The 51,960-nt window shown below is 41.6% G+C and carries 48 protein-coding genes, 9 tRNA genes, 1 rRNA gene and 1 other annotated feature; of the genes, 43 read left to right on the forward strand and 15 right to left on the reverse strand.

The genetic code is table 11. The features are described 5' to 3' along the window. Positions 1-141: 141 nt before the first annotated feature. The 11 genes from rrf to rocF all read left to right on the forward strand — a co-directional run bounded on the left by rrf (position 142) and on the right by rocF (position 2,730). Positions 142-258 (forward strand): 5S ribosomal RNA (rrf, locus tag CUU66_RS16665). Between the two features lie 36 nt (positions 259-294). Then, positions 295-369 (forward strand) — tRNA-Asn (locus CUU66_RS16670). Between the two features lies 1 nt (position 370). Continuing rightward, a tRNA-Thr gene (locus CUU66_RS16675) sits at positions 371-443 on the forward strand. Positions 444-464: 21 nt separating this feature from the next. Next, positions 465-539, forward strand: a tRNA-Glu gene (locus CUU66_RS16680). A 10-nt stretch (positions 540-549) separates the two neighbouring features. After that, positions 550-625, forward strand: a tRNA-Val gene (locus CUU66_RS16685). A 14-nt stretch (positions 626-639) separates the two neighbouring features. After that, positions 640-724, forward strand: a tRNA-Tyr gene (locus CUU66_RS16690). A 119-nt stretch (positions 725-843) separates the two neighbouring features. Next, a tRNA-Gln gene (locus CUU66_RS16695) sits at positions 844-918 on the forward strand. A gap of 3 nt (positions 919-921) precedes the next feature. After that, positions 922-994 (forward strand) — tRNA-Lys (locus CUU66_RS16700). A 13-nt stretch (positions 995-1,007) separates the two neighbouring features. Continuing rightward, a tRNA-Gly gene (locus CUU66_RS16705) sits at positions 1,008-1,082 on the forward strand. A gap of 18 nt (positions 1,083-1,100) precedes the next feature. Further along, positions 1,101-1,176 (forward strand) — tRNA-Ala (locus CUU66_RS16710). A 657-nt stretch (positions 1,177-1,833) separates the two neighbouring features. After that, the gene (gene rocF, locus CUU66_RS16715) at positions 1,834-2,730 is read left to right on the forward strand and encodes an arginase (protein WP_101644214.1); all 897 of its coding nucleotides are present in this window, start codon (positions 1,834-1,836) and stop codon (positions 2,728-2,730) included. 344 nt (positions 2,731-3,074) lie between these two features. Here rocF and CUU66_RS16720 read toward each other — a convergent pair whose 3' ends face one another. Continuing rightward, on the reverse strand, positions 3,075-3,239 hold the full coding sequence (locus CUU66_RS16720; RefSeq protein WP_257968035.1) for an aspartyl-phosphate phosphatase Spo0E family protein: 165 nt from the start codon (positions 3,237-3,239) through the stop codon (positions 3,075-3,077). Positions 3,240-3,407: 168 nt separating this feature from the next. Here CUU66_RS16720 and sigW point away from each other — a divergent pair, with 168 nt between their 5' ends. The 7 genes from sigW (at position 3,408) to CUU66_RS16760 (ending at position 11,184) form a co-directional block, all read left to right on the forward strand. Continuing rightward, entirely contained in the window at positions 3,408-3,971 is a 564-nt protein-coding gene (gene sigW, locus CUU66_RS16725) for an RNA polymerase sigma factor SigW (RefSeq protein WP_101644216.1), read from the forward strand. Positions 3,972-3,986: 15 nt separating this feature from the next. Beyond that, a complete protein-coding gene (locus CUU66_RS16730; protein ID WP_101644218.1) occupies positions 3,987-4,616 on the forward strand; it encodes an anti-sigma factor family protein in 630 nt (209 codons plus the stop codon). 227 nt (positions 4,617-4,843) lie between these two features. Continuing rightward, positions 4,844-5,668, forward strand: a complete 825-nt coding sequence (gene cdaA, locus CUU66_RS16735) for a diadenylate cyclase CdaA (RefSeq protein ID WP_101644220.1) — start codon at positions 4,844-4,846, stop codon at positions 5,666-5,668. After that, positions 5,661-6,953 carry a CdaR family protein gene (locus CUU66_RS16740; protein ID WP_101644222.1) on the forward strand — a complete coding sequence of 431 codons (1,293 nt, stop codon included), beginning with the start codon at positions 5,661-5,663 and terminating at the stop codon, positions 6,951-6,953. Before cdaA ends, CUU66_RS16740 begins: the two co-directional genes overlap by 8 nt. Before the next feature lie 42 nt (positions 6,954-6,995). Then, positions 6,996-8,339, forward strand: a complete 1,344-nt coding sequence (gene glmM, locus CUU66_RS16745; RefSeq protein WP_101644225.1) for a phosphoglucosamine mutase — start codon at positions 6,996-6,998, stop codon at positions 8,337-8,339. A 471-nt stretch (positions 8,340-8,810) separates the two neighbouring features. Continuing rightward, complete coding sequence (gene glmS / locus CUU66_RS16755; protein ID WP_101644229.1) at positions 8,811-10,613, forward strand: glutamine--fructose-6-phosphate transaminase (isomerizing); 1,803 nt, start codon at positions 8,811-8,813, stop codon at positions 10,611-10,613. Between the two features lie 235 nt (positions 10,614-10,848). Next, complete coding sequence (locus CUU66_RS16760) at positions 10,849-11,184, forward strand: N-6 DNA methylase (protein WP_219622798.1); 336 nt, start codon at positions 10,849-10,851, stop codon at positions 11,182-11,184. Between the two features lie 286 nt (positions 11,185-11,470). Here CUU66_RS16760 and CUU66_RS16765 read toward each other — a convergent pair whose 3' ends face one another. Beyond that, on the reverse strand, positions 11,471-14,194 hold the full coding sequence (locus tag CUU66_RS16765) for a M14 family metallopeptidase (protein WP_101644231.1): 2,724 nt from the start codon (positions 14,192-14,194) through the stop codon (positions 11,471-11,473). Positions 14,195-14,427: 233 nt separating this feature from the next. Continuing rightward, complete coding sequence (locus CUU66_RS24970; protein ID WP_257968036.1) at positions 14,428-14,661, reverse strand: hypothetical protein; 234 nt, start codon at positions 14,659-14,661, stop codon at positions 14,428-14,430. A 51-nt stretch (positions 14,662-14,712) separates the two neighbouring features. Here CUU66_RS24970 and CUU66_RS24975 point away from each other — a divergent pair, with 51 nt between their 5' ends. Next, positions 14,713-14,889, forward strand: coding sequence for a hypothetical protein (locus tag CUU66_RS24975; protein ID WP_257968037.1), 177 nt, complete (start codon positions 14,713-14,715; stop codon positions 14,887-14,889). Positions 14,890-15,149: 260 nt separating this feature from the next. Next, a complete protein-coding gene (locus tag CUU66_RS16775) occupies positions 15,150-15,809 on the forward strand; it encodes an HAD family hydrolase (RefSeq protein WP_101644233.1) in 660 nt (219 codons plus the stop codon). A 58-nt stretch (positions 15,810-15,867) separates the two neighbouring features. On the opposite strand, the gene CUU66_RS16780 is transcribed toward CUU66_RS16775, so the two are convergent. From CUU66_RS16780 to CUU66_RS16790, 3 genes are all read right to left on the reverse strand, one after another. Beyond that, positions 15,868-16,089 carry an alpha/beta-type small acid-soluble spore protein gene (locus CUU66_RS16780; protein WP_101644235.1) on the reverse strand — a complete coding sequence of 74 codons (222 nt, stop codon included), beginning with the start codon at positions 16,087-16,089 and terminating at the stop codon, positions 15,868-15,870. Positions 16,090-16,516: 427 nt separating this feature from the next. Continuing rightward, positions 16,517-17,359, reverse strand: coding sequence for a DUF1028 domain-containing protein (locus CUU66_RS16785; protein ID WP_101644237.1), 843 nt, complete (start codon positions 17,357-17,359; stop codon positions 16,517-16,519). 136 nt (positions 17,360-17,495) lie between these two features. Then, the gene (locus tag CUU66_RS16790; RefSeq protein ID WP_101644305.1) at positions 17,496-18,773 is read right to left on the reverse strand and encodes a dicarboxylate/amino acid:cation symporter; all 1,278 of its coding nucleotides are present in this window, start codon (positions 18,771-18,773) and stop codon (positions 17,496-17,498) included. A 198-nt stretch (positions 18,774-18,971) separates the two neighbouring features. Between CUU66_RS16790 and CUU66_RS16795 the strand changes: the two genes are divergently transcribed. The 11 genes from CUU66_RS16795 (at position 18,972) to pstA (ending at position 30,825) form a co-directional block, all read left to right on the forward strand. Further along, positions 18,972-19,637 carry a response regulator gene (locus CUU66_RS16795; RefSeq protein WP_101644307.1) on the forward strand — a complete coding sequence of 222 codons (666 nt, stop codon included), beginning with the start codon at positions 18,972-18,974 and terminating at the stop codon, positions 19,635-19,637. A 13-nt stretch (positions 19,638-19,650) separates the two neighbouring features. Further along, positions 19,651-21,264 (forward strand): DcuS/MalK family sensor histidine kinase, encoded by a 1,614-nt coding sequence (gene dcuS, locus CUU66_RS16800; RefSeq protein ID WP_101644238.1) that lies wholly within the window; start codon positions 19,651-19,653, stop codon positions 21,262-21,264. 275 nt (positions 21,265-21,539) lie between these two features. Then, complete coding sequence (locus CUU66_RS16805; protein ID WP_101644241.1) at positions 21,540-22,490, forward strand: ABC transporter permease; 951 nt, start codon at positions 21,540-21,542, stop codon at positions 22,488-22,490. Next, complete coding sequence (locus CUU66_RS16810; RefSeq protein ID WP_101644244.1) at positions 22,483-23,427, forward strand: iron chelate uptake ABC transporter family permease subunit; 945 nt, start codon at positions 22,483-22,485, stop codon at positions 23,425-23,427. The genes CUU66_RS16805 and CUU66_RS16810 overlap by 8 nt, the downstream gene beginning before the upstream one ends. Further along, entirely contained in the window at positions 23,424-24,182 is a 759-nt protein-coding gene (locus CUU66_RS16815; RefSeq protein ID WP_101644245.1) for an iron ABC transporter ATP-binding protein, read from the forward strand. The genes CUU66_RS16810 and CUU66_RS16815 overlap by 4 nt, the downstream gene beginning before the upstream one ends. 30 nt (positions 24,183-24,212) lie before the next feature. Continuing rightward, positions 24,213-25,166: a siderophore ABC transporter substrate-binding protein gene (locus tag CUU66_RS16820; protein ID WP_101644247.1), complete on the forward strand. Its 954-nt coding sequence runs from the start codon at positions 24,213-24,215 to the stop codon at positions 25,164-25,166. A gap of 128 nt (positions 25,167-25,294) precedes the next feature. Then, positions 25,295-26,341, forward strand: a complete 1,047-nt coding sequence (locus CUU66_RS16825) for an ATP synthase beta subunit C-terminal domain-containing protein (protein WP_101644249.1) — start codon at positions 25,295-25,297, stop codon at positions 26,339-26,341. Positions 26,342-26,578: 237 nt separating this feature from the next. Continuing rightward, entirely contained in the window at positions 26,579-27,616 is a 1,038-nt protein-coding gene (gene fni, locus CUU66_RS16830) for a type 2 isopentenyl-diphosphate Delta-isomerase (RefSeq protein WP_101644251.1), read from the forward strand. A gap of 414 nt (positions 27,617-28,030) precedes the next feature. After that, complete coding sequence (locus CUU66_RS16835; RefSeq protein ID WP_101644253.1) at positions 28,031-28,918, forward strand: phosphate ABC transporter substrate-binding protein PstS family protein; 888 nt, start codon at positions 28,031-28,033, stop codon at positions 28,916-28,918. A gap of 84 nt (positions 28,919-29,002) precedes the next feature. Further along, entirely contained in the window at positions 29,003-29,890 is an 888-nt protein-coding gene (pstC, locus tag CUU66_RS16840) for a phosphate ABC transporter permease subunit PstC (RefSeq protein ID WP_101644255.1), read from the forward strand. Then, positions 29,887-30,825, forward strand: a complete 939-nt coding sequence (gene pstA, locus CUU66_RS16845; RefSeq protein ID WP_101644257.1) for a phosphate ABC transporter permease PstA — start codon at positions 29,887-29,889, stop codon at positions 30,823-30,825. The genes pstC and pstA overlap by 4 nt, the downstream gene beginning before the upstream one ends. 38 nt (positions 30,826-30,863) lie before the next feature. Here pstA and CUU66_RS16850 read toward each other — a convergent pair whose 3' ends face one another. Both CUU66_RS16850 and CUU66_RS16855 read right to left on the reverse strand, forming a co-directional pair. Next, positions 30,864-31,883, reverse strand: a complete 1,020-nt coding sequence (locus tag CUU66_RS16850; protein WP_101644260.1) for a YsnF/AvaK domain-containing protein — start codon at positions 31,881-31,883, stop codon at positions 30,864-30,866. Positions 31,884-31,991: 108 nt separating this feature from the next. Next, complete coding sequence (locus CUU66_RS16855) at positions 31,992-33,956, reverse strand: nucleotide pyrophosphatase/phosphodiesterase family protein (RefSeq protein WP_101644263.1); 1,965 nt, start codon at positions 33,954-33,956, stop codon at positions 31,992-31,994. Positions 33,957-34,110: 154 nt separating this feature from the next. Next, positions 34,111-34,318, forward strand: a binding site (T-box leader). 204 nt (positions 34,319-34,522) lie between these two features. Here CUU66_RS16855 and proS point away from each other — a divergent pair. After that, positions 34,523-35,953, forward strand: a complete 1,431-nt coding sequence (gene proS, locus CUU66_RS16865) for a proline--tRNA ligase (protein WP_101644268.1) — start codon at positions 34,523-34,525, stop codon at positions 35,951-35,953. Positions 35,954-35,999: 46 nt separating this feature from the next. Here the strand turns inward: proS and CUU66_RS16870 are convergent, their stop codons facing one another. From CUU66_RS16870 to CUU66_RS16885, 4 genes are all read right to left on the reverse strand, one after another. Beyond that, positions 36,000-36,368, reverse strand: coding sequence for a VOC family protein (locus tag CUU66_RS16870; protein ID WP_101644270.1), 369 nt, complete (start codon positions 36,366-36,368; stop codon positions 36,000-36,002). A gap of 60 nt (positions 36,369-36,428) precedes the next feature. After that, entirely contained in the window at positions 36,429-36,977 is a 549-nt protein-coding gene (locus CUU66_RS16875; RefSeq protein WP_101644273.1) for a cupin domain-containing protein, read from the reverse strand. Positions 36,978-37,134: 157 nt separating this feature from the next. Then, the gene (locus CUU66_RS16880; RefSeq protein ID WP_374703009.1) at positions 37,135-37,818 is read right to left on the reverse strand and encodes an amino acid ABC transporter permease; all 684 of its coding nucleotides are present in this window, start codon (positions 37,816-37,818) and stop codon (positions 37,135-37,137) included. 21 nt (positions 37,819-37,839) lie between these two features. Beyond that, positions 37,840-38,679 (reverse strand): transporter substrate-binding domain-containing protein, encoded by an 840-nt coding sequence (locus CUU66_RS16885; protein ID WP_101644278.1) that lies wholly within the window; start codon positions 38,677-38,679, stop codon positions 37,840-37,842. 146 nt (positions 38,680-38,825) lie between these two features. Here CUU66_RS16885 and CUU66_RS16890 point away from each other — a divergent pair, with 146 nt between their 5' ends. Next, positions 38,826-39,788 (forward strand): aldo/keto reductase family protein, encoded by a 963-nt coding sequence (locus CUU66_RS16890; RefSeq protein ID WP_101644280.1) that lies wholly within the window; start codon positions 38,826-38,828, stop codon positions 39,786-39,788. Between the two features lie 20 nt (positions 39,789-39,808). On the opposite strand, the gene CUU66_RS16895 is transcribed toward CUU66_RS16890, so the two are convergent. The 3 genes from CUU66_RS16895 to pdxS all read right to left on the reverse strand — a co-directional run bounded on the left by CUU66_RS16895 (position 39,809) and on the right by pdxS (position 42,390). Beyond that, positions 39,809-40,267, reverse strand: coding sequence for a GNAT family N-acetyltransferase (locus tag CUU66_RS16895; protein ID WP_101644282.1), 459 nt, complete (start codon positions 40,265-40,267; stop codon positions 39,809-39,811). Positions 40,268-40,381: 114 nt separating this feature from the next. Continuing rightward, a complete protein-coding gene (gene pdxT / locus CUU66_RS16900; protein ID WP_101644284.1) occupies positions 40,382-40,969 on the reverse strand; it encodes a pyridoxal 5'-phosphate synthase glutaminase subunit PdxT in 588 nt (195 codons plus the stop codon). A 530-nt stretch (positions 40,970-41,499) separates the two neighbouring features. Further along, positions 41,500-42,390 (reverse strand): pyridoxal 5'-phosphate synthase lyase subunit PdxS, encoded by an 891-nt coding sequence (pdxS, locus tag CUU66_RS16905; protein WP_101644286.1) that lies wholly within the window; start codon positions 42,388-42,390, stop codon positions 41,500-41,502. 117 nt (positions 42,391-42,507) lie between these two features. Here pdxS and pdxR point away from each other — a divergent pair, with 117 nt between their 5' ends. The 10 genes from pdxR (at position 42,508) to CUU66_RS16950 (ending at position 51,863) form a co-directional block, all read left to right on the forward strand. Then, positions 42,508-43,908, forward strand: coding sequence for a MocR-like pyridoxine biosynthesis transcription factor PdxR (gene pdxR, locus CUU66_RS16910; RefSeq protein ID WP_101644288.1), 1,401 nt, complete (start codon positions 42,508-42,510; stop codon positions 43,906-43,908). A 440-nt stretch (positions 43,909-44,348) separates the two neighbouring features. Further along, on the forward strand, positions 44,349-44,588 hold the full coding sequence (locus CUU66_RS24980) for a sigma factor (RefSeq protein WP_257968038.1): 240 nt from the start codon (positions 44,349-44,351) through the stop codon (positions 44,586-44,588). Next, positions 44,567-44,836 (forward strand): RNA polymerase sigma factor, encoded by a 270-nt coding sequence (locus CUU66_RS24985; RefSeq protein ID WP_257968039.1) that lies wholly within the window; start codon positions 44,567-44,569, stop codon positions 44,834-44,836. Before CUU66_RS24980 ends, CUU66_RS24985 begins: the two co-directional genes overlap by 22 nt. 1 nt (position 44,837) lies before the next feature. Further along, positions 44,838-45,875 carry an anti-sigma factor gene (locus tag CUU66_RS16920; protein WP_101644290.1) on the forward strand — a complete coding sequence of 346 codons (1,038 nt, stop codon included), beginning with the start codon at positions 44,838-44,840 and terminating at the stop codon, positions 45,873-45,875. Next, positions 45,860-46,168: a hypothetical protein gene (locus tag CUU66_RS16925; protein ID WP_101644292.1), complete on the forward strand. Its 309-nt coding sequence runs from the start codon at positions 45,860-45,862 to the stop codon at positions 46,166-46,168. Before CUU66_RS16920 ends, CUU66_RS16925 begins: the two co-directional genes overlap by 16 nt. Positions 46,169-46,400: 232 nt before the next feature. After that, a complete protein-coding gene (locus CUU66_RS16930) occupies positions 46,401-48,527 on the forward strand; it encodes a peptidoglycan D,D-transpeptidase FtsI family protein (protein WP_101644309.1) in 2,127 nt (708 codons plus the stop codon). A 223-nt stretch (positions 48,528-48,750) separates the two neighbouring features. Continuing rightward, the gene (locus tag CUU66_RS16935; RefSeq protein WP_257968040.1) at positions 48,751-49,389 is read left to right on the forward strand and encodes a phosphatase PAP2 family protein; all 639 of its coding nucleotides are present in this window, start codon (positions 48,751-48,753) and stop codon (positions 49,387-49,389) included. A 357-nt stretch (positions 49,390-49,746) separates the two neighbouring features. Further along, positions 49,747-50,181, forward strand: a complete 435-nt coding sequence (locus tag CUU66_RS16940) for a DUF2243 domain-containing protein (protein WP_101644297.1) — start codon at positions 49,747-49,749, stop codon at positions 50,179-50,181. Positions 50,182-50,272: 91 nt separating this feature from the next. Next, positions 50,273-50,449, forward strand: coding sequence for an H-type small acid-soluble spore protein (locus CUU66_RS16945; RefSeq protein ID WP_101644299.1), 177 nt, complete (start codon positions 50,273-50,275; stop codon positions 50,447-50,449). A gap of 133 nt (positions 50,450-50,582) precedes the next feature. Continuing rightward, positions 50,583-51,863: an ArsB/NhaD family transporter gene (locus CUU66_RS16950; RefSeq protein WP_101644301.1), complete on the forward strand. Its 1,281-nt coding sequence runs from the start codon at positions 50,583-50,585 to the stop codon at positions 51,861-51,863. The last annotated feature ends 97 nt before the right edge of the window (positions 51,864-51,960 follow it).

Consider the following 51,960-nt stretch of genomic DNA (forward strand, 5'->3'; position numbering starts at 1 on the left):
TGATTTATACTCGAGACACAAATCAGCCTTCTGTTATCTAGTTTTGAAAGAACGATGTTCTTTTAAAAAAGATGAAAAAACTCTTGAAAAAATATATCAAATGATGTTATAATAGTTAATGTCGATTGATGAAAAAACTTGTCTGGTAGTTATGGCGAAGAGGCCACACCCGTTCCCATCCCGAACACGGAAGTTAAGCTCTTCAGCGCCGATGGTAGTTGGGGGCTCTCCCCCTGTGAGAGTAGGACGCTGCCAGGCTGGCTTTTTAATAAGTTAGGAAGTTTACCATATTATTCCGCAGTAGCTCAGTGGTAGAGCATTCGGCTGTTAACCGAACGGTCGTAGGTTCGAGTCCTACCTGCGGAGCCATGCTTCCATAGCTCAGCAGGTAGAGCACTTCCATGGTAAGGAAGAGGTCACCGGTTCGAGTCCGGTTGGGAGCTTTTTATTTTGTACAAGTTATCGGCCCCTTGGTCAAGCGGTTAAGACACCGCCCTTTCACGGCGGTAACACGGGTTCGAATCCCGTAGGGGTCACCATATATAAATTGGAGGATTAGCTCAGCTGGGAGAGCATCTGCCTTACAAGCAGAGGGTCGGCGGTTCGATCCCGTCATCCTCCACCATAATTACTTCTTTCGGAGGGGTAGCGAAGTGGCTAAACGCGGCGGACTGTAAATCCGCTCCCTCAGGGTTCGGCGGTTCGAATCCGTCCCCCTCCACCATTTTTTTAATAAAGACTTGTTATATAATCCTGAAATATAGGGGAATATAATAATGTCAAGATGCAGTTAACTATTTCATTAGCGCAGGCTAATTGAGGAAGTTAACCCTTATTATTTAATGGGCTATAGCCAAGCGGTAAGGCAACGGACTTTGACTCCGTCATGCGTTGGTTCGAATCCAGCTAGCCCAGCCATATGAGCCATTAGCTCAGCCGGTAGAGCATCTGACTTTTAATCAGAGGGTCGAAGGTTCGAATCCTTCATGGCTCATCATATATATTTGGCGGAAGTAGTTCAGTGGTAGAATACAACCTTGCCAAGGTTGGGGTCGCGGGTTCGAATCCCGTCTTCCGCTCCACTCTAATTTCGTTATTAAGGGGCCTTAGCTCAGCTGGGAGAGCGCCTGCCTTGCACGCAGGAGGTCAGCGGTTCGATCCCGCTAGGCTCCACCATCTAACTTTTTACTACATACACCATTTATCCTTAAATCTATTAAGATTTAAGGTTTTTTTTGTTGAGAAGACTTTTTGGTACAAGTACCGTAGGGAGAATGAACTAATTAATTTGAGGCTGTGATTTCTTTATTTTAAAGGATTACGTTATTTTATTGAAATGTTATCATCGGTTATGCTTAAAACTTAACATTTTTAGCTTCAAAATCAGCTTTTGACATTTTTTGATTTCATCCAGGAAGTTTATGCTTGGGTTTAAGGAATATATGCTTATGTTTCGAAGTATTATGCTTAAGTTGGGCTACTTTATGCTTAAGTTGTAGAAGATTATGCTTATCTTTGTCACTGCTACGCTGATCATTAAGCTCTTATGCTTATCATTTTGTGAATATGCTTAGGTAATGGAACTTATGCTGATCGGGTGCACTTGACCAGGCCCTTAAAAAAATCTATAAACAAATAGCTTGAACTACAATCTAATCTAATATGACGTCCCCGTTAACATTACTATTTCCCGTGAATTTTATTTATAACAGCTAAATGATACTGCTATATGAAAACGCATACTTATACATTTTTTTGTCGAGTTGAGTCATTCCTTTTTTACTTATAAAATAAATAGAGAATAGAGATTAGAGGGGTAGAGGAGGAAACTATATGAAAAAGATATCATTGGTTGGGGTGCCGATGGACCTTGGGCAGACTCGCCGCGGGGTTGACATGGGGCCGAGCGCCATACGCTATGCGGGTGTAATCGAACGTTTAGAGCATTTGAAATATGATGTGGAAGATAATGGGGACATTATAATTGGGCGGGCAGAACGTCTGCATAATCCCAATGAGAGACTAAAGAACCTGAAGCTTGTAGCAGAAGGTAATGAAAAGCTGGCTGAAAAGGTCGATAATATCTTGGAAAATGGGGATTTTCCTTTAGTGCTTGGCGGAGACCACAGTATCGCTATCGGTACGCTCGCCGGCGTAGCCAAGCATTATAAAAACTTAGGGGTTATTTGGTATGATGCCCATGGAGATTTAAATACAGAAGAAACGTCTCCTTCGGGTAATATTCATGGTACGCCACTTGCAGCCAGTCTGGGTTTTGGAAACCCGGTCCTCACTAATCTGCATGGTTATAGCCCTAAGATTAAGCCAGAGAATGTAGTGGTAATCGGAGCAAGAGCCTTAGATGATGGTGAAAAGGAATTAATTAAAGAGCAGGGCATTAAAGTATATACCATGCATGAAATTGATCGACTAGGAATGGCCAGGGTCATGGAAGAAGCAATAGACTATTTAAAAGAAAAAACAGATGGTGTGCACTTATCACTAGATCTGGACGGACTGGATCCGATAGATGCACCAGGCGTCGGTACACCAGTCATGGGTGGAATTTCTTACAGGGAAAGCCATCTTGCCATGGAAATGCTTGCTGAATCTGAGCTTATCACTTCAGCTGAATTCGTAGAAGTAAATCCAATCTTAGATGAACGCAATAGAACGGCAAAAGTAGCAGTTGCATTAATGGGATCATTATTTGGTGAAAAATTAGCATAGTGAAAAGAGGAAAGCGGTGCCCCTTCAAGCTGATTCAGAACCCTATGATTTTTCGATAGGATTATGAATAGATATTTTATAGGAGGCAGAGATCCGATAAAGAAGACTTGCTGATTGGCGAGCGCTAGCGAAGACAGAAGCTTAGTCGCACTTATGCGTCAGACAAGCATAAGACGAGAAGGAAACGGGAAGCGATTTTCTTTCCATAGAAGGTTGGCTTATGACTCGAGGATCTAAAGACTTGCAGCTGGATATAGGTAAAGCTCACCATTTTACTGTGATTTCCTCCACAAATAAAAGACACATCTTTGATATAATAAAAAAAGAACAGTAACCCAAATGGGTTACTGTTTTCTTGTCATCAATATATATTTATGTATGAGAGTATCTAATTGTGTACTTGCTTCAACTACGTTATGATCTATCATAGAGGCGCGGGAAGCTAAATTCACCATTCTCGCACGGCATTTTTCAATATCATTTAACAGCTCTTTCATTTCGATCGTCATCGTAATAACCAACCTTCCCCTTTAGCATCTTCTAATTTGTTCCCGGTTTTTAGATATAATAAACCATATATTGTAAATCTTTGTTAAAATAAACATATAAATTTTTGAAACCTTTCAGCTTGCGATTCGTAGAAATCGTATAGCCGCATAGCGGGGGTAATATAAACAATGGAAGTGCTCATTAAAGAGAAAATTAAGCAGGTATTAAAGGGCAATCAAAATGCTTACAGCTATATTGTAGAGGAGTATAAGGAAAAAGTCTTTTATTTATGCTACCGAATGATTGGGAATAGGCATGAAGCGGAGGATTTAGCCCAAGAGGCTTTTGTAAAGGCCTATGTTAATATTAAAAGCTTCAACTTAAATATGAAATTCTCTACTTGGATTTACAGAATTGCCACGAACTTATGCATAGATAGAATGAGAAAAAAGAAGCCTGATTATTATCTGGATGCTGAAATCGCTGGAACGGATGGGTTAGACATGTATTCCCAAATTGCTTCAGATACAGAAAGCCCGGAAGATGAAGTGGAAAGTATGGAGATGCAGGACACCATTCAGAACGAAATATCGAAGCTTCCAGAAAAGTACCGCTCCGTCATCATTTTGAAGTATATTGAGGATCTATCGCTCAAGGAAATCAGCGATACACTGGATCTTCCAGTAAATACAGTAAAAACTAGAATTCATAGGGGACGAGAAGCTTTAAGGCTTCAGCTTCGTCATTTATAAGGGAAGGTGAATTCCATGGCATGCCCGGAAGAAATAATTGACTATATGCATGATTACCTGGATGAAGAGATCAGCTCCGAGAAGGAACGGTTATTAAAGGAGCATCTTGCATCATGTGAGGATTGCCGTAATTACTTATATGAGCTAAAGAAGGCTGTTTCATTTGTAAAAGTACCGCTGGATCTAAAGGTGTCTTCTGACTTTACCCATAGGGTCATGGCAAGCCTCCCTCAGGAAGACAAGAAGAAAAAAAGGATTAAGGGATGGATGATGGGGCATCCCGTTTTATCAGCTGCAGCCCTTTTCATTGTTTTGATCTCGGGGGCTATATTAACTTCCTGGAATCAGGGAAACGATTTTTCAGTTAACCGACAGTCGAATCTGGTCGTGCAAAATCATACAGTGATCGTGCCTGAGGGCAAAACGGTAAAGGGTGATATACTGGTTAGAAATGGAGACATCAAGATTGAGGGGAAAGTGCAGGGGGATGTCACGGTGATTAATGGAAACCGGTACCTGGCATCAGCTGGAAGTGTAACGGGTGAAATCAAAGAAATTGATCAGGCTTTTGAGTGGTTATGGTACAAAATTAAAACAGGTGTACAGGGTGTTTCTAATTTTTTGACTACTAATAACGGAAAATAAGGGCCATCCTATACGGGATGGCCTTTCATACATAATTTTCTAGTAACACGCAGGATTATCAAGGGGTTATTTAGAGAAAAACATTTGTTTTCATGGTATAATTTCAAGTATTGTGTTAAATCTCAGGTTGCCATACTTAGTGCAGGCTTTTGATGACATACAGTTAGATATATGTTCGATAAGTGAAAGGGAGTCCTTGTCGGATTAAATGACTGGAGGAAAGTAACATGTCTTTATCCCACTTTACCTTCTATGATTATTTTATAAATTTCATTGATATTTTGCTTGTGTGGTTTGTTATTTACAAACTTCTCATGGTGATTAGAGGTACTAAAGCTGTACAGCTTCTTAAAGGGATCTTTGTTATAGTGATTGTTCAGAGCTTAAGTAATTTCCTTGGCCTGAATACACTCGGCTGGTTAATGGAACAAGCTATGACCTGGGGTTTCCTGGCGATCATCATTATTTTTCAGCCTGAACTCAGAAGGGCGCTTGAACAGCTGGGGAGGGGAAAGATCTTTTCCAGGGCCAGCGGGCAGATAGAAGAAGAAGGCCAGGAGCGCCTTGTCGAATCTATTATCAAGGCCACAAATTACATGGCAAAGAGGCGTATTGGTGCTTTAATCTCAGTAGAGAGAGAAACAGGCATGAGTGACTATATTGAAACGGGTATTCCTTTGCACTCCGCCATATCGTCTGAGCTTTTGATTAATATCTTTATTCCTAATACTCCTCTTCATGATGGAGCAGTCATAATCCAGGGCAGCCAGGTTGCAGCGGCTGCATGCTATCTTCCTCTTTCCGAGAGCCCTTTTATATCAAAGGAGCTTGGGACAAGACATAGGGCTGCATTGGGAGTTTCAGAAGTGACAGACAGTATCACAATCATCGTGTCTGAGGAGACAGGCAGTATTTCTTTAACTAAAAATGGAGAGCTTTACCGAAACCTAAATCAAGATGCACTTAAGGATATGTTAAATGTAGAATTAATTGATAAAAATAGGGCTGTATCTCCAACCCTTTGGAATTGGAGGGTGAAGAAAAATGGATAGGTTAATGAAAACACCATGGTTCATAAAAATTATTGCTTTTTCATTGGCCGCTCTTCTGTTTGTATCCATTAATTTTCAACCTGATGCAAAGAAAGGATCCTCGGGTTTTTCTACTACTTCTAAAACTTCAACAGAGACGGTAGAAGGTGTTGAGGTGGATGTATATTACGACAGTGAAAATTTAGTAGTAAAAGGTGTGCCTGAAAAAGTAGATGTAACCTTGAAAGGTCCCAAGAGCATCGTTCTGTCGGCAAAGAATCAAAGAGACTTTAAAGTCAGTGTCGATCTTGCGGATGCTGTGATCGGCGAGCAAAAGGTCCCGATCCAGGTTGAGAATCTTTCGGATAAGCTTACTGCAGTCGTAAAGCCTAATCAGGCAACTGTGACAGTTCAGGAAAAAATCACAAAGGAATATTCCGTTCTTCCGCAATATAACGAAAATCTTTTGGAGGATGGATATACTGCAGGTGTCCCGACTGCTGATCCCGAACGAGTCAGGATCACTGGAGCGAAGGATATCATGGAGCAAATTTCGATTGTGAGGGCTTCAATTGAACTGGAACAAGGCGTAAACGAAACCGTGGAAAGAAGAGCTAAAGTAAGGGCGTTAGATAAAAACCTTAATAATCTAGATGTATCGATCGAACCTTCGTCGGTTGATGTAAGGATCCCGATCCAGCTTCCTTCTAAGAAGGTTTCCGTAATTCCTTATCAGACAGGAAAACTACAGGATGGGGTTGACATACAGTCGATTAACATTAATCCGCGGGAAATCATTCTTTATGGTAAGGAGTCTGAATTAAATAAAATACAAAATATCAGGGTGCCCGTCAATGTAAACAATATTGACAGCTCCACCAATTTTGAGCATAATATCCAGCTGCCGGAGGGTATATACAGGGCTTCCGACGAAAAAGTGAGTGTCTCGGTAAAAGCCGGGAAACAAAAAGAAGAACTCAAAGACGAAAAGGAAGAGCAAGAAGCAGCGGCGGAACAAATTTCAAAAACGTTCAGCAATATTGAAATTATTCCTGCAGGCCTGCCAGAAGACTACGACTTAACGTTTGTTACTCCTTCTAACGGGTCTCTGAATATTACTGTAACCGGTCCGCCTGAAAAAATTAAGGCATTAACGGAGTCGGATATCCAGCTTTCCATAGATGCAAGCAAGCTTCCAGAGGGACGCAGCGAAACGGCAGTACTTACAAATCTGCCTGATGATCTTTCATGGAAAACTCCATACGAAAAAGCGGCAGTTGATCTGGTTAAGAAGGAAGCAGAATGAGAAATGAATCGTTTGAAACATATAAAAAGGGAGCGATATGCAATGGGTAAATATTTTGGCACAGACGGAGTCCGCGGGGTAGCAAATACAGAATTAACTCCGGAGCTTGCGTTTAAGCTTGGCCGATTCGGCGGGTATGTTCTAACAAAGGACACTAGCCGTCCAAAGGTTTTAATCGGCCGGGATACTCGTATTTCTGGTGAAATGCTTGAAAGTGCTCTGATAGCTGGTTTGCTGTCAATAGGTGCAGAGGTAATGAGATTAGGAGTTATTTCTACTCCGGGAGTATCTTACCTGACAAAAGCACAGGGTGCACAGGCGGGAGTCATGATTTCAGCTTCACATAACCCTGTAGCGGATAACGGCATTAAGTTTTTCGGACCAGATGGTTTTAAGCTTTCCGATGAGCAGGAAAATGAAATTGAAAGTCTGATGGATATGGATACTGACCATCTGCCCCGCCCGGTTGGAGCAGATCTTGGTACCGTTAATGATTACTTTGAAGGCTGCCAAAAATATATTCAATACTTAAAGCAGACAGTTGACGAGGACTTCTCAAACATTCATGTGGCTCTGGACTGTGCTCACGGCGCGACATCTTCGCTTGCTGCGCATTTATTTGCTGATCTGGAAGCTGACATATCGACTATGGGAGCTTCTCCTGACGGATTGAATATTAATGAGGGTGTCGGTTCTACACATCCTGAGGCATTGTCTGCATTCCTAAAAGAAAAAGGAGCAGATGTGGGGCTTGCCTTTGATGGAGATGGAGACCGATTAATAGCTATCGATGAAAATGGAAACATCGTTGATGGCGACCAGATCATGTATATCTGTGCGAAATACCTGAATGAGCAGGGGCGGCTTAAGCACTCAACTGTCGTTTCTACGGTTATGAGCAACCTTGGTTTTTACAAAGGTCTTCAGGAAAATGGCATTCAAAGTGCACAAACCGCAGTAGGTGACCGTTATGTTGTTGAAGAAATGAAAAGGGGCGGCTATAATCTTGGCGGCGAACAGTCCGGCCACATTATATTTCTTGACTTCAATGCCACTGGGGATGGGCTTCTTTCAGGGGTACAGCTTGTCAATATCATGAAAGCTACAAAGAAATCACTTTCAGAGTTAGCTGGTGAAATGGTGAAGTTTCCACAAAAGCTGGTTAATATAAAAGTGACAGATAAACATGGAGTTACAGCTAATCCAAAGGTTCAAGAAATCATTCAGCAGGTTGAACGAGAAATGAACGGCGATGGACGTATCCTCGTACGCCCTTCAGGTACAGAGCCATTAGTCCGTGTTATGGCAGAAGCTCCTACAGAAGAGCAGTGCAATGATTATGTTCAAAGAATTGCAGAAGTAGTCCAAGCGGAAATGGGTCTGTAAAATAAGGTGTTTAATATATGCATAAGAGGAACGCTCTCTTCCTCTTATGCATATTTTTATAGAGTGAGCCAGGTTTTTAAGCTGTTTTATAAGGGTAAAGACCATGAGTGTTATCAAGTGAGTACGAAAAATGATTGACGAGAGTTCAATATTAGGATATGATTATCATGTTTTTCGCTTAAAGCGTAAAATCAGAAAAGACTAGAAAGGTGGATCGTGAAGAGCATCAACCAAAAGCGCCAGGACTAAGCGGGACGACAAGGCTTAGTTGACGAGGTGGAGGATTATCGATTTTTCGGCGGGTACCTCCCGGTTGCCTGTACACAACCGCAATTTTTCTCTTAAAACAAAGGGGTAACTCTTTGAACAAAGGGGGAAGAGCTGTACAGCTAAAAATATAAGATTCAGAGATAAGGGGGCAAGACAGGCCCCCGGTCATCTTGCCTCCTTACTCTAAGGAGGAAATTTATAATGTGCGGAATTGTTGGATATATTGGAAATCAGGATTCAAAAGAAATCCTTTTAAAAGGATTAGAAAAGCTTGAATATAGAGGCTATGACTCTGCGGGTATTGCTGTTAGAGGAAATGAACAAATTCACGTGTTTAAAGAAAAAGGCCGCATTGCCGACCTGCGTGCAATTGTTGATGAATCAGTTTCAGCTCATACAGGCATAGGCCATACTAGATGGGCAACCCACGGCGTTCCAAGCCAGGTGAATGCGCACCCGCATCAGAGTACTTCTGGCCGTTTTACATTGGTTCATAACGGTGTAATTGAGAACTATTCCATTCTAAAACGTGAATATCTAGAAGGCACAGAGTTCATCAGTGAAACGGACACAGAAGTAATCGTTCAGCTAATTGAGAAATTTGCCAATGAGGGAATGGAGACGGAAGAGGCATTCCGCCAGACTCTTACTTTATTAAAAGGTTCTTACGCTCTTGCGCTTTTAGATGAAAAGGTTTCTGACACGATTTTTGTTGCGAAAAACAAAAGTCCGCTGTTAGTAGGTGTAGGAACAGACTTTAATGTCGTGGCTAGTGATGCAATGGCGATGCTGCAAGTGACCGATCAATATGTTGAGCTTATGGATAAGGAAATGGTTATTGTTACGAAAGAGCAGGTAACGATTAAAACTCTTGAGGGAACAGTAGTGGAACGCAAGCCTTACACAGCCGAGCTTGATGCGAGCGATATTGAAAAAGGAACATATCCGCACTACATGCTGAAAGAGACAGATGAACAGCCTTTAGTCATCAGAAAAATTATTCAGAAGTATCAAGATGAAGAAGGAAATCTGACCATCGATCAAGAAATCGTTGATGCTGTTAAATCTTCAGACCGTATTTACATTGTTGCCTGCGGTACCAGCTACCATGCAGGACTTGTCGGCAAGCAGCTGATCGAAAGAATGGCAGGGATTCCTGTAGAGGTTCATGTAGCTTCTGAATTTGGCTATAACATGCCGCTTCTTCCTGAAAAACCGTTGTTCATCTTTATCTCTCAAAGCGGAGAAACGGCAGACAGCCGTGCTGTTCTTGTAGCAGTTAAAGAGCTTGGCCATAAGGCGCTGACAATCACGAATGTTCCTGGTTCTACATTATCCCGTGAGGCGGACTACACTCTTCTGCTTCATGCAGGGCCGGAAATTGCGGTAGCTTCCACCAAAGCATATACAGCACAGATTGCAGTATTATCAATCTTAGCGGACGTTGTTGCAAAGACACGCGGCAGAGCAGATAACCTCAATCTTGTGAAGGAGCTTGGTATTGTAGCGAATGCGATGGAAGTCCTTTGTGATTCTAAGGAAGAATTTGATTTCATAGCCCGCGAGTATCTTTCATTCACACGCAACTGCTTCTTTATCGGCCGCGGCTTGGATTACTATGTAGGACTTGAAGGAGCTCTTAAGCTAAAAGAGATCTCCTATATCCAGGCTGAAGGATTTGCCGGCGGTGAATTGAAGCACGGAACGATCGCCCTGATTGAAGAGGGCACTCCTGTAATAGCACTTGCTACACAGGAAAATGTAAACTTGAGCATCCGCGGCAACGTAAAAGAAGTATCAGCACGCGGGGCGAATCCATGCATTATTTCCATGAAAGGACTGGATATGGAAGAAGACCGCTTCGTCATTCCAGCTGTTCATGAATTATTAACTCCTCTTGTCTCTGTAGTGCCAATGCAGCTTATTGCTTATTATGCAGCCCTTCATCGTGACTGTGATGTAGATAAGCCAAGAAATCTCGCTAAATCGGTTACTGTGGAATAAGAGAACTCATTAAAAATTTATATTAATGTCACCCCCAGGGAAATCCCTGGGGGATTTTTTTTCTTTGTAGGATTAATTAATATAGTTCGAACAGTGAAGCCTGCCTCAAAATTTAACTAAACGAACTTTAGAGTTATTTGAAAATGGAAGGAGGTTCTTTCTGGAAGAGGGAATTGATTGGGGAATTGTAACGCAATGAGGAATGCCAGATATATGTATATCAAATATAGAGTAGATGTATGAAGCAAGGTACTTAGATACTAGGCCTAATGTAGATGAAGAGTTTGTTTCACTCATTAAGGAGGACCTTTTTAAAAACGCCTGTGGTACAGGGGGCTTTTTAACATCTACTTTAAATGCACTGAATAAACAAGTTGGTAACTCTCTTAAAAATAGAGGAATCTATAGCAAGTCTGTGTATGGTATTGAAAAGAAATCCTTGCCGCATATGCTGTGTGTGACCGATATGCTAATTCATGATATTGATAATCCTAATATCCTTCACGGGAATGCATTAGAAAGTGATTATAAAGAGCTTCGTAAAATGGAGCCTTTTGATGTGATTTATTGATTTAGAAGTACTTCGCAAAGCCCGGGACCCACTTGCGATATTAAATTGTGGAAACCATGAGGCGGATTGAGATTGTTCGTATAGGTTGGCTAATTACTGGTTCTGTTATCACATAATTGAGGATGAAATCAATCATCGCGACTCTTAAAGAAACGGATAAAACAGAGATAATAGGAATGAAGAAAACGATCTGTGTGCCTCTGTGCATACAATGATAAAAGGCAGCATAATTGCTGCCTTTTTCGAATCGTAATGCTTCCCTTGGAACTCCCGGATTCTAGCAATCTTATTTACTTGCAAAAATACTATTGGATAGGAAACGGAAGCTGTAGCTTGGATGTGCTTTGTTTGTTAGGTCGTTTGCAAATAACGTGATATTGCCTTTTGTAATGGCAATGGTCTGGCCCTTCAGTGCTTCGTGTTTTGGCCACCAGCCGGAGACGAAGTACCCTGGGTATGTGCTCACTTTGGCAAGAACCGTAGCACCCGCAGGAACTGAACTGATATAGGAACCTGTTGCAATATAAAGTTTCTCTTGTTTGCTGTAGCCGGAGGTGAGCAGAGTGTTTGCTGCCACATCTGACCAGAGCAAGCCTTCATGGGAAGCACGGGAGCCTGTAGTTGTTGCAAAATTAAAGCCAGGCAGCAATTCGGATTTTTTCACAAAGTTCAATGCCGAGTAGCCAATGCCGATATAGTCTTTCCCTTTGGCGATTACTGCTTTATCGGCAGTTCCTGCATCATCGACAATAACATCTGCGCTTTCTGCATCATTCACCAGGGTAAAGCCAAGAGAATTCAAGACAAACTTTGTCTGGCCGCTTCCTGTGTTAAAGACTTTTGTTTTCACCAGTTTTTTTGTTTTTCCCTTAAGGTCATAGCCGGTAACATCGAGGTAGTATTTATTTTGTACGAGCGCGAGAACGTTCTTTTTCACAATGAAATCCCCGACGCTGTACCCTTTTCCGCTGGTAGTTGCTTGTTCAACAACTGCGTTGCGGTTTAGGAGGTTATTCACTGCTTTAACTGCTTCGTTGCTGCTGTTTTTAATGACATAGTATTCTGATTTGCCAGCCACAACGGTTTTTGGCACAGTTATTTTATTCACTGGCGTTGTTTTTCCGGCAAAAGCATTCGCCACACGGATTTCTGAGGAAGTGAATCCGCGCAGGTCAGGGAAGTTATTGACAGTTTCCGAGTACATCTCTTCCCATGCTGAAAGGTCCTCCCCTTTAAATAGAAGGGCGTTTGCAAAGCCGCGGTAGCCCTGATGCATATTGACGACATAGGTGCCAGCTGGATAGGTCACTTTACCAACCTTTGCTGCTGTTTTCAATTGTTCTACTTTAATGCCATTGCGAAGCATGTATTCTACCATTTTGTGGGCTTCGTAAACGTTTTTCTGTAAGTCTTTTATTGCAGGGATGACATAGTATTCAGGGAAAAAGTTCGCGTTGTTCCCGCGCGGACGGCCTATACTTTCCCCCGATGGATTTACCATCCACTCATCAACTGCCCGGTCATCTTCATTGAGCACTCCGCGTGCATAGACTTCCAGCTGGTTGCGGAAAAGCGTCACTTTGTTGTCTGAGGCATACTTTACGGCAGCCAACCCAGTATGAATCAATGCTTTGTATGACTCAGCATTCAAATCTGGAATTTCTACCGTATGGCCCATCGTCCCATGGAACATCGCAAACGTAGATGTATAGGAAGGTGTAGCGTCATCAAATTTGTTTGGCCAATCCTGCAGCGGAATCAGATAGCTGTCATACTTTGTGTTGGCTATTCCGGCTTTTCCCATTTCGTTTGCATTGGCAATCATTCCATCCATTAACAAATCATACTCATAGTTTGGATTGTGTGGTGGTGTACAAGGTTCAATCACGAATTCCTTATAAAACCCGTGGAAATCAATTAACGAGATTGGATTCCACTTTGCGAGGCCTTTTGCCAGGGTTTGAGTTTCTATCTGAGTCTGGTATGTATTGTCCCGGTTCAGGTCGAAATCATTGGCGTTCCGGCGTGTATTGTAAAAACGTCCATCCGGATTTTGTGTAAAATTAAAAAGCAGGATGACATTATCAAGCGCTTTATCCACATTCAAGGTAACCGTCTTTTCGCGGCCTTGTTCGTCTGTTGTTTTATAGGTAGCGGAATCTTTTGTTGCAATGGTGCGGTATAGATCAACAATCGCATCGACACCCGGTGATTCATCGGGATGGATGTTATTGATCCAAACAGGAACCTTGAAATCTTTTAGTTTGCCGCTTGCCAGCTTTTTCTTCATTTCAAGCGGGTTGCTGACTTTTTGCTGAGCCTGTTCCTTTAAGTAAGTGTCCACGGCAGCTTTATTTTTGGCAACAACCACAAAATGCATCGGACGGCCTTCTACAGAAGCCCCGAGCGGTTCGTATGATACATATCGCCCTTTTTTCGCATCTTTATGGATTTGGTTAAGTGCCGGTTTGATTTCATCCCAGCGCAAGTATTCATCGTAAACGTTTAGTTTTAATGCAGTCTTGGCCTCTTTATTTGTATCTGCAGCTTTTACTGCAAGGTCATAATTTCCTATCAATGCCGGATACAGAACGCGCAGGTTGCGGGGTGAAACATCGTTCGTACCATAAAGCAAATCAAAATGAAGGGTTGCTTTGATTTGGGTCGTATTGTTTACAAATGCAGGAGTTTCTTTAAAGGTTATGTATGATTCTCCTGTATAGGCTTTTGCATCCGCATTCCATTTCTTCCACTCGCCGAGCGGCTTGTTCCCGAATGTCCATTGCAGCTTACTCAAATCGGGAGCATACCCAAGATCAAAGGTCACCTCGATATCACGGGCCTCTGTCATAGAGATTTTGCTGTTGCTGACATTTAAAACGCCTGTTTCCGACACCTTCACAGGTGCTTTTGTTACCGCGGCTGCAGCCGCCTCAAGCGGCACTACCGGCAGAAGCAAAGAAAAGCTCAGTAAAAAGGTAAGAAAAACCGAAAGACCCTTCTTGTTCATTTACCATTCCTCCTAATTTATCTAAATTTTCTGAATACGAAACATATTTTAGCATATTGCTAGTCTGTTAGAAAGCATTAAGATACATATTTATGTATAAATATTTCGTAAGTAATAGAGGGTTGAAAATAAGGTAAGAGATTAAAAGTTATGAATGAAGAATAAATAAATCTAAGAAAAAAAGACCAGGATGGAGCAAACAGAAATTTGTTATCCTGGTCTTTTTTCAGCTATTAGAGCACGTTTTGCAAAACAATATTGCTGATAAACAACAGGGCAACCACATAAAGAGCCGGATGGATTTCTTTGCCTTTGCCCATCAGGAGTTTTAACAGCGGGTATAAGATAAATCCGACGGCCATTCCGTCCGCAATGCTGTAGGTTAACGGAATGAGGACAATGATCAGAAGTGCTGGAAAGCTTTCTGATAAATCATCCTTTGAAAGATGGGCGATGTTTTGCAGCATCAGCACTCCGATTAAAATCAAAATAGGGGAACCGCGCTGGGCGGAACCACTTTGATGACTGGGATAAATAAGAATGACGCAAGCAGCATCACGCCTGTAACGATGCTGGTTAATCCAGTACGGCCACCAGCAGTAATGCCTGCTTCCATCGGAATCCCCGCGATGGTCAGGATTGTGGCATTCACTTTACACAGACAATCCACTGAAGAATTACTAAGGGATTGGTAGCGACGAATTACGGTATTCAGAAGACAGCAGTTTAACGACAAAATTAGTTATCCTGAAAACGGAATGTGATAGCTGTAGTTATACAATTTGACAATTATTAATTATAAAAAGGATGGAATTAATACTCTTTTTACGACAGGATTAAGTACTCCTCACAAATAGTAGACAAAGGGAATCAATTAACAGATGATAGAGGGGCGACAAATAGAGAAGCAACGATGAGGATAAAAGGATATTTATAAGATCAATGGAGGAACAAAATGATAAAAGCGGTTGTTTTCGACTTTGACGGTTTAATTATTGATACCGAATCCGTATGGTTTGAGGTGATGGCAGAGCTTTTCAAGGAGCATGGCCATGAACTTCCATTGGAGGTGTGGGAACGATGTGTGGGGACAGGTGATGATGAGCTGTATGATTATTTAGAGACATCTGTGAACAGACCTATTGATCGTGCCGCACTGCACCAGTGGGGCAAGAATAAGCATGAAGTGCTTATGGAAGGCAGAACCATCCGGCCAGGAGTAGCGGCTTACCTGGAGGCTGCAAGAAACCAGGGCCTCAAGATTGGTCTTGCTTCCAGTTCAACACGAAAATGGGTGAATGGTTTCCTGAAGAAGTTTGACTTATATCCATTTTTTGATTGTATACGGACGGCAGATGACGTGAAAAATGTGAAACCGGATCCTGAACTTTATCTTGAAGCCTGTAAATGCCTTGGAGTTGCACCGCAGGAAGCCATTGCATTTGAGGATTCCCCAAATGGCACCAGAGCTGCAAAAGCTGCAGGTCTTTTGTGTGTGATTGTCCCCAATGACATAACGAAGAGGATGGCCTTCCATGCGTTTGATTTGCGGTTAGAGTCAATGGCTGAGAGAGAATTTCTTGATTTGCTTGATGAATGTAGAGTATTGAAATAGGATACACTAAGAAGGCTGCCTGGGGAAACAGGCAGCCTTCATCCATTTTATTTAATTATTAAGCTAAAGTGTTTCCGCCGAATTGACCTACTAATTGAGATTGTGCTGTAGCAACTAGACGTTTTGTAATTTCTCCACCAACAGATCCGTTTGCACGAGATACTGTTTCTGCTCCAAGCTGTACGCCAAATTCTTGAGCGATTTCATACTTCATTTGGTCGATTGCTTGTTGAGCACCTGGAACTAACTTTTGACGGTTTGAACCACTGCGATTTGCCATGTGTTTTCACCTCCTTAATAGATAATCTGCCTCTATTTCGGAAGAACATGCATTTCATTTTTCAGGAACTTTTTGTCATTTTGAAATATTGATGTTTTTCTAAGGATAGACCCATGGATGTTAGGCATTCATCGGGCAGACTTGGAGGGTAAATAAGATGGTTAATGTGTCTAAACGCAATTTTATGTGTCTAGAAGTTTGAAGTATCATCATTATGCATAGTCTGAGGATACTGCTCAGTCCAGTCCATAAAACAGTCTATCTTAAGATCGGGAAATACGATTTTAATGAAGCCGATTCTTCGCCTGTATTTTTTATCCCAATCTTCCTTAAACTATTTTATAACTGAAATGAACAATGTCCACGAAAAAAAACCAAGAAGGCGATCTCCTTGGGAAATAATTTGGGAAATGGGGGACAGTCCCCATCAGCTCTTTCTCATAAAAGCTAAGACTTCCATGTCAAGCTTGCCTTCCGGCTGTTCACGGCCTTCGAAGTTTTCGGTATGCAGGTAGGCAGTGAAAGCTTTTTGTAGTTGTTCGTCATTTACCGCGTCTTCTTTTATGTAGTTTAAGCGCTTGAGGTGCTGTGTAAGTTCCGTTTTGATTTCTCCTTCAATATTCATAATATTTTCTGCTTTAGATGGGGCAAAATATAGCTGATGAAGGTTGTAGATTCGGATGAGTTCAGTTATGGGTTCGGGATGATCTTCCACTCTTAAATCAACAAAGCGGTCATTATATCCGCCATATCCTCCTTGTTCTTTTACAACAAGGATTGCGGCTGATTGCTGGCCTCTGCTGTCTCCGCCTGCCTCCTGCCCTGCATGTAGGGCATGCAATAGACGTTCCGCCAGCGGCCCTTCAGAATTTAAGAAGCTGTCGGCCATAGCCTGTACGGTTTTTTCATCTACAAGTATATTTCCCTGTGCAGCAAAGTGTGGTCCAGTTATACCTCCGGCCCAATCATAGCATTGGCTGCCTGTGTATGTTGCAGGATTTCCCTTTGCATCGATCAGCCCAACCTGCCGCATTTCTCTGTCAGGATCATGACTTATCAGATCATTCAAAGCTTCTTCAGCCGATATCCCATTTTCCATAGCCGCGAGTGCCAGGGGACCATAGGCTGTATTCGCATATGATTGGGTAGCTACTGCACCCACACCTGCTTTTGCCCACGGTACAACTGCACCGACTCCTAGAAATTTGGATTGTACGGCAATACCCCATTCTTTTTCCTTTGGATCAAAGCCAGCAATTGAGTAAGTCATGTATTTTCTCCCCTTTGTTAACAGTAAAATCCTTTTGTATTAGTGTAGCATAAAGAAAATCGCTCAGGGTATGTTTACCTTGCTGGCTCCCCGATAAAAAAGAGAGCTAAAACCTGATGTTTTAGCTCCTCAAATCTCATACAGAAACTTTATCCCTGCCGTTGTCGACAGGAGGCGGGATATTAAGTTTCTCTTCAGGATGAAACTCGTTTTCCATTTTTGACACAACCACTGTAGCTACACCATTGCCAATAAGGTTGGTAATGGCACGTGCTTCTGACATGAAGCGGTCCACGCCGAGAAGCAGGGCAATGCCTTCTACAGGAATCATGGGGAAAGCGGCAAGTGTCGCGGCAAGTGTAATAAAACCCGAACCTGTCACACCGGCAGCGCCTTTTGATGTGAGCATTAAAATTCCAAGAAGGGTAATCTCCTGCCAGATACTCAGGTCGATCCCAAAGGCCTGGGCGATGAAAATGGCAGCCATGGACAAATAAATGGCGGTGCCATCCAGATTGAAGGAGTAGCCGGTCGGGATGACAAGACCTACGACCGATTTAGAGCACCCGTATTTCTCGAGCTTCTCCATCATCCGCGGCAAAGCACTTTCAGATGAAGATGTCCCAAGGACCAGCAAAATTTCTTCCTTGATATAACCTATGAACTTGAAGATATTGAATTTATATAATTTTGCCACGAGTCCCAAAATGACTACGATAAATAAAAACATGGTCAAATATACGCTGGCCATTAATTTACCTAAAGAAAAAAGGGAGCCGATTCCGAAGTTGCCAATTGTATAGGCCATCGCTCCCATCGCAGCGACAGGAGAAAATTTCATGACTATATTTACGATGCCAAAGAAGATCTCGGCAATTTGTTCAAATAAAGATATAACAGGCTTTGCTTTGCTGCCCAAACCGGCAGCAGCTATTCCGAACAGCACGGCAATAAATAGAATCGGCAATAGTTCGCCTTTCGCCATTGCTCCCAAGAAGTTATCTGGAATTATACCCATAATAAACTCAATGGCACCGTGGCTGGTCTCTTTTGCCTGTTCAGTAAACTCGGAGATATCTCCGCCTTGTACGGAGTTTGTATTGAATCCGTTACCTGGTTTTAGAACATTCACTACAACTAAACCAATTACAAGTGCGAGTGTTGAAATAATTTCAAAATAAAGGAGAGTTTTTCCTCCAATGCGGCCGACTTTCTTTAAGTCTCCCATATTGCCAATTCCAATAACAATCGTAAGGAATACAATCGGGGCAATTACGAGCTTTATCAGTTTTATAAAAATATCAGCCAAAATTTTAAGGTCGGTACCGAACTTGGGAAAAATAAATCCAATAATAATACCTAAGACTATACCGGTAATAACCTGCACGGTTAAGTTTCTAAAATTAAGTTTCAACAATCCTTCACCTCTCTCAGTTTGGTAACGCTTTCATTTATCTTATAAGAAAAGATGGTGTAGTTTAAGTTTTTGGTCATATAGTTCTTTTTGTTCTTTTTGGTATCAGAAATATTCTTCAAAGTATTTGTACTCATAGTTTAAGAGATTCATAATGGAATAAATAGCTTGAAAAAGCAGGTGAAAATAAAAATGAACGTGATAAAGGTATTATTGATAGAGGATGATCCAATGGTACGGGAGATTAACAGGCAATATATCGAAAAAGTCGAGGGCTACCAAGTAATTGGACATGCCAGTAATGGGGAGGAAGGGCTGCAATTAGTCAGCAAATTAAAACCGGACCTCGTCATAATCGATATTTTTATGCCGAAGCTGGACGGTTTTGAAACAATAAAGCAGTTTCGGCTGGATGGTCTGTCTGTTGATGTAATGGCAATCACAGCTGCAAGCGATATGGAAACCATTCATAAAGTCCTGCAGTACGGCGCAGTGGATTATATTTTAAAACCGTTTACATTTGAGAGGATAAAAAGAGCGCTTGAACAGTACTATTCTTTCCGTCTTAAAATGGAAGAAAAAAATTCAGTCCAGCAGCATGAGCTGGATCAGCTTCTCAACTACAGTGAAGACGTAAACACTGAAGATTTGCCAAAAGGACTGCATCGCCATACCTTAAATAAAATTATCGATTATATTTCAAGTGAAAAGTCTCCCGTATCTGCCGAGGAAGTTGCCGAAAGTATTGGGATTGCCCGTGTTACCGCAAGGCGGTATCTTGATCATCTTGAGAAAACAGGAAAAGTAAACATAACTGTACAATATGGCGGAGTAGGACGCCCGGTCAATCGATATGGCTTGTAAAGTGGGGAACTTAATGAAAAAACTAACAGGGCGGAAGGTGATCAATTATTCATTGCAGACTACCATAACTCTCCTCGTATGTACGGTCGTTATCATATCCCTCGTTATTACGGAAGCGATGGTAATAAAAAGAGTCGCGGAGGATACGAAGAATCTTAAAGCCGAAAAAGCTGCCGATATTGCGCGGATCGTTTCTCGTTCATCTCAGGTTATCGAATCACTTCAGCCGAATAAGAGCAGCGAAACGGATGTCCAAGCCTACACCCGTGAGGTTCAGGCTGCAGCTGGGGTTGAATTTATTGTTGTTATGGATATGAAGGGCATTCGAAAGTCTCATCCTCATTCTGAATTAATAGGGAAAAGATTTAGAGGTGGTGATGAAGGAACGGTTTTAAGGGGCAGAGAGTATATTTCCGTTGCGAAAGGTACACTGGGAACATCACTGAGAGCTTTTGCTCCTGTCTATGATGATCATCATAGACAGATTGGAGCTGTAGCAGTAGGTATTATGCTGGAAGAAGTAAATGATGCGGTCTCAAAAGGCAGGCAGGTCATTTATGCGGGAATGATTTTCGGCGTAGCTGCAGGTATACTCGGGGCAGTTCTTTTAGCAAGAAAAATTAAGTCCATACTATTTGGTTTAGAACCAGAGGAGATTGCTGGACTGCTTGAAGAACGTATTGCAATGCTGCAATCGGCTAAAGAGGGAATTATTGCAGTGGATGCTGAAGGCAGGATAAAGCTGGTTAACAAGGAAGGGAACAGGCTTCTGCAATCAGCTGGCATTTCTGGTGATCTTATTGGCAGAAAGATAGATACATTTATGCCGGATTTAGGACTTTCCAATATTTTAAATTCAGGGCGGCCAAAACACGACCTTGAACAAAATGTAAACGGTCTGGCTATTGTCACCAACTTAGTGCCTATTCTTGTAAAAGAACAGGTAGTTGGAGCCATCGCGACCTTTAGGGATAGAACTGAGTTAAAGGAGCTGGCAGAACAATTGACCGGGGTGAAGCTGTATGCGGATGCTTTGCGCTCTCAGTCGCATGAATTTATGAACAAGCTTCACGTAATATCCGGTCTCATTTCTATGCAAAATTATCAAAGTGTTTCTAGTTATATTAGTAAAATGGTTGAACATCATCAAACGGAATCAGGCTTTATCGCGCAGCGTATAAAGGATCCGGTCTTAGCTGGCTTTTTATTAGGAAAGCTCAGTTATGCAAGGGAGAATAAAGTTGAATTCGTGGTGGATGGAGATGGAGAGATACCCGAATCACGCGATCCAAGCGTAATTCATGAGCTTGTTGTAATCCTTGGGAACTTAATTAATAACGCTATTGCAGCCGTTGAGAAGTCGAAAACGAAACGAATCATGATACGATTCGATTATTTTAATCAACATCTCTCTTTGGAAGTCCATGATACAGGTGAAGGAATTCCTAAAGAGCTTCAGCAGCAAATATTCAAAAAAGGTTTTTCAACGAAAGGGGCAGACAGAGGGCTTGGTCTATTTCATCTCACCCAAAGCCTAAATAGGCTTAATGGACACGCTGAGCTTTTCTCAAAGGAAGGAGAAGGTACAATTTTCATCGTGGATTTACCTTATCACGCAAAGGAATAATAGGGAGCTATTATTCCTTTAAGTTAAATGAAGGACCAGCTATAAATGAGTAAAATTCCATAAAATTCTGAATGATGATTGACAAAGCCGGCCGTACTATTAGATAATAAAAACTGAGCTTGAATGAGAATGAATTTCATTTGCGATTAAGCAAGCTTAAGCTTATGTTATGTAAAAATGAATGATGTGTTTTTTTTTAAGTTTCATTGAGAATGTTTATCATTCTCAAATCAATAAATAGCGGCCGATGGTTAGCATGAAAAGCGGGTTGGTTTATGAGAAAAGTTCTATTGCTTCTAGTATTAATAATTCTTTCGGTTACCTCTTTGTTTATTGGAGTAAAGGATGTTAGCCCGCTGGATCTTTTCCACTTAAACGGGGAAGAGCGAGAGATTTTGACGATCAGCAGGGTGCCGCGCCTTGTTTCCATCCTTTTGGCTGGAATCAGCATGAGCATATGTGGTTTAATCATGCAGCAGCTCAGCCGGAACAAGTTTGTCTCACCTACGACTGCCGGCACTATGGATTCTGCACGATTAGGAATATTGGTTTCCATGATTATTTTTTCTTCTGCTACGATGATGCAGAAAATGATTATTGCCTCATTGTTTGCACTAGCTGGCACCTTTCTATTCATGAAGATCCTCGACCGGATCAAGTTCAAAGATGCCATATTCATCCCGCTTGTTGGATTGATGCTGGGAAGTATCATCTCCTCAATGACTACTTTTTTTGCTTATAAATACGACTTGATCCAGAGTATTTCTGCATGGCTCCACGGTGATTTTTCCATGGTCATGGCAGGAAGGTACGAAATGATCTATATAAGTGTACCGCTTGTATTCATAGCCTATCTCTTTGCTAATAAATTCACCCTTGCAGGAATGGGTGAGGATTTCTCGATAAATGTAGGCCTCAATTATAGGTTAATTGTGAACATAGGCCTGATAATCGTAGCCTTATCTACTACATCTGTCATTTTAACGGTAGGTGCTATACCATTTTTAGGTTTAATTGTTCCAAATATTGTTTCCCTCTATAATGGCGATAATTTGAAGAAAAACCTGCTCGATACAGCGCTATTAGGAGCAGTATTCCTGCTCGCCTGCGACATCATTGGCCGGATCCTCATATATCCGTATGAAATACCGATCGGTTTGACCGTGGGAGTCATAGGCAGTGGAATCTTTCTGTATATATTGATGAGGAGCAGGGCTTATGCATAAAGTCAAATTAGGAATTCTATCAGCCGTTTCAATCATCCTTATATTAATCTTCTTATTTACCGATATGGGAAACTATTGGGAATATGTTGTACCGAAGAGAACAATTAAGTTAATCGCCATTATCTTAACTGGTATATCCATTGCTGTTTCAACCATCATATTTCAGACCATTACTAATAACCGTATCCTTACACCAAGTATCATTGGCCTCGATTCTCTGTATATGCTCATTCAAACCTTTTTGATTTTTGCGTTTGGATCAACAAGTGCCGTTGTCATGAACAAGAATATAAATTTTCTTCTATGTGTAGGGATCATGGTTTTATTTGCAGGTTTGTTATATAGGTTTTTATTTAAAAAAGAGGGTCAGAACATTTACTTTCTGCTGCTGGTTGGGCTGGTTCTGGGAACATTATTTCAAAGCTTCTCTTCCTTTATGCAGGTAATTATTGATCCGAATGAGTTTTTAGTCATACAAGACCGCATGTTCGCGAGTTTCAATAATATTCATACAGATCTTCTTACGCTGTCCATTGTCCTTCTCCTGATGCTAGGCTGGTATTTATCAAGGTTTGTCAGGTATCTAGACGTTCTGGCGCTTGGCAGAGAGCAGGCCATTAACCTGGGAGTCAGCTATGACCATGTAGTTAAGAGGCTGCTCATAGTAGTCGCTGTGTTAATCTCTATATCTACTGCATTGGTGGGCCCGATTACGTTCCTAGGGCTGCTTGTTGCAAATGTTGCCTATCAGTATATCAACACCTATAAACATATTACTTTGTTCGCCAGTTCTGCACTTCTTAGCGTTATCGCTTTAGTCGGTGGAGTTCTTATTGTAGAAAGAGTTTTTACCTTCTCTACAACGTTAAGCGTAATTATCAACTTTATAGGCGGAGTGTACTTCATATACTTATTGTTAAAGGAGAGTAAAGCATGATACAGGTCAAGAATGTTACGAAGCAATTTGGAAATAAAAGTGTAGTCGACAATGTCTCGCTGGACATCGCAAAAGGCAAAATAACTTCATTTATCGGACCTAACGGTGCGGGCAAGAGCACCCTGCTTTCCATGATAAGCCGGCTGATGAAAGTCGACAGCGGTGACATTTATATCGACGATCAAAAGCTTTCTAATTGTAAGAGCAGTGAACTTGCAAAGAAAATCTCCATACTCAAACAGTCGAACCATATCTCCATTAAACTGACAGTCAGAGAATTAGTTTCGTTCGGCCGGTTTCCTTCTTCCCAGGGAAGGCTGACAAAGGAAGATTGGAAATTCGTAGTTGAAGCCATATCTTACATGGAGCTTACAGATATTCAACATAAATACCTTGACCAGCTAAGCGGCGGCCAGCAGCAGAGAGCCTATATAGCGATGGTCATTGCCCAGAATACGGAATACATCCTGCTCGATGAACCTCTTAATAATCTTGATATGAAACATTCTGTACAAATTATGAAGGTACTTCGCAGGCTTACTGATGAATTAGGGAAAACAGTGGTCATTGTTATTCATGATATCAATTTTGCTTCCTGCTATTCAGATTACATAGTTGCCTTAAAGGATGGGAGAATCGTAGAAGATGGTGCTGCTGAACATATCATTGACTCAGCGGTTTTACGTGGAATTTACGAAATGGATATAACGATACAAAATATTAATAATAACAAGATTTGTATGTATTACGCTTAATAGAAAAGGTTATAAAAAGGAGTGTTCCACATGAAACAAAAGTTATCTTTATTAGTGATAATTTCTATTATCATGGTTTTTACCGCTGCGTGCGGCAGCCAGGAAAAAACATCAGGATCGGGAAAAGGCAAGGATTCGGAAGAGATTGTTGTAAATCATCAATTAGGTGAAACAAAAGTTATGAAAAATCCTAAGAAAGTTGTCACAATGGACTTAGGAATGCTGGATACTCTAGATAAACTTGGCATGGAAGACTCTATTGCCGGGGTGCCTCAGCAGAACCTGCCTGATTACCTTGAAAAATATAAGGGTGAAAAGTATAAAAATATTGGCAGCTTAAAGGAACCAGACTTTGAAGCAATTAATGAAATCAAGCCGGATTTAATTATCATTTCAGGCAGACAGCAAGATCTTTACGATAAATTTGAAGAAATAGCTCCTACTATTTTTATGGGAATCGATAACAAGAAGTTTATGGAGTCGTTTGAAGGTAATGTTAACACACTGGCAAAAATCTTTGGAAAAGAAGAACAAGCTGAAAAGGAACTTGCTGATATTGAAAGTTCAATAGATGATATTAAGAAAAAGGCTGAAGGAAATAATGCGAAGGCTCTTATCACATTAACAGCAGGCGGAAAAGTAACTGCTTTTGGACCAAATTCTCGCTTTGGCCTGATACATGATGTCCTCGGCATCCAGTCAGCGGCTGATAAGATTGATGCGGACCCAACTCACGGGCAAAACATTTCCATGGAATTCATTGCGGAAACAAACCCGGATATCTTATATGTAATAGATCGAGATGCCGCTGTTGGTGAAGGCAACAATGCAAAGAAAGTAATAGAAAACCAGCTGGTTAAGAAAACGAAGGCTTATACAAATGATAAAATTGTATATCTTGACCCTGGGTATTGGTACCTTTCAGGCGGCGGGCTTGTATCCGTTGCAGAAATGGTGGAAGAAGCTCAAAAAGGAATCGAATAAGAACGTCTATGCTGTCCGTCCCCGTTGATGGACAGTTTTTTGTGTAAAATTTATTACTCTAAAAAGTAATGTCAACTTGAATATGTTGAGATAATGAATTACTCTAAGAAAAAACAAGGAGGCCGGATATGGAAAACTTAAAATTAAATGTAGCTTTGCTAAGAAGGAAGGTACCTAATTTAACCACTGCAGCAAAATCCGTCGGACTGCGCCCGGCAACGGTGTCTAATCTCTGCACTGGCAAGATCCCTGTCGGACGTTCCGAGGTCAGAACATTGGTGGCTTTAGCTGACCTTGCTGAATGCAGCCTTGATGAATTAATTATCAGAGCGGAAAAAGTAGATATGATTGAGACAGGTATAAAAACCCTGGATGTCTTTGCACCGCTTGCAGCAGGAGGAACTGTCGGACTGATAGCAAGGCCGGGTATGGGCCAATTAGTAGTATTGGCAGAAATATTTAACAGGCTGAAACAAAAAGGGTTCACGATTGTTCTCCTGCAGCCTGAAGGAAACCCTCAGGAACTATATGATTTACTGGAGGAAGTCGATATCGCAGTGAATTCCATTAAGGATGCTTACGATAAGATGTCTGAACTCGGTTCAGGAGTTGATATTGCCTTTGCTGCAGATCGGTCCCATGTAATCTCAGGTGACATACTAAAACTTCAGGAGCAGCTGCAGGAGAATGGGCTGGACCGGATCACAACCTTTCTTGTAGATTTAAAAGGTGAAGCCGTAGATGAAGATCTGCCTTTTGGGCCACTGGAAACATTATGGCATTTTGATGCCGATTTATCGGCGAGGCAGAAGTATCCCGCTGTAAATCCTCTATATTCGACTTCGTCAGTACTTGAAGGAGCCCATCTTGATCAAAATCATCTGTCTATACAGCAGCGGGCACAAAAGCTGCTGCGCAGATATCGAGAGCTTCGTTCCCTTGTCAGTGCACGCGGTGTAGAAAAACTTCCGGCCGCTGAAATGCAGACCTACAAAAGGGGAGAAAGACTTGAGGCCTATTTAACTCAGCCCTTTTATGTAGCAGAACCTTTCACTTTGAAAAAGGGTGTGACAGTCAGTGTTCAAGACTCCCTGCAGGATATCCGGAAAATTCTCGACGGGGCCGTTGACTCAGAAGAAGTGGAGAAGCTGGACTATATTGGTACTTTAGGTTAATCTTTAAAGGAATGATATCATGGCAAAGCTCTTTTCATACACAAGAAAAGAGCTTTTTTCATGACGTCTAGGCTGAAGTGCGGTCTTCAGAGGAAAATTTGGAACAAAAAAAGCAGCGGCATGATAGCAAAATATCAGTGGCTGGCCGTATGCAGCCGAAGGTAAAAGGGAAACTAAAGGATAAGTGTGGAAGTTCGAACTCCTATTGTATCCTTGCGTAAAAGGGGCTGTTTTCTTGTGAATCAACATAATTCCATTAGCGATAGAAAAGATGAGCATATAAGGATTAGCTTGGAAGAAGACGTTTCCGGCAAAAACATTACAACGGGCCTTGAAAAATACCGGTTTATACACCAGGCCCTGCCAGAGCTGGATTTTAAAGATATTAATTTATCTTCTGATTTTTTAGGTAAAGTGGTTAGAACTCCATTTGTAATAAGCTCGATGACTGGCGGTACAAAGCAGGCGATGGAGATAAACAAAAACCTGGCACTTGCTGCACAAGCTAGAGGCTGGTCGATGGGGCTGGGCTCTACGAGAGCTGCACTAGAAAGCCCTGAGCATGCTTATACGTTTCAGGTTAGACAATATGCTCCTGATATTCCATTGTTCGCAAATCTTGGAGCTGTCCAGCTCAACTACGGTTTTACAGTCGATGACTGTAGAAAAGTTATAGATTTGATAGAGGCTGATGCATTGGTTCTTCATTTAAACAGCCTTCAAGAGGTATTTCAGCCAGGTGGAGATACCAATTTTAAAGGATTACTAAAGAAAATTGAATCGCTCTGTTCCCAGTTGAACGTGCCTGTAGGAGTAAAAGAAGTTGGATGGGGAATTCATGGAGCAGCAGCTAAGAAATTATCTGAGATAGGTGTATCATTTATTGACACTGCTGGTTCTGGCGGAACTTCATGGAGTCAGGTGGAAAAGCTTCGTTCGCAGGACCCGCTTAAAATAAAAGCTGCAGAATCTTTTATGGACTGGGGAATTCCTACTGCTGATTGCATAGTAAGTGCACGAGCACACGGGTATAAAGGCATGCTCCTCGCAAGCGGAGGTATTAAAAATGGAGTGGAAGCCGCAAAAGCTATTGCGCTGGGCGCTAATTTAGCAGGATTTGGCCGGTCGATTCTCAAGTCTGCGGTAGAATCTGCTGATTCCCTTATCAGTCTCTTTGAGCGAATAGAACTAGAATGTAAGATTGTCATGTTTGGGATTGGTGCCGATTCAATGAGTAAGCTCAGAAACACCTCGTATTTAATAAAAGCAGATTAAAATAAGAACCCGAGCCCTGTGTCGAATAGGGCTTTTTTTTGTTCCTTTTTTGTATTTCTCAGGAAATATTGTTGAAATGTAATATGAATTTCATAAAAATTTTTACTCCCCTGTAGTTTGGATTTTCTACGTTTCTAGGCAAAAACAGTTCATTTGTAAAGAAATTGTAAATGCGAAAGTGAACCAGAGTTTTATACTTCTGACTGGCAAATGCTAAAAACCCCTGTGAAATATTGATTTAAATAGCTTTGGATCTGAAAAACCTATGTGAAAACCTATTCTTGTACAAATTTACAATATATTAAACTTCCCTTCATACCAGGACAACATTCTCTTTTTATAATGAAAATGTACTCAAGAGAGAGTACATGACCTAGATTTCAAAAAACTTATATAAAAATAGGGGGCAATGAAATGGTAAAAGGATTTAAAGTAACAATGGCAGCATTAGTAATGGCAGGAGCTTTAGCTGGATGCGGTAATTCAAAAGAATCTGGTGCAGAAAAAGAAAAATCAGGAGCTAAAACAGAAGAAATTTCTGGAACTCTTACAGCAGCAGGATCAACTGCGTTACAGCCGCTGGCAGAGGAAGCAGCCAATGAAATTACTGGCAAAAATCCTAACCTTTCAGTAACTGTACAAGGCGGAGGAAGTGGAACAGGTGTTAACCAGGTAGCAGCTGGTGCTATTGATATCGGTAACTCTGACGTACCTTCAGCTGATAAAATTGAAGATAAAACTCAAGCTGATAAGCTTGTTGATACAAAAGTTGCAGGAATTGCCTTTGCATTAGTTGTAAATAAGGATGTTAAAGTTGAATCTCTAAAAGAAGAACAAATTCAAGGAATCTTCTCAGGTAAATATAAAAACTGGAAAGAGGTTGGCGGAAACGATGAGAAAATCAACGTAATCAACCGTCCTGCATCTTCTGGTACTCGTGCAACATTTGAGAAAACGATTATGAAAGATGTAAAAGTAGATGACAGTATCGGAACTGCTCAAGACTCCAGCGGTGCTGTTGAACAGTCTATTAACACAACTCCCGGATCAGTCAGCTATCTTGCCATGTCTTATTTCGTAGGAGATAAAAAAGACAGCCTGAAAACATTGAAAATCAACGATGTAGAACCAACAATTGAAAATGTTTCTGCTGAGAAATATCCTTTCTGGTCTTACGAATACATGATAACAAACGGTGAGCCTAAGGATGCTGCAAAAGAATTCATTAACTTTGTATCGGGTGAAGAATTTGCTGCAAAGGTAGAAGAAATGGGTTATATCCCAATGAGCGAATTAGAGTAAGACAATCCAAACTGAATGCAAGACTGGCCTGGATGAGCCAGTCTTCTTCGCTGTGAATGACTATAAAGGCTAGGCGGTGTAGAGATGAAGGGGAAAAAATCTATCAACTATATTAAAAACGAATATATTGGAAGAACACTTGTCACAATATGTGGTTTTTTAATCGTATTAACAACACTGGCAATTATTATTTTTATCTGCCAGAAAGGCATGCAGTCCTTCCTGGATAGTAAATTGTCATTAGGGGAATTTTTAACTTCGGATAAATGGAGTCCAAATAATAAATCATATGGAGCTCTCGTATTTATAGCCGGCTCGACGGCCGTTTCCTTGGGAGCAGTAATTATTAGTGCACCAATAGGAATTGCGATTGCGATTTTTAATAATCATATAGCTCCAAAATTTGGAGCCCGTTTTCTTAAGCCTGTGCTTGAGCTTCTTGTTGGTATTCCTTCCGTAGTTTACGGATTTTTAGGTGTTGTGATTCTTGTTCCGATGCTGCGCGAAAATTTTGGCGGTGTCGGCTTCAGTTTAATTGCCGGTGTCATTGTCCTTAGTATTATGATTCTGCCGACCATTGCAAGTATTGCCGATGATGCGATTAGAGGAGTGTCTCCTGCTTATTTAGAAGCATCATATGGATTAGGTTCAACGCGCTGGCAGGCTGTCAGCCGGGTGGTTGTTCCTGCTGCGAAAACAGGGATTATGACAGGTGTAGTACTTGGATTGGCCAGAGCCTTTGGTGAAGCGCTCGCGGTTCAAATGGTAATCGGAAACACAGTGAAGCTTCCAGATGGTCTGTACAGTCCAACATCGACACTAACAGGAATTCTTTCCATGGACATGTCCAATACGCTTAATGGAACTGCATGGAATAATGCTTTGTGGACTCTTGCCATGATTTTACTGCTGATTTCATTCTTATTTATTCTAATCATCAGAGTCATCTCTAAAAAGGGGGCACAAGCATGAGAAGCTCAGCCAGGACCGTTAATAACATCTGGACAGGAATATTTTATGCGATTGCGTTTGCTGTTATAGCTCTTCTTGTTTATTTGGTAGTTGAAATCATCTCCAGAGGCTGGGGCTTTTGGGATCCAGCCTTTCTATTCGGGCGTCCAAGCAATACTATGGCTGGGGGCGGAATTGGTCCTCAGCTCTTTAACTCTTTCTATTTGCTAATTCTTTCCCTGATCATTTCGGTACCTCTTGGGCTTGGAGCAGGGATCTACTTAGCTGAATATGCAAAGCAGGGAAGGTTTCTAAACTTCGTAAGATTATGTATTGAAACTATGGCATCACTTCCATCAATTGTTGTCGGCTTATTTGGTTTATTGATTTTCGTAACGCTCGCCCACTGGGGATATACGTTGATAGGGGGAGCTTTAGTTCTTACAATTCTTAATCTTCCAGGTTTAACGAGGGTATGTGAGTCCGCCATTGCCTCTGTACCGCAAAACGTTAAAGAAGCAAGCTACGGTCTTGGGGCAACCAAATGGCAGACCCTAGTCAAGGTTTCATTGCCTACAGCTATGCAAGAAATCATAACCGGAGTTATACTATCTGCCGGAAGAGTATTTGGTGAAGCGGCGGCCCTGATTTATACAGCAGGTTTAACAACCCCGATGTTAAATACGGCCGCTGACCTTTCCAGTCCGGTAAACCCTTTTAATATTTTCAGGCCTGCAGAAACACTTGCCGTGCATATTTGGAAGTTGAATTCTGAGGGTATCGTTCCAGATGCTGCAGCAATAGCTACTAAATCAGCTGCAGTGCTGATCGTGATGGTGCTTATGTTCAATATTTTAGCTAGATTAGCTGCAAAAACATTGGATAAGTATAATAAAGGAACAAGCAGGAAAAAGAAGGTTCAAAAAAGTGTAGATTCCGTTCAAAAAACAGCATAATAAAACGCCGGCAAATGCCGGCGTTTTATTAATCTTCATTAAAATCTATCATTTGACTTGTTAAAATTATGGTCTCCCTCTACCTTTGTGCTCCCAGTAGTATCAAGAGTTGCATCTTCTTTTTTGACTGTTTCAGAAACCTGTTTAGTTTCTTCTACTGTACGTTTACCAATTACAATTTCGTCTGTAACCACTGGTTTCTTGGTTACTTCAATTTGTTCCTCTACAATCGGAACTTTAATCGTTTCATTGCCATCAATCGTGCTGTCAAAGGATGCACCTTCCTCATTTACTGGACGGCGTTCAACGTATACTTCCTCATGTTTAACAGGTACATCCACTGTTTCACGTTCTTCATATACTTCTTTATTTACTTCAACTTCGCCTGTTTGAACTTCACGCTTACTAACATCGAGTTGTTCTTCCCGAAGCCTTAATGTACGTTCTTCATCGGTTTCATCTAAGCGGTCACCTGTTCCAAAACCAGTGTTTCCAGTCACTCCTGACCGACCAGTACCGGTCAGCGTGGTGTCATAATTGGTATCACCTGTGGTTGAGCCCATTACTGTTGAATCATAATCGGTCGTACTAGCAGCTGTTCCTGTGAAAGAACCCGCAGCTGTACCGGTTAATGTAGAGTCATATCCAGTGCTGTTTGTATTTAAGCTAGTATCATAGTCCGTTCCTGTACCAAGAGATACATCACCGTTTCCGTCTACGACCAGCAAATACTTTCCGTTTTCCAGCTGGGAATTATATTCGCTCTCCTCCGTTGCGGATAAATTCAGGCTTGATAGACGGCTCGTTGAATCATAGGTTTCATCCATTGCAAAAAAGTCTTTTACTTTATCCCAGAAAGAATCCCCTTCATGATTCGAATGAGTGGAGTTCATTCCATTATCGACTGTTGCTCCGGCACGAGATTCAAGAATGTCATTATCTCTTCGGTTTGTGATAACTGAAATCTGGTCTGTATCATATCCCTGTGACGTTAATCCTCTGATCGCTTCAACCGTTTCCTGTTGTGAATCGAATACACCTACAACTTGTTTTACCATTTTGAAGTCCTCCTTAACATCCATTCAGATAGATGATTTGTTTTTTTGGTTACATGCTTTGTTTACCCCGATTGAACTAAGATAAACAGGTTCATATACTGGTAAAAATTAATAATGATATTTTGTCAACCCCCTTTTTTCGACAAATGAGGGTTTTTTAATCTCTAAGAGTTCATATATAGTGGGGGCCACTTTTAGGTTTGTCATAGAATCGATTTTTTTGTGTTTAGGAAATTCCTGTCCGGCTGCAAAAAATACAGGGCGCAGCTTCTCCCTTGAAGGATTTCCGCCATGAGTACCTAACTCGATGGCCGGCTTTACCAAAGAATCTGTAGAACTGCCCATTATAAAGCCAGGAGCCCCAACCAATACAACATCTCCAGAATTAGGATGGCCAAAGTTTTTATTGTCAGGGGTTACTTTGATAATTTCTTCAAAAGGATGGACTTTATCGCCGAATGTGTTATCCCACATGTTTCTGGTATGTTCTTTTACTAGATTGACTGAAAATCCTTCTACACGGAGGCCTGCGTATAACTCTTTTAATTCATGGGCAGCTACAGCTCCCTTTTTCTGCCGCTTAACTTCTGCCTGCTTAAAAGTATCCATGATTTCGGCCCGTACAGAGTCGTATTCCTCCGGACTGACAACCCCATTTTTTTCCCGGGATTTTAGATTGATATATACATGGGCGATGGAGCTGCTCGGGACTGAATACGCCTTTGAGTGTTTGTAATCTATTTGGTTATGTTTATCCACCTTTAATAGGCCGGCATCCTTTAATAGTTTATTAGGCTCCAGAGTAGAATGAGCCGGCTCCATCCCGTGGTCAGATACAATGAGTAAATGATCATTTTCTTTAAGGGATTTCATCGTTTTTCCTACGACTTGGTCGGCCAGACGATAGGACCATTCAATGTACTTTGAATATTCTTTGGATTTTTGTTCTGAATAACCCGGCTGCCTAGGATCAGACAGCAAATATTTATGCTGCTCATGGTCAATCTGTGGCGCGTAGAACATGACTAAATCGGGGTTATGCTTTTGTTTAATATATAGAGAAACATCTGTAATCCACATTACAAAGCGGCTGCTGATCTCTTCATATTCTTTTCGGGTGATCCACCCCTTTTCAAGAGAAGGATTGTCATCCTGGATAGGGAAAAAGCCAAAGTTCCTTTTAATTTCATCTGTAAATCCTTTGGGCCCGCGGACTAATCCAGAGGTAACAGCGGTGCGGTACATGGGGGCAGAGTCCGTGAGATCATCATTTTTTGACCGGATCTTAAACCAAAAGCCTGCGGTTTTATTGTCCTTTATATTTAAAGCAAGTGATTCCCATTTCTTCCCTCTAGAAGTAGAATCACTTTTATCTATCTCCTTGTCCTCAGATAAAATAAAGTCATCATAGTTTTGTTTGTGGTCATCTGTAGAGTCCACGGCTAAGATATGAATCATATGGTTCTTTCCATTTTCGACTTTAATAGGTATAGAAGATTCCTTCAAAGGGCTGAAACTGCGCGGCGAATTGTTCCAATCGGCGGCTTGTTTAAACTGTAATGATTCCAGGGCTGCAGGAGACCAGGTTTCGCCATAGAAAATGGAGTAATCTCCTTGTTTTCCATCCTTTGGATTAGCCCCAGGGAAGGCAATGGTGGCAGTCGTTTTCCCTTGTTTTTCAGCTTCAGTCCATACAGGAGGCACTGCTGATTCCGTCTGAAAGGCGTCGTCTTTATTGGTAAGGATTTTTTTGGATTCATGCCATTGATTACTGACTATTCCTGTTTTAGAGGGCCTGGCTCCAGTTGCTATAGCTGCATGGGAGGGAGCGGTTAGGGAAGGAGTGATTGTGGAAGTGGTTTTTGCCATAACACCATTTTCAGCTAATTTTTTGATGTGAGGCAATTTATCCTCTTTTAGATATTGCTTAGTTAAATCATTTCTCATTCCGTCAAACGAGATTAGAACCACTTTATTTTCCTTCGTCTCTGGACCTGCAGCATATGCAGGATTCTTTATCAAAAGCAGGCTTATGCTGATCAGACCTGCAAAAACGATTCGTTTTTTTAACATGTTTTTTCCTCCAAATCTTAGATGTACCTCCCTTTTACCTTATCTACACAAAGATGAAACTGCTTCTTGTTCCTTGGAGCGAAGTACTTTTTTCCAAAAAGGTCAAAATTCATTTGACATAATATGGCTGGAATTTATATAATTTCAAGAAATAGCTGAAACAGTGATAAGGATCAGTAAAATGTAAACGTCTATCCAGAGAGGGAACCTGCCTGCTGAAAAGGTTTCTATAGACCGGCATTTGAACCTGCCTTTGAGTTCTATATCAAATGAAGATATAAGCGGGTCCATCCGTTATCATGGGAGAGTGTAAAGCATTGCTTTAAATGAGGGTGGTACCGCCAAATGACTTGGTCCCTCTTTAATAGCAGGGCTTTTTTTATGAATAAGGCTATACACGATGTTGATCTTAACAACAGGTGTGAAACTGCTTTCGGAAAAAGCTCCCAGTCGTAAACGCCGAGGAGGTTCCCGAACGCGCCGCGGAAAGCGAGTGCCGCTGGGTGTAATCAACAGAGAAATTCAACAGAGCTATTATAAAAAACTCCATATAAGAGGTGCTGGAAATGGCAAAAGAATTTGTTAAAGATGTCACGGCAATGGATGAGGATTTTGCTAAGTGGTATACAGATGTCGTAACAAAAGCTGATTTAATTGATTACTCGAGTGTGAGAGGCTCCATGATCATCCGGCCTTACGGCTATGCCCTATGGGAAAACATTAAACAAGAGCTGGATACACGCTTTAAAGAAACAGGACATGAAAATGTCTATATGCCTTTATTCATCCCTGAAAGTCTTCTTCAAAAGGAGAAGGACCATATTGAAGGATTTGCTCCTGAAGTGGCATGGGTCACTCATGGGGGAGAGGAAAAGCTTGCTGAAAGACTTTGTGTACGGCCTACTTCCGAAGTGCTCTTTGCAGAGCATTATCGAAACATTATCCATTCCTATAGAGATTTACCAAAGCTATATAATCAATGGTCTAATGTTGTCCGCTGGGAAAAGACAACGCGTCCGTTTTTAAGAACGCTGGAGTTTTTATGGCAGGAAGGTCATACCTGCCATGCAACGGACGAGGAAGCACTCGAAGAAACCGTTAGAATGCTGAATGTTTATGAAGAAGTATGCGAGAAAGTATTGGCCATTCCTGTTGTGAAAGGGCAGAAAACGGAAAAAGAGAAATTTGCAGGAGCTAAATTGACGTATACAATTGAAAGTTTAATGCATGACGGAAAGGCTCTCCAGTCCGGTACCTCCCACCACTTAGGACAAGGATTTGCCGAAGCCTTTGGCATCCAGTTTACGGATAAAGAAGGGAAGCTCCAGCATGTGCACCAGACCTCATGGGGCTTTACCACCCGTATCATCGGGGCTATGATCATGGTCCATGGTGATGACAGAGGATTAGTGATCCCGCCGAATGCAGCGCCAACCCAGCTTATGATTGTCCCAATCGCCCAGCATAAGGAAGGAGTCTTAGACTATGCTTACGAGCTGAAAAATACCTTATCTAAGTTGGTGCGGGCAGATATAGATGCGAGTGATAAAAAACCAGGCTGGAAATTTAATGAGTATGAAATGAAAGGGATTCCTTTAAGGCTCGAAGTGGGTCCAAAAGATATAGAGAAAAATCAGGTGGTACTGGTCAGACGCGACACAGGGGAGAAACTCATTGTAGCAGCTGACGCCCTGGAATCGACAGTACAAGATCTACTCCGGGATATTCAGCAGAATTTATATCAAAAGGCTATAGATCACAGAGAACAAAAGACAACGCCTGCTGTGACTCTTGAGGAATTGAAGGAGATTGTAGAAACGAAAGCGGGATTTATCAAAGCCATGTGGTGCGGGGATAGAGCGTGCGAAGATTTAATAAAGGAAGAAACAGGTGCTACGTCCAGATGCATTCCGTTTGAGCAGGAGGAGGTTTCGGAGCAATGTGTCTGCTGCGGTAAAAAGGCCGAACAGATGGTATATTGGGCGAAAGCTTACTAAGATCATAGAAAAGCTGCTGTACCCCGGTACAGCAGCTTTTCTTCACTTATTGTTTTTGATAATTCAGAAGCCAGCCGACGCCAAACTGGTCAATGAAGTTGGCGTGTACAGCTCCCCAGAATGTATCCTGGAGTTCCACTGTAACGGTCCCATGGGCACTTAATAATTGATATACACGGCGAATTTCTTCCTCGCTCTCACACTCAAGAGAGATCCGAATGTGGTCTCCCTGAGCTGTTTTGCCAAAGGTATCAGAAAAGTGAATAATGCTTTCACCTACATGAAGCTCTGCATGGAGGCATTTTCCATCTTCGGATTTCTGTATATTTTTAATCTCGGCACCAAGTATGCTCTGATAATGCTTCATAACCTGCTGGCAGTTATCAATAAAAATATATGGACTGGCACTTTTCAACACGCTACCTCCCAGGAAAACTTTTAATACTATCGTACCCGAAAGCTTTCTTGGTAACAATTAACGAATCTTAATATCTATCGCTTCTGCAGCTGGTTCCGGATTATTATTTACCCAGTTTTCAAGTAAAGGCCCGTCTACTCCATAAACGGGATCTTTGTCTGGAAGCGGAACCTGTTTTATGTCCTCTTTGGCTAATACAATTTCTTCCTGTTTTCCAACTCTAAGATTATGCTCCATGCCGTCAGGGTAGGCTCCCGCAACTTCAAAATCCGAACTTGCTGAAATATTTCTATGGCCAGTACCAGCCGGAAGCACGATAATATCACCTTCTGTGACATTCAGTTCTTTTCCGGATTCCCCCCCAATCTGGAGTGTGGCATTTCCTTTGATCACACCTAAAACTTCATGAGTATTGCTATGGTAGTGGTGATATTCAAACACACCGCCAGTCCAGCTGTTAAGCCAATTATTTTTATTAAATATTTTCTCTATATCCGGTTCTTTGCCTTTACAAGCGCGTGAATACAAAATGACAGGCAGAGAGGGGTTGTTAGGTATGGTTCCATCTTCTTGAAACATAAATGTCTGGACTTCGAGCTTTTCCATGTAAATCCCTCAATTCTCTTTTTGTAAGAAATTTCCCTTAAGGAAGGGCATTTAAACAAACGTTTAATTAGTAATTTAAGTTAAGAAAGTAAAACGGCGAGCCTACAAAAGCGTAAATTAATAAAAGTCTCTGTCCGCTTTTCGGACAGAGACCTGCTTATGTTTTAGCATACATACTGAATTTGCGCTCAAGGAATTCCTGCAGGACAGATACCAGTGTGCAGATTCCCCAATAAATAAGGGCCACAACAATATACATCGTCATGTAGTCAAATTCCCTTCCGCCGACAATTTTTGCTTTCTGAAAAAGCTCAGGAACCGTAATCATGGCTGCCAGGGAAGATGCCTTAATTAAGTCCAATAGTACATTGGCAAGCGGGGGCACGGCTATCCGGACTGCCTGCGGAAGGATGATGCCCCTTAATGTCTGCCAATAGGATAATCCAACAGAGGATGCAGCTTCCCATTGCCCTTTATCGATTGAGGTGATAGCAGACCGATTAATCTCTGCCATATAGGCAGCGCTATTCAGACTGAAGCCTAGTAGTGCCGCAGTAACGGCACTAAACTCGATTCCAATGACAGGGAAGCCAAAGTATAAAAGGAAAAGTACAACAAGAATCGGTACTCCTCTCATGAAGGAAATGTAGGCTCTTGCAGGCCAGCGCAATAAAGGCGATTTAGAAGTCCGCCCCAATGCTAAGAAAAACCCAAGCACTAATCCAGCAGCCATGCTTACGAAAGAAATCAGCAGGGTATATCCAATTCCCTCGAGTATATAGGGGAGGGATTGAATGGCCAACTCAGGATTAAACAGGTATTCCCAATGAATGTTTTCCATAATTCCTTCCCCTTTTATTGTTTAGTCTTGAAATTCTACATCCGGTTTTTGGGATACGTCGGCACCTTCATAATATTGCTTAGACAATTTAGATAAAGTGCCATCTTCTTTCATTTCATCAAGTGCAGCATTTATCTTTTCAGCCAGCTCTGTACTGCCTTTTTTCAAGATGATCGCCTGGTTATTAGGATAATATTTAATATCAGGATGGATCGTGACATTTAAATCTTTATAATAGGCTGCCGCTAATCTTTGAAGGTAATAATCGTTTAAAATAACATCGGTGCGGCCCGCCGCCAGATCTTTCATGTACTGATCGCTTGAAGCATTATCATAAATCACTTCTTTTGCGCCGTGCTTGCGGGCTATATCCATGAATACTGTCGTAGCCTCTCCACCAGCTTTTTTACCTTTCAAGTCATCCAGTGTTTTAATTCCGGATAAATCATCCTTGCGGACCATTGCCGTTCCATAAGAATATTTGTAGGGTTTGGTAAACTCGAACTTTTCTTTACGTTCATCCGTAATCGAAATATCGTTAGCCGCAAGATCAACTTTTCCACTGTTGACAGATGTCAGCATTCCGTCAAAGGCCATCTCTGAAAACTCTACTTTCAGCTTCAATCTTTTAGCTAGTTCACGAACAAGTTCGACCTCATAGCCAGTAAGCTCTTTTGATTTTTCATCATGATAGGAAGTAGGGTAGAGGGTACCAGAAGTAGCTACGACTAACTTGCCGTCTTTCTTAATCTGATCCCAGGCAGTTTTTTCTTCTTTCTCTTTATTTCCACCATTTCCGCATGCTGCAATTATAAGGGAAAAGGATAATAGAACAACTAGTGCAGTAAATCTCTTGAACATGTAAATCCTCCTTTATTCTGTTTATCCATTAAAACATTAGCATGTGTTCAGGCAATCCGCAAATATTGAAAAATTTTGAAAAAACTCTCTAAATCTTATTATAATAAGGTTCGGGGAAATAGGTCTGATAATGGAAGGTTGGTGCAATGAGGTATCGGAAACTGGAGAATTCAGGTTTAAAAGTCAGTGAAGTTAGTCTGGGCAGCTACTTAACATTCGGAGAAAGATTGAACGAAGAAGAATCGGCGAGGGTCATACATAAAGCCTTTCATTTAGGGATTAATGTATTTGATACGGCAAATGTCTATCAAAGTGGCAGAGCTGAACAAATTGTAGCATCTGCTCTTAAATCTTTTCCAAGAAACGAATATATTGTGGCAACGAAAGCATATTGGCCAGTGGGAAATGGTGCAAACAGCAGAGGTTTATCCCGGAAACATATTACTTCACAGGTGGAAGCCAGCCTCGTTAGAATGAAACTTGATTATATAGATATTTTCTATTGTCATAGTTTCGACACAGAGACCCCTGTTGAAGAAACACTGAGGACCATTGAAAACTTGATCATGCAAGGCAAAATATTATACGCCGGAGTCTCTAACTGGAACAAGGAACAGTTAGAGGAGGCTGTAAAGATAGCTGATGCCCATTTATGGAGAAGGATCATCGTTCATCAATGTGAATACAGCCTTATAAAACGGGATATTGAACCAGAAATTATCCCCTATTCAAAAAACAATGGAATCTCTCAGATTGTATTCAGTCCACTGGCACAGGGAATCCTTACCGGAAAATATAATAAGTTGATACCTAAAAACAGCAGAGCCACGAACTCAAATACTAACAAGTTTTTTAATCGATTATTTACAAAAGGAAACCTGGAGAAGGCAGCTCAGTTCGAAAGTGTAGCACGCGAACTCGGCTTAACTCTCTCGCAGCTGGCCATCTCATGGGTCCTTGCAAACAAAAATGTCTCAAGTGCATTGGTAGGAGCTTCGTCTACCCAGCAAATCGAAGAGAATACCAGTTCAATCCTTGAAGAGATTCCTGAAGACGTTATGAGGAAAATTGAATATATCTTTAACAGGAAAACACACCTTCAGGATTAAAGGGTGTTTTCTTCGGCTGATTACCCTTGTTCAACGCTTGCAACACTTAAATGATAAGACATGAATTCTGTTTCCTGCTGATAACCGTATGATTCATAGAGTCTTTGTGCTGTGTAGTTATCATGTGCCGTCTGCAAAGAAAGGCCTTTTGCACCGGTCTTGATTGCATATTCCTTTGCAGCATCTAATAGCAGCCTTCCTGCACCGAGCTTTCTGGCATCCTCATGTACATACAAATCATTAAGGATAAGGTCCCTTTTCATAGAGACGGAGGAAAAGGTAGGATAAAGCTGTGTGAACCCAGCATAGGTCCCATCGTTAACGGCTGCAAAAATAATCGAGTCACGATTAATAAGCCTTTCTTTTATGAAAGCCTGTGCAGCATCCAGGTCGGACGGCTGTCTATAAAAAATGCGATACAGGTTAAAAAGTTCGGAAATACCTTCTAAATCTTCAATGGAAGCTTGATAAATATTCATGGGTCACCTCATGGCTTATTTAATGTGAATCATTACACGGGGTTTGTCTAGTTGGACGGTTTTATCATTCATTATAACAAACAGCTGCCGCGTACGAAGCAGCTGTTTGTGGTATTAAAGGGGAGTGCTGACGGACTGTTCTACCATCTCTAAGAAGATAAGCAGCACTCCAGGATCGTCTGTTAACTCCGGGTGAAAGGAGCAAGCGAGCAGGTGATTCTGCCGGGCCATTACGATGCTGCCCTCGCAGGTCGCTAACACTTCCACTTCACTGCCCGCTTGTTCAATATAGGGAGCTCGAATGAACACGGCAGGAAAAGGGTTTAATAAACCTTCAACAGGAATTTCTGCCTCAAAGCTCTCTTTTTGACGGCCGAATGCATTTCTTTGAACCGTAATATCCATGAGACCCAGATGGCTGTCTTCTGATCCGGATACACGCTCCGCAAGAAGAACCATGCCGGCGCAAGTCCCGAAAATGGGCTTCTTCAAGGCAGAAAATGCCTGAATCTTCTCAACAAAGCCGAATTGATCCATAAGCTTCCGGATTGCCGTGCTTTCGCCGCCAGGAATAATTAATGCATCAATCCCATCTAACTGATGGGGGAGCTTGATGACTGTACCTTGATGGCCGGCTGACACAATACTCTTCAGATGTTCTTCCACAGCACCCTGTAATCCAAGGATCCCTATTGTTGCCATAGTATTTCTTCCTTTCTTTTCAAACACAAACTAGCACCTTCGGTTCATAAGCCAATCGTCATCTAAGGCAAGAGGGACCTTTTGCTGCGGCTCGTCTTATGCCTGTCAGGTGTCTGCTTTTTATTTATATTGTAGTTTTTAACTAGGTTAGGAAATTCATAGTACTTTAAATAAGGTTATTTATAAAAAGCTCCGTTCTTCGCTTTTATGGTGTCCAGCTGCGAACTGCCATCCTCCCGTCATAAGCCAAGCAGTCCATGAGAAGAAAGAGCGCTTCTCACGGCCTGCTCGTCTTATGCTACTCGGATGGCTGCCTTCAATTAAATAGCTAATTAAACTTAGATTGCTAAACTTTCATCTCTTAAACAGTTTTTTTAGAAGGCACCGTTCTCCGCATTTCTGGTTGTCCAGCTGCAGCGCCTAGACCCTCGAGACATAAGCCAATCAGTCCATGGGAAGAAAAACCGCTTCCCACGGCCTGCCCGGCTTATGCTTATCGGGTCTGAGCAAGGCGCTTCCGCATTTCATTTTTACCATCCACGATTTTGCATCCTGTCTTGCGGCTGCAGTTTGGAGATTTCGATGCCTTTCATAGCTGTTCCTAGTTCTTTGGATAATTCGGCGATTAGTTTGTAGTCTTGGTAGTGTGTTGTGGCTTGGACGATTGCACGTGCAAATTTTTCTGGGTTGTCGGATTTGAAGATTCCGGATCCTACGAATACACCGTCTGCTCCAAGTTCCATCATTAGGGCTGCATCTGCAGGTGTTGCTACACCGCCGGCTGCAAAGTTCACTACCGGAAGGCGGCCTTCCCGTCTGATATCAAGCAATATGTGGTACGGAGCACCAAGGTTTTTTGCTTCCGTCATGATTTCGTCTTCACTCATGTTTACGATTTTACGTATGCCGGCATTTACAGTACGCATATGCCGGACAGCTTCGACGATGTTCCCGGTTCCAGGCTCCCCTTTTGTACGAAGCATGGAAGCTCCTTCGCCAATTCTTCTGGCAGCCTCGCCTAAATCGCGGCATCCGCATACAAAAGGTACAGTAAATGTATTTTTTTGAAGGTGAAACTCTTCGTCTGCTGGAGTCAACACTTCACTTTCATCCAGGTAATCGACACCCATTGCTTCTAATACTCGGGCTTCTACGATATGACCGATACGTGCTTTTGCCATTACGGGGATGGTCACTGCATTCATGACTTCTTCCACAATACGAGGGTCAGCCATTCTAGCTACACCGCCAGCTGCCCGAATATCAGAGGGAACGCGTTCAAGAGCCATAACTGCCACGGCTCCTGAAGCCTCTGCGATTTTTGCCTGCTCTGCATTAATTACGTCCATGATAACTCCGCCCTTTTGCATTTGGGCCATTCCTCGTTTTACACGATCAGTTCCAGTTAAGATTTGAGACATTCCAATTCCTCCTAAATTATCTAAAAATTTATTATTATTAGTATAAAAAGAGTGTGGCTTGATTAAAAGTGCCAGTTTTATATAAAATGGTGGGGTCAGATGTCGGGAGGTATTTTAATGGATATGTTATCGATACAGCTGGATCGGGCAGACGGCAGCCCATTATATGACCAATTATATGAATATATTAAAAAAGAAATTATGGAAGGGCGGCTTGTTTATCAAACTAAGATGCCTTCTAAAAGAAAGCTTTCGGAGTTTCTCCAGATCAGCCAAAATACAGTTGAATCGGCCTATGAACAGCTAGTAGCGGAGGGTTATCTGGATGCAGTGCCCCGAAAGGGATATTATGTGATGGCTTATGAGGATCTGGCCTATGTGAATAAACAAAAGTTAAGTGAACGGGTGATTACAGGGAAACAGGAAAGCGAGCGTTTCCATTTTCACCCAAGCCGGATTGATTCAGCTCCCTTCCCTTTTTCAAGATGGAGAAAATATGCAAAGGATATGATAAGCGAAGAACACATGGACCTCTTAGCCTTGGGCAATTTTAAGGGGGAAATGGAGCTCCGTCAGGAAATTTCCTCGTATTTATACCATTCCAGGGGTGTCGTTTGTTCACCGGAACAGATTATTATTGGATCCGGTACAGAATATTTACTCCCTCAGCTTGTCCATTTGCTAGGGGATGAATCTGTTTATGCCATTGAAGAGCCAGGGTACCAATTAACCAAACATATTCTGAGTATCAGAAATAAAGAGGTAATTCCGGTTCTTGTGGATGAAGAAGGGATCATGGTTGAAGACCTGAAGACAACGGGAGCAACCACTGCCTATGTAACTCCTTCCCACCAATTTCCTTACGGAAGTGTCCTATCTATTAACCGAAGGACACAGCTGCTCAATTGGGCTCATAGTTCCAATGCTCACTATATTATTGAGGATGATTATGACAGCGAATTCCGTTACACGGGAAAATCGATTCCATCCCTGCAGAGTATGGATAAGGCAGAGAAAGTGATTTATTTAAGTACCTTTTCAAAATCCTTGATGCCTTCGCTCAGAATTGGCTATATGGTTCTTCCGCCAAAATTGCTAGAAAAGTATCAGCGGGAATTTTCATTTTACAGCTCCAGTGTATCCCGCTTTGACCAGCATATATTAGCTAGATTTATGAAGGAAGGAGATTTTGAAAAACATCTAAACCGGATGAGGAAAATATACCGGAGGAAATTAGAAACAGTGGTTGATTTGTTAAGACCGTATAACAAGAAGATTGGTATTATAGGAGAAAGTGCGGGACTTCATATTATTCTGACCGTTGATAATGGGATGAATGAAAAAGAACTGATTGATAAGGCATCCGCAGCCAGCATCCGTATATATGGTTTGTCAAAATACTCCCTGATTAAGCGGGAAGAGGCTGTCCCAAGTATTGTATTAGGCTTTGCAGGGATTCCTCAGGAAGACTTGGTAACTGCAATCGGAATGCTGCTTGAGAGCTGGGGGATGAATTAAAAAGGGTGTACCGGCGGGGGTTGGTGCATCTTTTTTTGCATATTTTGGTGTAATTTTATGTGGATTTTATAATTATAAATGCAAAATCCTTTAGAAGTTCTTAAAAGAGTGCCAAAAAGTAAGTATCCTAGGTTTCTAGTAAGAGCAGAGAGCGGGCACGAGCCGCTTATACTTAAGTTTTAGAGTTTTATGCTTCCGTTTTTAAGATTTATGCTTTAGTTTCACCCTTTTATGCTTGGGTTTGTACCATTTATGCTTATGCCGATGGTTTCTATGCTTATGCCGGGGACATTATGCTTATATTTATTGCTTTATGCTTCTAAAGGGAGATTTATGCTGATTTTCCTTCACCCCGAGCTAAAACTATCTGTAAAAATTTTCAAAAACTTGCAACTTTTTGATATGGTAAAACGTGGATGTTGTAGAAAGGGGGATACGGGTTGGATCTAGATGAGGCATACCGGTTATATGTGAATGATTTATACCGTTATTTATATTCCCTTTCTAAAAGCCATTTTACAGCTGAAGATTTAGTTCAGGAGTCGTACTATAAAGCCTTTTTATACATGGAAGATTACGAGATTAAGAACATAAAAACGTGGCTGTTTAAGGTGGCTTATCATGCCTTTATCGACTGGCAGAGAAGAATAAGCGGCTGGTGCTTTATGAAGAGACGGTAGGAAAACCATCCACGGAGATGGACACTCCCCTTGCCAGGCTTCTTATGAAAGAAAAGTATCAGCTGTTATTATCAGGTATTGATTTATTGAAAGAAGTTGAAAAACATGCTGTCATTTTGTGTGATTTACATGGTATGTCCAATCAAGAGGCTGCAGCGGTTTTAAATGTGAAGCTTAATACGTTGAAGAGTCATTTACTGAGAGGTAGGAAAAAGTTAAAAGAATTCCTAAAAGAAAGGAAGGAGTAAGATGCAAGAAGAGGAAAAAGATGTAGGTAAGGAAAGCAAATATACACAAGACGAATACAGCCATTTTGTAGATTCTTCAATCAAAGAATTTGAGGTAGATTTCTTTATAACGGAGGAGAGTCAACGGAAGATTGTACAGACTGGTAAGAACCAGGCCGCAAAAATGAATATCATGATAAGTCTTGCCTTGCTGCTTCTTATCATTCCTATTCTGACTTTAGCAACTTACGCTTATTATGCTATTGGCGGAGAAGGTGACAAACTGATTGAAATTGCGGATAAAACGTTGTACATTACAGAACCAAATATGAGTTTAGAAGAAATGAAGATTGAAAATGAATTTGGGTTGTTCTCTATGGACATACATTACGATGTATTTAAACGGATAGGTAATGCGGAGTATAAAATCGGTAATCAATTTATTCACTTTGGGCTGGATCAGCCTAACTTCCCAATAAATGAGTTTTATTTAGAGAGGCCATTGCCAGAGAATCCGTATAAGCAAGAGAATGAATTTTTATCTCATCCCAATGCACGTATTTTACCCGGATCAGATTGGGGGATACTGAAAGGTCTGCCGGATGGCACAGTTTCGGAAGTGTATGTATCGCTATCCAGCCTGCAGAATCCAGAAAAATTTGAGGAAACGCTTCCGGATTATACGGAGCTGGTGTGGGTTGCAGTAGATACAGGGATGGAAGAAAAGATGATTGACAGTGAAGGAAAGCTTATAACACCAATTGGATACCCCTATCAGGAAGACCCTGATAACTGGTCGCCTTTTAATGGCGATGAGGTAAATAGTAAACAGTTTATAGAAGCATTAGATTTTTTAGAGAAGAATGAAGAAACGGCTGTCAAAATCGCACGCGCAAAAACGCTTTGCATAAAACAACGAAGTGATTATATAAAAAAACATGGAATTAAAATATATGGAGCAGTAGTAACGGGGCCAACGAAAGAGCTGAGGCTTCTAGAAAAGATGCAGGAAGTTCGTTCCATTAAAGTGGGGGAAGTGAAGTTATGGAATTTACGATGAAAAGTAAAAAGACGAAAAATCGTCTTCAAACGTTTACTGGTTACTTATCCTTTTTGATAGCTCTGATAGCCTTGATATTTTTGAATGCAGGTCTCCTGCTAAAAACGGAGCAGATGCCAAATTTTTTCATTATTGAGCTGCCGCAGATCGGGTTAATGCTTGGCATTATTGGGATTTTCAGCCGGAATCGCTCAAGACTTTTTGCGATATGGGGTATAGCGTTACATTTATTTATCTTTCTATTTATCTTTTTGATGATTATTTTTGGTCTCAGTATTAACCCTAAGCCTTAAGAAATTTGAATCTGAAAAGCTAAAGACAATTCATCCTTCCTTCCTGGAGCGCTCGAATATGAATCAGCTGCTCCCTGCCCCCCCTCTTGTTCCAGGACAATAAAACTATACAAGCCAGCCATCTCCATTTGCTCCCATTTTATTCGATAAAATGATACATAAAATTACTTTAAATGGAATTTTTTATGGTAAGATTTCAGTATAGAAGAGCGGAGGGGGAGACAAAGTGGAGTTGGAAACGAAAAAGAAGAATAAGAGTAATATTTCGGTCCGTTTTAATGTTCTTTTCTTCTTTGTATTTATTTTGTTTTCCGTCCTGGTGATCAGGCTGGGTTTCGTACAAATCGTTTACGGTGAAAGCTTTAGACGCGAAGTGGAACGGACAGAGGATGTTATTGTCAAAAATCCTATGCCAAGAGGGGAAATCGTGGATCGCTTTGGCAGGAGCATTGTAGCGAATGAACCGCAGCGGGCCATTACGTATACAAGGCAGCAGGATACTTCCACCAAAAAGATGGTGGAAACCGCTAGAAAGCTTGCTGCATATATAGAGAAGGATACGAAAAAGGTTACGGAACGGGAGAAAAAGGATTTCTGGATTCTTAAGTACCCGGAAAGAGCGGAAAACAAGGTCACCAAAAAAGAGAAAAGGCTTATTGAAACAAAGGAGATGTCTGAAAAGGAGCTATACAATCTCCAATTGGATAGAATCACAGCTAAGGAGCTTAAGGAATTAACATCTGATGATTTAGAAGTACTGGCCATTTATAGAGAGATGACAAGCGGCTACGCCTTGACCACTCAATTTATTAAGAATAAAGATGTAACTGATAAGGAGTTTGCTATCGTCAGTGAAAGTTTAGACGACCTACCCGGAGTGGATACGACGGTTGACTGGCACAGGACCAATAAATTTGGAAATACGCTGAGTTCTGTCCTGGGGGCTGTTACATCCACAGAGGAAGGACTCCCAAAAGAAGAGGCAGATAAGTTTGTTGCCATGGGCTACGGCAGAAATGAACGTGTAGGCAAAAGTTATTTAGAGATGCAATATGAAGATGTACTGAGCGGCAAAAGAGAGCGGGTTAAAAATGTTACTTATAAAGGGACTACCATCAAGTCCAGCACGGTGTCTAAGGGACAGAGAGGCGATGACCTCGTGCTCACGATTGATATGGATCTGCAGAAGAAAGTGGAAAGAATTGTATCTGATGAATTAGTTAATACCAAGAGGTCATATGGTGACACGCCTTTCCTTGACCGTGCTTATGTGGTCCTCGCTGATCCTTATAGCGGAGAGATCAGGGCCATCGCAGGAAAAAGGTATGTACGTGATAAGAAAACCGGAGAATATAAAGTCCAGGATGATGCCCTTGGGACTTTCACAACCTCCTATACCATGGGTTCTGTAGTAAAAGGTGCAACTGTATTGACAGGCTATCAGACAGGAGCGATAGCACCTGGCAATTATGAAGTGGATGAACCAATCGTTCTTAAAGGCACACAGGTTAAGAAATCCTATAGTACGTTCGGAAGTATCAATGATTTAAAGGCCCTAAAAGTGTCTTCGAACGTGTATATGTTTAAAACGGCCATGAAGATAGGGGGCACTCATTATGTTCCGAACGGAACCTTAAATCTGCAGCCGGACACTTTTTCGATTATGAGAAATACATTTGCCCAATTTGGCCTCGGGGTTAAAACGGGAATTGATCTTCCTAATGAGACCTCAGGTATGAAAAATTCAGATACCACTCCGGGTCTTGCCCTGGATTTAGCTATCGGGCAGAATGATACCTACACGCCTCTTCAGCTTGTTCAATATGTGTCAGCGATAGCTAATGGAGGGAACCGGGTTAAACCGCATCTGGTTAAACAAATCCGGCAGCCAGCCGAGAAAAAAGGCGAACTGGGACCTGTGCTGAGTGAAGTCGAACCAGTTGTATTAAATCGGCTCGATATGAAACCGGAATGGGTGGAGCGGATCCAGGAGGGGTTCCGCATGGTAATGCAGGAGCAGGGCGGTACTGGATACAGTACCTTTGGAGGCAAAGATTATAACCCTGCAGGAAAAACAGGAACAGCTCAGGCCTTTTATGACGGCCCAGACCGAAAGAAGTACGGCAAAGAGCCGCCGCCAACCTGGAATATAACATTGATTGGCTATGCTCCCTATAACAATCCGGAAATAGCGATGTCTGTGGTAGTGCCATGGGCGTATCAATCAAATGATCACGGGATGAACAAGAAAATCGGCAGTAAAGTGTTGGATGCCTATTTTGATCTTAAGAAAAAACGAGAAGGCGGAACAAATACTGACGAAACATCTGGCGCAAATGAAGAAGGTACTGCAAACTGAAACATGCCTAAAAAAATTTTTTATTTTCAACAATCTATATACACAAAATGAAGGCTGATTTGGTACTATGTTACTATCAGTCTTTTTTTGTGATATTTGCCTAAAAAAACATCTATTAGTCCAGCTATATATTGAAATATTTCTCAAAAAGAAAAATTTGCTATTTTCATAGAAAGAAAAAAGGGTATCAAAGTAAGAAATGGATATAAAGGAGGGTAAAACGTTGGAAACCTTAAAGCGAAAATTTCCTTTTCTGCTTCTTTTATTAATCATTCCTGCATTAGGATTTATATATACAGTGTTAAATGAAAACCCCCGAAGAGCCACAAGTATCTCAACCGCACTGGATCAGCATATCCCATTTATTCCTGTATTTATTATTCCTTATATTATTTGGTATGCCTATGTACTTGGTTATTTAATTTATTTTTGTTTCAAGGATACCAAGGTGTATATTAAGTCGTTGATCACTATTACAATTGGTGAGTGTATCTGCTTCATTATTTTCTTCTACTTCCAAACGACAGTGAATCGGCCTGAAATTAGTCCTGAGGTGCCTTTCTACCATTTAGTAAACTTTATCTATGAAAATGACAGGCCCTTTAACTGCTTTCCGAGCATCCATGTATTGACTACCTATGTAATTATGCTTGCTTCCCTGCATATTAAAAACAAGCATCCTCTTCACAGTATATTAATTCAGGGCATGGGCAGCTTAATTATCTTGTCCACACTGTTCGTGAAACAGCATGTCATCTGGGATATGGTAGGGTCCATGTTCTTGGTCAGCTACATTTATGGCATCATATTTGAACTGGTTAATATTCGAATCGCACAAAAAGCAAAAACAGTTGAAAAATAAGGCTGCTGAATTTTATTCAGCAGTTTTTTTATTAGGCTGTTTTCGTAGACTTTGTTGCTATCGAACATGGTGGTGGATTTCTGCTCCAGGATGCTCGCTTTCCGCGGGGCGGGCGGTGAGCCTCCTCAGCTCCGCCTGCGGGGTCTCACCTGTCCCGCTGCTCCCGCAGGAGTCTCGCACCTTACGCTCCAATCATCCTGATTTAGCAATGGGATTGCCTCACAGAACTCATTAAAAAACAACCATCTTTAAGAAAAGAGCCTTTTATTATAATCGGGATGTTTCATGCCTGTTTTTTTTGCCGACGTTGTGGGTAGAATGCTTGTAATGATCCATAGTTGAGGTAGGAGGAGGCCAATGAAAAAATCATTCTGGGGTTCCTTTTTATTCGGAGTCGGTATAATCGGTATGCTCGACGGAATCATATTCCACCAAATCCTGCAATGGCACAGTATGTACATGCCGGTAAACCGGCACCATCAAGTTATGAGTGATGGATATTTTCACTTGGCTGTGACCATTATTATCTTTATATCCGGGATTCTGCTCTGGAATAGTGATCCCCGGCAAAATGAGCATCATACGAGGAAATTCTGGGGGGGATTCTTGCTCGGAGCTGGCATATTTAACTTCTTAGAAGGAATCATCGACCACCATATTCTTCAGGTTCACCATGTCCGACCAGGTGAACAACAGCTGATGTATGATTTGATTTTTGATGCATCAGGTCTCTTAATGATATTAATCGGCTGGTATTTATACCGAAGCAGAAAAAAGGGAACGAAAGAGTAGATTCCGAATTCCTATGCAAACTGGTCTAAAGTTTGTATAAAAAACCCCTTTATTCACAAAATAAGATGACAACTTTTAGGGAGTGAATAAAGTGGACGCAAATCGTGTAAAACAAATTCTATCTTCATCGGCTGAAATTGGTGTGGAGTATAATGGTGTGTCTGTATGGATCGATAAACTAAACGAAGATGGCCGGACAGCGACTGTTCATCCAAGAGACTTGGAAGAAAGATCAACTGTGGAAATTCGCGAACTGAAAGAAATGTAGTACAGCATAAGCTTCCCGCCAGCGGGAGGCTTTTTACGTTTTGAGGCTCAATTATGGGAAATCTTAGTCAAATGACACAAATCCATGTAGAATAAAGAATTATAGACATAGAGAGGTTGGAGGAGTCAGTATTATGGAAAACCAGGCTTTAATAGCAGTCACTATTTTTCTAATTACATATGCAATTATCATTACCGAAAAAATTCACCGCACCATCGTAGCATTAATCGGCGGACTGCTGTTGATTATGTTTGGAGTCATGGATCAGGAGAGTGCCGTCCACCACATAGACTTCAATACAATAGGGCTGTTAATAGGTATGATGATCATCGTCTCCATTACAGCCGAAACTGGGATTTTTAAGTATCTTGCCATAAAGACCGCCAAATTGGCAAAAGCGGATCCAGTTAAGATATTGATAGCTCTTGCCATTCTCACTGCCGTAGCGTCCGCTCTGCTGGATAATGTGACTACAGTCCTGCTTGTTGTACCGGTTACCTTGAGTATTACGTCAAAGCTGAATGTTAACCCAATGCCCTATTTGATTTCACAGATTATGGCTTCTAACATTGGCGGAACAGCCACAATGATCGGGGATCCCCCTAATATCATGATAGGGAGTGCCGTGAAGGAACTTACATTTTTGGCCTTTATTGACAACTTGGCAGCGATCAGCTTTTTTATCTTGTTTGTGACCGTTGGCATCTTTGCTTTGATATACCGGAAAAGGCTGAAGACCACTGAAAGCTTAAAGGCTGAATTGATGAAGAGTAATGAACGAAAAGAACTGAAAGACCAGCTTCTTCTAAAAAAATGTTTGTTCATCATTGGTCTTACTATCTTAGGCTTCTTCCTGCATCAATTCATCCATATAGAAACAGCCACGATTGCCCTCTTTGGCGCGTTTTTGCTGTTATTGCTGACAGGCGAAGATCATCTGGAAAGCTCTTTAGAAAGAGTAGAGTGGACAACCTTATTTTTCTTTATCGGATTGTTTGTCATTGTCGGCGGTCTTGTCGATACCGGAATCATAAAGTCCATTGCAAAAGGTGCGATTGAACTCACAAAAGGAGATGTAGCTGCAGCCTCTATGCTGATCCTCTGGGTAAGCGCAATTGCCTCCGCCTTCATAGATAATATCCCATTTGTGGCAACCATGATCCCGCTTATTAAGGACATGGGCGCGATGGGTATTGATAATTTAGAACCGATATGGTGGAGCCTTGCTTTGGGAGCCTGCCTGGGTGGAAATGGGACCTTGATCGGAGCGAGCGCCAACCTTGTAGTAGCAGGACTCGCGGCCAAAAAAGGACATAATATCTCATTTATGAAATATCTACTGATTGGCTTTCCGCTCATGCTGGTGTCCATCGTTATTTCGACTCTATACATTTATTTAAGATATTTGCTTTAAATAAAGGCTGTTTTCGCAAACCATGTTGTTATTGAACAAGGAGGTAGATTTCCACTACAGGATGCTCGCTTTCCGCGGGGCGGGCGCTGAGCCTCCT

Source organism: Peribacillus deserti, assembly GCF_002863585.1.
Classification (GTDB): Bacteria; Bacillota; Bacilli; order Bacillales; family DSM-1321; genus Paraperibacillus; species Paraperibacillus deserti_A.

Bases quoted from the DNA above. Each gene is read 5' to 3' on its own strand.
- rocF (WP_101644214.1), top strand. From the start codon at position 1,834: ATGAAAAAGATATCATTGGTTGGGGTGCCGATGGACCTTGGGCAGACT.
- CUU66_RS16720 (WP_257968035.1), bottom strand. From the start codon at position 3,239: ATGACGATCGAAATGAAAGAGCTGTTAAATGATATTGAAAAATGCCGT.
- sigW (WP_101644216.1), top strand. From the start codon at position 3,408: ATGGAAGTGCTCATTAAAGAGAAAATTAAGCAGGTATTAAAGGGCAAT.
- CUU66_RS16730 (WP_101644218.1), top strand. From the start codon at position 3,987: ATGGCATGCCCGGAAGAAATAATTGACTATATGCATGATTACCTGGAT.
- cdaA (WP_101644220.1), top strand. From the start codon at position 4,844: ATGTCTTTATCCCACTTTACCTTCTATGATTATTTTATAAATTTCATT.
- CUU66_RS16740 (WP_101644222.1), top strand. From the start codon at position 5,661: ATGGATAGGTTAATGAAAACACCATGGTTCATAAAAATTATTGCTTTT.
- glmM (WP_101644225.1), top strand. From the start codon at position 6,996: ATGGGTAAATATTTTGGCACAGACGGAGTCCGCGGGGTAGCAAATACA.
- glmS (WP_101644229.1), top strand. From the start codon at position 8,811: ATGTGCGGAATTGTTGGATATATTGGAAATCAGGATTCAAAAGAAATC.
- CUU66_RS16760 (WP_219622798.1), top strand. From the start codon at position 10,849: ATGTATGAAGCAAGGTACTTAGATACTAGGCCTAATGTAGATGAAGAG.
- CUU66_RS16765 (WP_101644231.1), bottom strand. From the start codon at position 14,194: ATGAACAAGAAGGGTCTTTCGGTTTTTCTTACCTTTTTACTGAGCTTT.
- CUU66_RS24970 (WP_257968036.1), bottom strand. From the start codon at position 14,661: ATGCTGCAAAACATCGCCCATCTTTCAAAGGATGATTTATCAGAAAGC.
- CUU66_RS16775 (WP_101644233.1), top strand. From the start codon at position 15,150: ATGATAAAAGCGGTTGTTTTCGACTTTGACGGTTTAATTATTGATACC.
- CUU66_RS16780 (WP_101644235.1), bottom strand. From the start codon at position 16,089: ATGGCAAATCGCAGTGGTTCAAACCGTCAAAAGTTAGTTCCAGGTGCT.
- CUU66_RS16785 (WP_101644237.1), bottom strand. From the start codon at position 17,359: ATGACTTACTCAATTGCTGGCTTTGATCCAAAGGAAAAAGAATGGGGT.
- dcuS (WP_101644238.1), top strand. From the start codon at position 19,651: ATGAAAAAACTAACAGGGCGGAAGGTGATCAATTATTCATTGCAGACT.
- CUU66_RS16805 (WP_101644241.1), top strand. From the start codon at position 21,540: ATGAGAAAAGTTCTATTGCTTCTAGTATTAATAATTCTTTCGGTTACC.
- CUU66_RS16810 (WP_101644244.1), top strand. From the start codon at position 22,483: ATGCATAAAGTCAAATTAGGAATTCTATCAGCCGTTTCAATCATCCTT.
- CUU66_RS16815 (WP_101644245.1), top strand. From the start codon at position 23,424: ATGATACAGGTCAAGAATGTTACGAAGCAATTTGGAAATAAAAGTGTA.
- CUU66_RS16820 (WP_101644247.1), top strand. From the start codon at position 24,213: ATGAAACAAAAGTTATCTTTATTAGTGATAATTTCTATTATCATGGTT.
- CUU66_RS16825 (WP_101644249.1), top strand. From the start codon at position 25,295: ATGGAAAACTTAAAATTAAATGTAGCTTTGCTAAGAAGGAAGGTACCT.
- CUU66_RS16835 (WP_101644253.1), top strand. From the start codon at position 28,031: ATGGTAAAAGGATTTAAAGTAACAATGGCAGCATTAGTAATGGCAGGA.
- pstC (WP_101644255.1), top strand. From the start codon at position 29,003: ATGAAGGGGAAAAAATCTATCAACTATATTAAAAACGAATATATTGGA.
- pstA (WP_101644257.1), top strand. From the start codon at position 29,887: ATGAGAAGCTCAGCCAGGACCGTTAATAACATCTGGACAGGAATATTT.
- CUU66_RS16850 (WP_101644260.1), bottom strand. From the start codon at position 31,883: ATGGTAAAACAAGTTGTAGGTGTATTCGATTCACAACAGGAAACGGTT.
- CUU66_RS16855 (WP_101644263.1), bottom strand. From the start codon at position 33,956: ATGTTAAAAAAACGAATCGTTTTTGCAGGTCTGATCAGCATAAGCCTG.
- proS (WP_101644268.1), top strand. From the start codon at position 34,523: ATGGCAAAAGAATTTGTTAAAGATGTCACGGCAATGGATGAGGATTTT.
- CUU66_RS16875 (WP_101644273.1), bottom strand. From the start codon at position 36,977: ATGGAAAAGCTCGAAGTCCAGACATTTATGTTTCAAGAAGATGGAACC.
- CUU66_RS16880 (WP_374703009.1), bottom strand. From the start codon at position 37,818: ATGGAAAACATTCATTGGGAATACCTGTTTAATCCTGAGTTGGCCATT.
- CUU66_RS16885 (WP_101644278.1), bottom strand. From the start codon at position 38,679: ATGTTCAAGAGATTTACTGCACTAGTTGTTCTATTATCCTTTTCCCTT.
- CUU66_RS16890 (WP_101644280.1), top strand. From the start codon at position 38,826: ATGAGGTATCGGAAACTGGAGAATTCAGGTTTAAAAGTCAGTGAAGTT.
- CUU66_RS16895 (WP_101644282.1), bottom strand. From the start codon at position 40,267: ATGAATATTTATCAAGCTTCCATTGAAGATTTAGAAGGTATTTCCGAA.
- pdxT (WP_101644284.1), bottom strand. From the start codon at position 40,969: ATGGCAACAATAGGGATCCTTGGATTACAGGGTGCTGTGGAAGAACAT.
- pdxS (WP_101644286.1), bottom strand. From the start codon at position 42,390: ATGTCTCAAATCTTAACTGGAACTGATCGTGTAAAACGAGGAATGGCC.
- pdxR (WP_101644288.1), top strand. From the start codon at position 42,508: ATGGATATGTTATCGATACAGCTGGATCGGGCAGACGGCAGCCCATTA.
- CUU66_RS16920 (WP_101644290.1), top strand. From the start codon at position 44,838: ATGCAAGAAGAGGAAAAAGATGTAGGTAAGGAAAGCAAATATACACAA.
- CUU66_RS16925 (WP_101644292.1), top strand. From the start codon at position 45,860: ATGGAATTTACGATGAAAAGTAAAAAGACGAAAAATCGTCTTCAAACG.
- CUU66_RS16940 (WP_101644297.1), top strand. From the start codon at position 49,747: ATGAAAAAATCATTCTGGGGTTCCTTTTTATTCGGAGTCGGTATAATC.
- CUU66_RS16950 (WP_101644301.1), top strand. From the start codon at position 50,583: ATGGAAAACCAGGCTTTAATAGCAGTCACTATTTTTCTAATTACATAT.